The following is a 57,671-nucleotide window of genomic DNA, read 5'->3' on the forward strand; positions in this document are numbered from 1 at the left end:
GGTGGGGGGGGGGGGGGGGGGGGGGGGGGGCGGCGCGGCGCCGGGGGGGGGGGGGGGGGGGGGGGGGGCGCCCCCCCCCCCCCCCCCCCCCCCCCCCGACCGCACAACGTCCCCACCTATAGGAATTCGGAGAAATAGCCCATAATGCCTGCAAGGAGAACCCTTGTGAGCAACCCCGCCGATGAGCTCGACTACGGGACCCTACGGCTCGACCGCACCGGTCAGGCCGAGGCCTTCGATGCCATCGGCGAGCGCTATGACGAGGCCTTCCCCCACAAGGAAGGGCAGGTCGCGGCTGCCGAGTGGCTCATCGGGTCGCTGCCGCCCGGATCCCGGGTACTGGACCTCGGGTGCGGCACCGGGCTCCCGACCGCACGCCAGCTGGCGGAGGGGGGCCTCGACGTCGTCGGGGTGGACCTGTCGGAGCGGATGGTCGAGCTGGCCCGTGACCATGTGCCCGGCTGCGAGTTCCATCGGGCGGACATCGCGGACCTGCGGTCCTCGGGCTCGCTGCACCTCGGCCGCTTCGACGCGCTGACCGCCTTCTTCGCGCTCCTCATGCTGCCGCGCGCCGAGATCCCCCTCGCCCTGCGGACCGTGCGCCACCTGCTGGTTCCGGGGGGACTATTCGCGCTGTCCATGGTGGAGGCAGACGTGGACGACTTCGCGATCCCGTTCATCGGCAGCAGCATCCGCGTCTCCGGCTATCTGCGGGACGAACTGCGCGAGGTCGTCGAGACGGCGGGCTTCGAGATCGTCGGCGAGTCCTCGTACACCTACGCTCCGGCGGTCGCCGACATCCAGCCCGAGGTACAGATCTTCCTGCGGTGCGTACGGCACTCCTGACGACCTCTGACCCGCCCGCCCCGGCGCTGGCCGCACGGCCGGAAGGACAGGCATGACGAAGCAGCTCGGAGGTGGAGATCCCGCGCCGCCGGCCACCCGGGCTCACCCCGGCACCCACCTCGCCGGCGGCCCGGACGACGCCGAGCCGCACACCGACAGGCTGCGGTACCTCGACGCGGCGACCCGCCGGATCGCGCGGGGCATGAACCTCGACGAGACCCTGCACGAACTGTGCCACGCGGCCGTACCGGCCTTCGCCGACACCGCTTTCGTCCACCTGTACGCCCCGCTGCCGGTCGGCGACGAGACGGGCGCCGTCCCCGGCGTCCTGCGGCTGCACGGCGCGGACCGCGCGTCACCCCGGGATCCGGGGCCGGGGGCAGAGGTCGTGAACCCGGCCGCCGACCGCCTGCTCGGCAAACTGCTGCAGGACGGGCGACCGGTGTTCGGGAACGCCCCGGGCGTCACCTCCGCGGCGGCCGAGCTGCTGGGGACGGCGGGCGCTGCCCCGGCGGTGCCGCCCGGGCGCCGGCTGATCATCGCCCCCCTGCACGGCCGCAGCCACGTCCTGGGCAGCGTCGTCCTCATCCGCGGCCCAGGCCGCCCCGAGTTCACCGATGACGACCTGATCGTCGCCTCCCAGCTCGCCACACACACCGCTCTCGGCCTGGAGAAGGCGATGCTGTACGAGCGTGAGGCTGCCATCGCGGACACGTTGCAGCGCACGATGCTCCCGCCGTCGCTGCCGGATCCGCCCGGGGTCCGGCTCGCCAGCCGCTATCTGCCGTCCTCGCGGACCGCGCAGGTCGGCGGCGACTGGTACGACGCGATCCCGCTGCCCGGCAACCGGGTCGCCCTGGTCATCGGCGACGTGATGGGCCATTCCATGACCTCGGCCGCGATCATGGGCCAGCTGCGCACCAGCGTGCAGACCCTGGCGGGGCTCGATCTGCCTCCGGACGAGGTCCTGCACCACCTCGACGAGCAGGCGGGCCGGCTGGGCAGCGAGCACACGGCGACCTGCCTGTACGCCATGTACGACCCCGTGCAGCAACGGCTGCTGGTGTCCAACGCCGGCCATCTGCCGCCGGTGCTGCTCCATCCCGACGGCAGAGCCGAGGTTCTCCAGGTCCCGCCCGGGGCGCCGATCGGCGTCGGCAGCGGCGGATTCGAGTCCGTCGAGACGCACGCACCGGCCGGGGCGACCCTGCTGCTCTACACCGACGGCCTGGTCGAGTCCCGCGACTCGGACGTGCTGACCGGCGTGGAGGCGCTGCGCGCACGGTTGCGCGCGGCCTCGGCCGGGTCCGTGCCGCCGGCGCTGGAGAAGCTGTGCGACGAAGCACTCGGCGCGCTGGGGGCGGGCGGCCGGGACGACGACATCGCGCTGCTCGCCGCCCGCTTCGAGGGCATCCTGCCGGAGACCGTCGCGTACTGGTACATGGCGCCCCGTCCGCAGACCGCGGGCCAGGCCCGTCGGCTGACCCGCCGGACGCTGGGCCACTGGGGACTGGAGTCCCTGGTGGAGACGACCGAGCTGATGGTCAGCGAGGTGGTGGCGAACGCCGTGCGCTTCGCATCCCGGCCGATCACCCTTCGGCTGCTGTGCACGGACGTGCTGCGCTGCGAAGTGGGCGACGACTCGCCGATCGTGCCGAGGATGCGGCACGCCCGGCTGAGCGACGAGGGCGGCAGAGGCCTGTTCCTGGTGGACCAGCTGGCCCGGCGCTGGGGCGCGACGAGGGTGAGCACGGGCAAGGTGGTCTGGTTCGAACAGCCCCTGCCCGACGCACCTGCGGGTGACCGGACCCCGTAGTCCGGCGTCAGTCGGCGCAGCAGGCACCCTCGGTGCTGCCTGCGGTGATCGCGTCGAGACGGCAGAAGCAGGAGGCCTCGACCGGGACGTCCGCCAGCGCGGCGGCGAGACGCAGCTGCTTGGCCACCATCTGTGCCTCCCCGGTCCGGCCCAGGCGCGTGAGGCACTCGTGCAGGCCGTGCAGGGACCAGACGTTGTTGGGGTGCTGAAGGGCGCGCGGGAGCGTGCCGTCGAGGCCGAGGTCGGCCCGGTAGACCGCTTCCGCTTCCTCGACGCGGCCCTGTTCGAGGAGAAGGGCGCCGTAGGCGTGCCGGGTGGGCTGCATCCAGCCCCACGGTTCGTCGTAGGGGAGGTTGTCGTCCAGTTCGATGGAGCGTTCCAGCGCGGCGAAGGCGGCGTCGTGGTTGCCCTTGCGGTACTCCAGTTCGCCGTCGAGCATCGCCGCGGCGATCGCGAGGATGTCGGCGCAGGTGTTGTTGAAGAGCATGCGGGTCTCGGGGACCCGGGCGACGGCCTCGTCGAAGAGCCGGCGTTCCGTCTCCGCCTCCGCGACGCGGTGGGTCGAGGACAGGGCGACGCCGCGGGCGTAGTGGAGCATCGCGGTCGTCACGCAGTACAGCTCGGAGTCGGCGGGCATCGGCAGGGCGAGGATGTCGTGCCAGCGGCCGAAGCGGATCAAAGCGTGGAACCGCATGCCGAGGAAGGCCTCGAGCCAGTCGGCCATGGGTGGGCTCGGCACTCGCAGCAGGTCCTCGGGGATGGACGCCTCGAGCTCCGCGGCGGTCCTGAGAGCGACCTGTGACTGGCCGAGGAACATCGCGCCGTAGATCTTGAAGTGGTAGTTGTGCGAGCGGTACAGGGTGTAGAAGTTCATCGCCCCGGCCCGGGCGTGGTACTTCTCGTCGACCGCGATCGCCGTCGTGTTGTCCGAGACCACCCGCCGGTAGTCGCCGCAGAGCACCTCCAGGTGCGACGGCATGTGATGCAGGTGCCCGGCGTCGGGCACCAGCCCGCGCAGCCGGTCCGCGATCGACAGGGCGGCTTCGGGGGTCGGGGACATCTCCATCAGGTGGATGTAGAGGTGGACCAGGCCTGGGTGGTCGCGTCCCGCGTCGGTGGCGAGGGCACGTTCGAGGACGGCCCTGGCCTCCACCGTGCGCGCGCATTCGGCCGGCTCGCCGGTCCGGAGGTCCCACAGCTGCCAGGGAGTGAGGTTCATCAGCGCGTCGGCGTACAGAGTGGCCACGTCCAGGTCGTCGGGGGCCAGCTCGTAGACCGCGCGCATGCTGTCGGCGTAGGGGGCGTTCCAGACCGAGCAGTCGTCGACGGCCTTCGCCTGCGGGTAGCGGGCGCGCAGTGCGCCGATCAGGGCCTGCTCGACGGGGGTGGCGGCTGCCGCCTTCTCGTGGGCCCTCTCCACGGCGGCGTGGGTGCGGTCGACGGTGCGCACCAGGTCCTCGTCGTCGAAGAACTCCCACGGCTTGTTGTAGTTCGGGCCGAGCGCGTAGGCGATGCCCCAGTGGGCCATCGCGCAGTCGGGGTCGGCTTCGGCGGCCGCCTGGAAGCAGGCGACGGCCTCCTCGTGGTGAAAGGCGTACGTCCACATCAGCCCGCGGTCGAACCAGAGTTGGGCCTGCTCGGAAGGGGTGGTCACGGAGCGGGTGTAGGTGCCGAGGTCGTAGTACTCCATGGCTCTGTCTCCTGCCTGTGCGCCCCGCCGGTCTGTTCCCGAGTCTTCCCGAGAGCACCGGCTCTCGCACCGACAACGGGGGCAGCCCCTGCCCGGTTGCGGGCTTCTGCCCTGCCATCTCGGATGCCGGCATCGGTCCGCGTCGCCGTGGGTACCCGGCACGGTGGTGCGGTGACGAGCCCGGTGCCGCGACCGGGTGAGTCGGTTCGTGCCGCCCAGGTGCGGGCGGAGGGCCTCGTGGCGCATTCTTGCTGTGTCGCGCGCGTGACGGCGTACGGACGAGGTAGGGCCGATGACTGGGAGCGCCGAGGGCGCAGAGCGGGCGCCGGGCAGGCTGGCGGCGCTGCTGATCGATGCCTCGGCGGAGGCGATCAGCGCGGCCGGTGGCCACGCCGGTGGGGTCTACCTGCGCTGCAGCACTCCCGGACTGCTGCGTCTGGCGGTGCTGGAAGGGCTGCCGGGGCCGTTGTTCCGGCCGTGGTGGCGGGTGCATGTGGACCGGCCGTTCCCCGTCGCGGATGCCTATCGGCTCGGCGTCGAGGTGGCGCTGCCCAACGCGACGGAGACGATGCGCCGCTATCCCCAGTTCGCGGCCGGGTTGCCGTTCCCGTTCGGGTCCGTGCACGTTCCCGTCGCGGGTTCGTCGAGCGTCTTCGGTGTGCTGACCGTGCTGCTGCCGGCGGCGTCGGACGGCACCGAATTGCTGCCCGTGCGCGAGCGCGTCACGCGCCTGGCCGAGGAGCTGGGGGTGGCACTGGAGAAGCTGGCGGACCAGGACGCCTCGGCGGTGTCCTGGGAGGGCGGTCCCCTGTGTCTGCGGCCGCCGGCCGGCCGCCCTCCGTCCGGGCAGCTCGGGCGGTTCACCTGGGATCCGGTGACGGGCGTCCTGGCGGCGGACGAGCGCCTGAACGTCGTACTCGGCATGGCTGAGGCGGAGGCCCACAGCACCGCAGAGGCGTTCGCGGACGCGGTCGCTCCGGCTGACGCGGTGCGGATCCTGGCGGCGCTGCGGGAGGCAGCCGGTGGCCGGCCACCCGCGCTGCCGCTGTACGTGCGCTCGGCGGACGGGGCACTGCGCCTGGTCGAGGTCTGGGGGCCGTACGACGACTCCGCACGCTCCCGTTCGACGAACGTACGGGGCGTGGTGGTCGACCCGGGGCCGGGCGCGGTGGCCGACGCGGCGGCCGATCTGCTGCCGGACGGCGTGCTGTGCCTGGACCGGCTGGGGACGGTCGTCTACGCGAATCCGCACGCGGCGCGGCTGCTGCGCCGACCCCGCACCGAGCTGCTGGGCCGGGCTCTGTGGGAGGGCGTGCCGTGGCTCAACCAGCCCACTCTCGAGGACCATCTGCGCGGCGCGCTGCTGTCCCCGGATCCGGTGCACTTCCACGTCCGAAGACCGTCCGCCCACGGGCGTGAGCGCGCCACCCAGTCGATGGCCGGTGACTGGCTCGCCCTGTCCGTCTATCCCGGCCCGGACATTCTGACCTGCACGATCCGTCTGGGGCACCGGGTCGCGGACAGCCCGTCCGGGGTCCCGGAGGCGCACGGCACCCCGGCGACGACCGGTGCGCCCTCGCTCGCCCCGCTGTACCGCCCGATCGTGCTCGCCATCGCGCTGACCGAAGCGGTCACCGCACGTCAGGTGTCGGCGGTGGTGATGCGGGAGCTGCTGCCCGCGTTCGGCGGCCGACGGCTCGCCATCTACCTGCTGCAGGAGCGGCATCTGTATCTCGCCTGGGAGACGGGCTTCCCCAAGGGGTTCCTCGCCCCGTTCGACGGTGTCGGGCTCGACGAGCGGCTGCCCGGGGTCGAGACGCTGACCAGCGGGCGCCCGCTGTTCTTCGACTCGATGCAGGATCTCTCCGACGCCTATCCGGGCATCGCGCTGGACGCGACGGAGGGGGCCCGTGCCTTCCTGCCGCTGATCGCCTCCGGGCGTCCCGTCGGGTCCTGCATCCTCGGCTTCGACCGGCCGCGCAGCTTCAGCACCGAGGAACGCACGGTGCTCACCGCCATGGCCGGACTGATCGCCCACGCCATGGAGAAGGCGCAGCGCTACGAGAACGAGGCCGCCCTCGCCCGTGGGCTGCAGCAGGCCCTGCTCCCCCGGCGGCTGTCGCAGCACCCGCTGATGGAGACCGCCGGACGCTATCTGCCCGGCACCCAGGGCATGGAGGTGGGCGGTGACTGGTACGACGTCGTCGCCGCCGGGGACGGTCTGGCCCTGGTCATCGGCGATGTGCAGGGGCACGGCGTGCAGGCGGCGGCCACGATGGGCCAGCTGCGCAGCGCCGTGCGCGCCTTCGCGCTCGGCGACCGGCCGCCCGACGAGGTCATGAGCGGCACCAACCACCTGCTCATCGACCTCGACGCCGGCCTGTTCGCGAGCTGTTGCTACATCCGGCTCGACCCCAGGACCGGCCTCGCCCAGGCTGCCGTGGCCGGGCATCCGCGGCCGCTGCTGCGCCGCCCGGACGGCCGTACCCATGTCGTCGACCTGCCCGGCGGGGTCGTGCTCGGCGTGGATCCGCAGGCCACGTATCCGGTGGCGGAACTGCGGATGGAGCCGGGTGCCGTGCTCGCGCTGTACACCGACGGGTTGGTCGAGCGGCCCGGAATGGACATCGACGACGGCATCAGCGCGCTGCGGGTGGCGCTGGCCAAGGCCGGTGCTCCCGGCGCCCGGCCGGGCGGGCGCTCGCTGGCGGGCGTGGCGGACCGCCTCACCGCGACGGCCCGGCACATGGCGGACCGCCCCGACGACATCGCACTGCTACTCGCCACCCGCCGCACCACACCGCCGCGCCCGAGCTGAGGGCCGGGCGCCGTGGGCGCCGTACGGCCCCTCGGCGTCGTAACCCTGTTGCGGGGGCGGGAGTTGCCCCAATCCGGGCACCACGCCCGTGGCCGTGGTCGATGAGAGGTGCCTGGTCGTGTCACGGTCCGTGACGTCTCTCGCCTCCCGGGGCCCGGCAGTGTAGACATGGGCACATGGTCCGACTATTGGGTCGATCCGGGGCCCGGTCGGCCCCTCGTCCCAGCGGTCTGCGCACACGCGGTGCGCGCGACCGCTTCTCTGAAGCGCCCGAGCCAGGGGTCCCGAGCGACGAACCCGCTCACGGGCGGCGCACGGGGTGGTTCTCTGCGCTGCGGTCGGCGGTCGGCGGTCGCAGTGTCGCCGGGCAGGTGTTCCTGCTTCAGGTCGTGATCGTGCTGCTGCTCGTCGTCGCCGCCGTGGTGGCGCTGGTGCTGCAGGTGCGGTACGACACCACGCAGGAGGCCCGCAACCGCTCGGTGGCCGTCGCGGAGGCGTTCGCCAACGCGCCCGGCACCCGGGAGGCGCTGAACAGCCCGGATCCGTCCGCCGTGCTGCAACCCCGTGCCGAGGCGGCGCGCGAGGCGACGGACGTGGACTTCATCGTCGTGATGAACACCGACGGCATCCGCTACACCCACCCCAAGCCGGACCGGATCGGCAAGCAGTTCGTCGGGAACATCGCACCGGCGCAGGCCGGGCGGGTCGTGACCGAGGAGATCACGGGCACCATCGGACCGCTGGTGCAGGCCGTGGTGCCCATCAAGGCACCCGACGGGCAGGTCGTCGGGCTGGTCTCGGCCGGGGTCACGAAGGCGACCGTGGGCGGAACCGCGGACCGGCAGCTGCCGCTGGTGCTGACGGCGGCAGCGGTGGCGCTCGCCCTGTCGACGGCGGGCACCGCGCTGGTCAGCCGGCGGCTGCTGCGGCAGACACACGGCCTCGGGCCGGACGAGATGACCCGGATGTACGAGCACCACGACGCCGTCCTGCACGCCGTGCGGGAGGGCGTGATCATCGTCGGCACCGAGGGCCGGCTGCTGCTCGCCAACGACGAGGCGCACCGCCTGCTCGACCTGCCCGCCGACGCCGAGGGACACCGGGTGCTGCACCTCGGCCTCTCCCCCGACACCGCCGAACTGCTGGACTCCGGCCGCATGGCCACGGACGAGGTGCACCTGGTCAAGGACCGGCTGCTGGCGGTCAACCAGCGCCCCACCACCCTGAGGGGCCGACCGTCCGGCAGCGTCGCCACCCTGCGCGACTCGACCGAACTGCGGGCCCTGTCCGGCCGGGCCGAGGAGGCCCGCGAGCGCCTGAACATGCTGTACGACGCCGGTGTGGGCATCGGCACCAGCCTGGACGTCACCCGTACCGCCGAAGAACTGGCGGAGCTTGCGGTGCCCCGCTTCGCGGACTTCGCCACCGTCGACCTGTACGAGGCCGTGCTGGGCGGCGGTCAGCCGGAGGCGGCGACCCGGCTGCGCCGCACGGCGAGCAGCGGCATACGCAAGGACGCGCCGCTGTACCCGGTGGGTGAGCAGCTGAGGTTCGTCGACTCCTCGCCGCAGGCCCGCGCGCTGAAGGACGGGCAGGCCGTCATCGAGCCGCGGCTGGACGAGGCGCCGGGCTGGCGTGCCCAGGACCTGGAGCGCTCGGCGCAGGTGGTGGAGTTCGGCATCCACTCGCTGATCGCGGTGCCGCTGCGGGCGGGGTCCCTGGTGCTGGGCGTGGTGAGCTTCTGGCGGTCGCAGAAGGCCGAGCCGTTCGACGCCGACGAGGTGGCACTGGCCGAGGAACTGGTCGCCCGGGCCGCGGTGTCGATCGACAACGCCCGCCGGTACACACGCGAGCACAGCATGGCGGTGACGCTTCAGCGCAGCCTGCTGCCGCGCCGTCTGCCCGAGCAGAACGCCCTGGACATCGCCTACCGGTATCTGCCGGCGCAGGCCGGCGTGGGCGGCGACTGGTTCGACGTGCTGCCGCTGTCCGGTGCCCGGGTCGCGCTGGTGGTGGGGGACGTCGTCGGACACGGCCTGCACGCGGCGGCGACGATGGGCCGGCTGCGTACGGCCGTGCACAACTTCTCCGCCCTGGACCTGCCGCCCGACGAACTGCTCGCGCTGCTCGACGAGCTGGTCGCCCGGATCGACCAGGACGAGGCCCAGGAGGGCGACAGCGCACCGGTGACCGGCGCGACCTGTCTGTACGCGGTCTACGACCCGGTGTCCCAGCGGTGCACCATGGCTCGCGCGGGCCACCCGCCGCCGGCCCTGATCCAGCCGGACGGCACCGTCGGCTTCCCCGACGTGCCCGCCGGTCCGCCGCTGGGCCTGGGCGGGCTGCCGTTCGAGACGGCCGAGCTGGAGCTGGCGCGGGACAGCCGGCTCGTGCTCTACACGGACGGTCTGGTGGAGGACCGCGAAAGGGACATCGACGAGGGCCTCGAACTGCTGCGCGAAGCCCTGTCCCAGGCCGGCCCGTCGCCGGAGGAGACCTGCCAGGCCGTACTGGAGGCCAGGCGGCCGGCCCGGGCCGGCGACGACATCGCGCTGATCGTGGCGGGCACCCGGGCGCTCGGGGCCGACCTGGTCGCCGAATGGGAGGTGCCGTCCGATCCGGCGGCCGTCGGTCAGGTGCGCTCGGCCGTGACGCGGACGCTTCAGGCGTGGGACCTGGAGGAGCTGACGTTCACCACGGAGCTGATCCTGAGCGAGCTGGTCACCAATGCGATCCGGTACGGCGGTGAGCCGATCCGCGTGCGGATGCTGCACGACCGCAGCCTGATCTGCGAGGTCTTCGACAGCAGCAGCACCTCTCCGCATCTGCGCTACGCGACCATGACGGACGAGGGCGGACGCGGCCTGTTCCTCGTCGCGCAGCTGGCCGAGCGCTGGGGCACCCGGTACCTGCCCGCGGGCAAGGTGATCTGGGCGGAGCAGCCGCTGCCTTAGCAGCGGCCGTTTGTACATAGGTACGAACCTTCGACACGACAGGTGCCCACCATGCCCCGCTTCTGATAGGAAACCTTCCTATCAGTATCACCACGGCCAACACCCCACCCCCCACGTCCACTTGGAGCCGCCGTGAAACACCCGGCACGCACGTCGCGCCGAACTCTGCTCGCCCTGGTCGGCGCATCGCTGGCGTCAGCCCCCCTCCTCAACTCCCCCCGCGCAGCCGCGGCCGCGGTGGGACTGGACGACCCGGCGAAGAAGGAGATCGCCATGAAGCTGGTGTCGAGCGCGGAGAACTCCTCGCTCGACTGGAAGGCGCAGTACAAGTACATCGAGGACATCGGCGACGGCCGCGGCTACACCGCCGGGATCATCGGCTTCTGCTCCGGCACGGGCGACATGCTCGACCTCGTCGAGCTGTACGCCGACCGCCGCCCCGGCAACGTCCTCGCCCCGTATCTGCCGGCCCTGCGCCGGGTGAACGGCACCGACTCGCACGACGGGCTCGACCCGAACTTCCCGCGTGACTGGGCCCGCGCCGCGCAGGACCAGGAGTTCCGGCGGGCGCAGGATGGTGAACGCGACCGCGTGTACTTCGGTCCGGCCGTGCGGCAGGGCAAGACGGACGGGCTGCGCGTGCTCGGCCAGTTCGCGTACTACGACGCCATCGTCATGCACGGCGACGGCACCGACCCGACCAGCTTCCGCAACATTCGGCGGCGAGCGCTGAACCGGGCCCGGCCGCCGGCCCAGGGCGGTGACGAGGTCAGCTACCTGCACGCCTTTCTGGACGCCCGGGTGTGGGCCATGAAGCAGGAGGAGGCGCACAGCGACACCAGCCGGGTCGACACGGCCCAGCGCGTCTTCCTGCGCGCGGGCAACCTCGACCTGAACCCGCCCCTCGACTGGAAGGTGTACGGGGACAGCTACCACATCGGCTGACCCGTCCGCGGGGTTGCCGCACCGGGCGTCCCACCGTGCGGCAACCCCGTGCCGTCCCCACACCTTTCAGCCCATAGAATTGATTTATGAGCTCATAGGTCGGACCCGCGTACCGACTTAGGCTTGCCTTAGTTTAGGCTTCCCGACGAGATCGCTTGTCATCGCTCGAAGGGACCCTGATCATGCCCCGCCCCCTGCGGGTAGCAATCGTCGGAGCCGGCCCCGCCGGGATCTACGCCGCCGACGCCCTGCTCAAGTCCGACGTGGCCGCCGAACCGGGCGTGTCCATCGACCTCTTCGAGCGCATGCCGGCGCCGTTCGGACTGATCCGGTACGGCGTCGCCCCCGACCACCCCCGCATCAAGGGCATCATCACGGCCCTCCACCAGGTCCTCGACAAGCCGCAGATCCGCCTCTTCGGCAACGTCGACTACCCGACCGACATCAGCCTGGACGACCTGCGCGCGTTCTACGACGCCGTGATCTTCTCGACGGGCGCGACGGCCGACCGGGCGCTGCCGATACCGGGTGTCGACCTCGACGGGTCGTACGGCGCCGCCGACTTCGTCTCCTGGTACGACGGCCACCCGGACGTTCCGCGCACCTGGCCGCTTCAGGCCGAGAAGGTCGCCGTCCTCGGCGTCGGCAACGTCGCCCTCGACGTGGCCCGCATCCTGGCGAAGACGGCGGAGGAACTCCTCCCGACGGAGATCCCGCCGAACGTCCACGAGGGCCTCAAGGCCAACAAGGCCCTGGAAGTGCACGTGTTCGGCCGCCGCGGCCCGGCGCAGGCGAAGTTCAGCCCCATGGAACTGCGCGAGCTGGACCACTCCCCCAACATCGAGGTCATCGTCGACCCCGAGGACATCGACTACGACGAGGGCTCGATCGAGACCCGGCGCGGCAACAAGCAGGCCGACATGGTCGCCAAGACCCTGGAGAACTGGGCGATCCGCGACGTGGGCAACCGGCCGCACAAACTGTTCCTGCACTTCTTCGAGTCGCCCACCGAGATCCTCGGCGAGGACGGCAAGGTCGTCGGCCTGCGCACCGAGCGCACCGCCCTCGACGGCACCGGCAACGTCAAGGGCACCGGCGAGTTCAAGGACTGGGACGTCACCGCGGTCTACCGCGCGGTCGGCTACCTCTCCGACAAACTCCCCAAGCTGCCCTGGGACATCGACTCGGGCACGGTCCCGGACCAGGGCGGCCGGGTCATCCAGGAGTCCGGCGAGCACCTGCAGTCGACGTACGTCACCGGGTGGATCCGGCGCGGCCCGGTGGGCCTGATCGGCCACACCAAGGGCGACGCGAACGAGACGGTGTCCAACCTGCTGGACGACTTCGCGGGCGGCCGTCTGCAGACGCCGGCTTCGCCCGAGCCGGAGGCGGTGGAGGCCTTCCTCGCCGAGCGCGAGATCCGCTTCACCACCTGGGACGGCTGGTACAAGCTCGACGCCGCCGAGAAGGCGCTGGGCGAGCCCCAGGGCCGTGAGCGGGTGAAGCTCGTCGAGCGGGAGGACATGCTGCGGGAGAGCGGCGCGTAAGGCGCAGTGGCCGAAGCTGAAACCGTGAGGGCCGGGGGTTCCGATCCCCGGCCCTCACGGCCTTTGTCGGCGCGCTCCGGATGATCAGTTCCTGTTGGCGTCCCCCGGTGTTCTCACTCCTGGAGCCCCCTTTCTTCACCCGGCTGCGCGATGCGCGGCGGGTGCTCGTCGCCGGTGCGGGCGGCGGTTTCGACGTGTACGCCGGACTCCCGCCGGCCCTCGCCCTGCGCGCGGCCGGCAAGGAAGTCCATCTGGCCAACCTGTCCTTCTCCGACCTGTACGGGCTCGCACTCGACGCGTGGGTGGACCACGACGTCGCGGCGATACGTCCGGACACCGCGGCGCGCGGCGACTACTTCCCGGAGCGGACGCTCGCGCGGTGGCTCGCCGCGCATGACCTGCCCGACACGGTGTACGCGTTCCCCCTCACGGGCGTCCAGCCGCTCAGGGCCGCCTATCGCACGCTTCTGCAGCACCTGGGCGGCGTCGACGCCGTGGTGCTGGTGGACGGCGGGACCGACATCCTGATGCGCGGCGACGAGCACGGGCTGGGCACGCCGGAGGAGGACATGGCCAGCCTGGCCGCGGTGTCCGGCCTCGACGAGGTTCCGGAGCGACTCGTGGCCTGCCTCGGGTTCGGCGTGGACTCCTATCACGGGGTCAACCACTGCCTGGTGCTGGAGAACCTCGCCGCACTGGACCGCGAGGGCGGCTACCTCGGGACGTTCTCGCTGCCGCGCCACAGCCGCGAGGGGCACCTGTACCTCGACGCGGTGGAGCATGCCCAGCGGGCCACGCCGGACCGCCCGAGCATCGTCCAGAGCTCCGTCGCGGCAGCCGTACGCGGTGACTTCGGTGATGTCCGGTTCACCGAGCGCACCAGGAACAGCGAACTGTTCATCAATGCGCTCATGACCCAGTACTTCTGCGTCGACGCACCCGCCCTGGCCCGCCGCAACCTGTATCTCGACCGCCTCGAGAACACCGCACTCATGCGCCAGATCAGCTCGGTCATCGCGGAGTTCCGCGACGACCTCAGCGAACAGCGGCCACCGCGCGCCTACCCCCACTGACGCGCCCTCGTCTCAGATTTCGGTGAAGCCTCCCCACCGTGTGCGTGCGTTGCATACACTCCTGATCTTCACACAAGCTCCACACAGGGGGATATATCTCCATGCGTATACGCATTGTCGCCACAACCGCCGTCGCCGCCGGTACGCTCGCCGCGCTGTCCGCCGTGCCGGCCCAGGCCACCGAGTACTCGTCCGCGCTGAAGATCCGCGGCATCCAGTACGACGCGCCCGGCAGCGACTCGAACAACTGCCGGACCGGCAACACCGACGAGGAGTACCTGACGATCAAGAACTACTCGTCCGGTACCACGGTCAACCTCAAGGGCTACGTCGTGAAGGACAAGGCCGGCAACCGGTTCGCCTTCACCGCCAACCACTACCTCCAGCCCGGCGACTACGTGAAGCTCCGGGGCGGCAACGGCAGCGACTCCGACGCGAAGAACGTCGTCTACCGCGACAACTGCAACTTCATGTGGAACAACGACAAGGACTCGATCTACCTGTACAAGCCCTCGGGGACCGGGGCCGACTCGCACTCCTACACCAAGAGCGGGAGCGACCCGGACCGCAACGGCTACATCACGTACCACAACTGATCGGACACCGAGTCACGAGCAGGACCCGCCCCAATGCGGATGGTGGGCGGGTCCTGCTCATCGAGTCATTGTCATGACCGGAAGCGGTGCGGACCACGAGTGCGGGACGCCGGCCGGTGCGGATGGCGCACACCCCGTGTGCGGACCCCGCCCGGCGGGCAGGCATCTGCGGCGACGATACTGATACGAGCACGTGCTCCCGCCCACAGATGGACCCCATGCCCAGCTCCTCCAGCACCCGCCCCTCGACTCCCCCCTCGGTCTGGCTGGCCCATGGCCGCCATCTCGGGCCCGCCGCGGAAGAGGTGCTCCGGCTCAGTCTGAGGCAGCTCAAGGACAGCCGGGTCATCGACGACTTTCTGGAGCTGCCCGAGACCGAGGGCGCCCAGGAATGGATCTTCGAGGCCCGATGGCGGATCGCCGGGTCGGTGACGGTACGAGCCCGGCTGACCGTCGAGCACGACTCCGGCACCGGGCAGAACTGGACACTGGTCGCGGAGGCGGAGGCGCCGTGGGACCCGCGGTGGCCGTCGCCGGCCACCCTGTTCTGGCCGCAGGAGCCCGACGCGACCTGGGACCGCACGCCCATCTGCGACCTGCGCCTGACGGACATCAACCCCCTGCCTTCGGACGACAAGGCGGTACGGCACCTGCTGCGGGAATGCGCGCGGGACCGCTGGAGCATCCATGTGGTCGTCCACGAGGCCATGACCACGGATCAGCGCGGTCGCACGCCCCTGGCCGGCATGCTGCCGCCGAGCCTTCGGCACCGGCTGGTCGAGCACCGTGCCGCACCCAGCCAACTGCGCGTCGTGAACTGGGCCCTGCGGGACCTCGGCACGCAGGTGCCGCGCGGAGGCGCCGTGGTGCTGCCCGGAAGTCCGGCACCGTCCGGCTACGACGCGGACGACTTCGCCGTACGCAGCGTCTTCCTCGACGGCACGGAGCCGGCCGAGCTGATCCACGCCGTGACGCGGTTCGCCGCCCTGTCGCGCCCGCTGCCGGAGGGCGCCGAGGAGGCGCTGACCGCCCTGCGGGAGGACTGGCGGCTGCTGACGCTGGAGGAGGAGCTCGATCGTGAGCGCAAGCTCGTGGCGATGTACGCCGACGCACTCGAGGCGATGACGAAGTCCCGCGACCTGTACCGGGAGGCCGCCGAGCAGGCGCACGCGGCGCTGACCGCCTACCGGGAGTCCGCCGACGCCGCTCCCGGGAACCGGCCCGACACCCTCGCGTCCCCGGCGGCGTCCCCGCTCCAGCAACTGACCCGGACCTTCGAGCGTTTCAAGGGCTCCGCCCGGACACGCAGGCCCGCGGCCGGGACGGGAGACGCGCAGGAGGGCACGGCCGTCGAGGAGCAGCCGGAGATCCCGGGCCGCCGGAGGGCGTAGGCCGGCTGCGCCGGATCCGTGGCGAGGGCGTACTGCGTCCTGCGGGCTCGCTTCGGCGCGCGGGTGGACGGATCGTGCGCCTGCGCGAGCAGGTGACCGGGCCGATCCGTGCGTCTTCCGTCCTGACGGGTGACGGGGTGCGGCCGAGTGCGCGCTGCCATGCAATGCACAGGCCGCAAGGGGGAATCCGACCGGCAGGTGCGCATGGTGCGCGCCGCCGGCAGGAGGAGGGTCCATGGAGTCGACCACCGCGGTGATCGTCGTCGTCGCGGCCCTCGCGGCCGTCGTGCTCGCCGTGGCCATATGGGTTCTGGCGCGGCTCGTGCGGACACGGCGTGTGATGCGGCGTGCCGGGCTGCCAACGGGGCCGCGCTGGGTGTTCTGGGGTGCGGTCCTGTACTTCGTGCTGCCGGCCGATCTGGTGCCCGATCCGGTGTATCTGGACGACATCGGCGTGCTCTTGCTGGCACTGCGTACCCTGCGCCGTTCTCCCGATGCGGGACCGCCGGACGCCGTTGATTACAGAAAGTAAGGAAACCAATCACTCGTTCGATTCGTTTAAGTAAGTGGAAACCGAAGGGCGTCGGCGGGCCGAGGGGCGCCCCTGGGTGACCAAGCTCGATCGGAGCAGCACCTGTGAGGGAGAGACGATGCAACCGTTCGCGCTCAACTATGCACGGCCGGCAGCGGAGTTGGAGGTCACCGCTGCGTATGCTTACGACTCCGGTCTGCAGTTGAACGTGCTGCGTGACGGGCGAATAGCCGCTTGTGATCACGCGCTCTTGCGGGAGTTGGGAACCACGACATCCACGGCGGGCTCGAAGACCCACTTCGACGACTGAACACAGGTCGCCGACGATGACGGTCTTGATTGTGACCAACGAAGAGGACGTGACGGCCGACATGGTGGTCGTGCACCTGAACGCGTCCGGCGTCCCGGTGGTCCGGCTCGATCCCGCCGACGTGACCGACGGGGTCGCGCTGTCGGGCGAGTATGTGCACGGCTCGTTCCGTGGCCATCTGTCGTCCGCGGGACGCCTGGTGAACGTCAACGGCCTGCGGTCGATCTGGATGCGCAGGCCGGGGGCCGCGGCGGCGCGGGCGGCGGCGCCCTCCGCCTGGCTGACTCAGGAGGCGGAGCAGGCGCTGTACGGCATGCTGCGCGGGTGTGACGTGCGCTGGATGAACCACCCCGACGCGGCACGCCGGGCTCGCTACAAGCCCTGGCAGCTGCGGCTGGCCCAGCGCTGCGGTCTGCCCGTCCCGGCCACGTTGATCACGACCTTCCCGCAGGCCGCCCGCGAGTTCGCCGAGCGCTATCCGGATCTGGTGGTCAAGCCGGTGTCCGGCGCGCATCCGCAGGATCCGCCCCGCGCTGTGCCGACCAGCAGGGTGGGGCCGGACGCGGACTTCTCCGCCGTCGCGTTCGGACCGACCCTGCTGCAGCGGCGCGTGGCCAAGCGTGCCGACATCCGCCTCACGGCGGTGGGCGAGCAGCTGCTGGCGGCCCGCAAGGCGACCGGTGCCGAGGCCGAAGTGGACGTCCGCTTCGCCACGTCCGACGCGCCGTGGTGTCCCGTCGAGGTCGCGCCGCGCGTCGCCGAGGGCGTCCTTGCCTATCTGCGGGAGGCTGAACTCGCCTACGGTGCCTTCGACTTCGTCGAGGACGCCGACGGGACGTGGTGGTTCCTGGAGTGCAACCAGTCGGGGCAGTTCGGGTTCATCGAGGTGGACACGGGCCAGCCGATCGCCCGCAGCATCGCCGAGTGGCTCGCGCGGCCGGCCACCGGGGAGCAGCCGCACGTCAACGGGGCGAGCGCGAAGGTACCCTGACAGGTCCGTCCGGGCCGTCCGGGCCGTCCGGGGCTCAGCGCGACTGCGGCCCGGGCGGCAGGGCGCTGCGCTGCCAGGTCGGGGCGGGGGGTGCGGGGCGTCCGGGAGGGGGTGCGTGGCCGCCGGACTGCAGCAGGGGCTGCATGGCGAACTCGACTTCCCTGCTGACGCGTTCGGCCTCCCTGCGCACCTGGGTGGGGATGTCGCCGCGCTCCGCGATGAGCCGGTCGTAAATGGGGGAATCCTGGAACACCCGTCAACGCGCCTTTCATGTCGTGGCCCTGTGTGCAGATGGGCACGGCTGTCGAGTCTAGGCGCCGACGCACACTGAAGTGCGAATTCTGCCAGAGCGCTTGACGTGCGACGAACGGGCGGCTCCACCCCCGACGCGTGGTCGCGGTGCCGCCCGGCCCCCGCTGCCCGGTTCCCCGCGTCAGGCGCCCGTCGTGGAACCGGGCCGGACGATCATCAGCACCGTGACGGTCGCCCACAGGAGGTTGAAGATGCCTGTGAACATGGCGAGTTGAACCGTGGCCGAGCGCTCGACGGGCTTCTCGGCGCTCAGTTGGCCGACGAGTTCCTCCTGACGGGGCAGGACGAAGGCGATCAGGATGCCGGCGGCCGCGGCGGTCAGCGCGATGGAGGTGATGAGCCATCCGCTGCCCAGCACTCCCATCGCCAGGCCGGTGGCCAGGCCGAGGACGGGGACCGAGACCCCGATGGCGCCGTAGACGCGGCAGATGCGGTGCAGGAGCCGGACGGTGCCCACCGCCACCGCCCCGTCCGTCGCCGGGACGCTGCGCGCGGCCGGGGGGAACATGCTGGCCGCGACGGTGACGGGGCCGACCGCGACGATGGCGGCCAGGACGTGAAGAGTGAGGAGGATCTTGGTCACCCGCCCCACGCTAGGGATCGCCCGGGTGATCGCACAGGGGCTGAAACGACAGCTTCCAACGGATTCCCGCCAACGGGCCTGCCCGCTCTTTCACCCGGGCCAACCTGTGCCACCTGCACTTATGTCCGTGGCGGGAATCCGCCTAGGGTGTCACTCATGCACACCGTGGCGATCCTGGTCCTCGACAATGTGGTGCCGTTCGACATGGCGACACCGTTCCAGATGTTCGGCTGGACACGGCTGCCGGACGGCCGCCGTCCCTACCGGGTCCGGCTGTGCGCCGAGTCGCCGGAGGTGCCCACGGAGGGCTTCGCCCTGCGGATCGACCGGGGGCTCGACGGGCTGGCGGACGCGGACACGATCATCGTGCCGGGCTGCGACGAGACCGGACCGCCCTCCCCCGCCGTGGCGGCGGCCCTGCGCGAGGCGGCCCGGACCGGCACCCGGATCGCGTCCGTCTGCGTGGGCGCCTTCGTCCTGGCCGAGGCCGGACTGCTGGACGGACTGCGCGCCACCACCCACTGGATGGCGACGGACGAGCTCGCGCGGCGCTTCCCTGACGTCCATGTGGAACCGGACGTGCTGTACGTCGACAACGGACAGATCCTCACCTCCGCCGGGGCCGCGGCGGGAATGGACATGTGCCTGCACATGGTCCGGCGCGACCTGGGCTCGGCCGTGGCCGCGCACACCGCGCGGATGTCCGTCGTACCGCTGGAACGGGAGGGCGGACAGGCGCAGTTCATCGTGCACGAGTATCCGCCCGTGCCGCGCGGCTCGGCGCTGGAACCGCTGCTGGAGTGGATCGGGGACAACCTGGCCGGGGAGATCACCCTGGGGGCGTTGGCGGAGCGCTCGGGGATGAGCGAGCGCACCTTCAGCCGGCGGTTCCGTGAGCAGACCGGCACCACGCCGCTGCAGTGGCTGCTGCGGGCGCGCGTGCGGCGGGCCCAGTATCTGCTGGAGAACAGCGACCATCCGATCGAACGGATCGCGCGGCAGGCGGGGTTCGGGTCGCCGACGGCGTTCCGTGAACGGTTCCGCCGGGTGGTCGGCACCACGCCGCACGCCTATCGGGCCGCGTTCCGGGCAAAGGCCGTGGTCGGCGCCCCGTCATGAACGGGCCGGGCCTGCTGTCAGGTCACGGTGGGATAAATCACCCGAGTCCACGCGGGCCGTCAGCAGTTGGACAAGGGTATCGATCCCGCCCCAAGGACGGTGTACGCCCATGAACTGCTCCAGCCGCCTGCTCTGCGTCCTCTACATCGCCACGAGCGCGGGGCTCGCCTGGACCTCGGTCCTGGAAATCCGGTACGGGCCCGCCTGGGCGGCCTGTCTGTTCGCCGCCGCCAGTCTGGTGCCGGTCATCGCCGTGGTGCGGGAGACCGTGATCGGCGAACAGCGCCGGTGGCTCCTGGAGTTGGTCGCACGGGCCGGGCGCGCCGGCGATGCCGCCGAGGCGATCGTCCGAGCGGAGCTCGACTCCGCGTGCTGCGAGCGCTGGTGGACGAGCCTCGGCAGTGAGCACGAGGTGACGTGCCGGCACTGGATGCCGCGGAGCAGCAGTGCCGCGTGAGCGCCCGTGACGCCGTCCCTTGCGCCGACGTGGCGCGGGGCGGGACGGCGTCACGGACGGGCGTCACCGCCCGAGCGCCCGGTCGACCTCCTCAGTCAGGAGGGCGACGTAGTCCCGGGTCCAGCCCTCGATGGTGCTGCGGTCCCACAGGTCGGCCGAGTACTCCACGAAGCCCTTCAGTTCGTCGCCGGCCGGGACGAGCCCGAAGGTCAGTTCCGTGCGGGCCGCGGCGGGCGCGAGGTCCTCGACGGCCGTGGTCAGACCGGGCAGTTCGACCTCCGCGTCCAGAGAGCTCTGGTAGGCGAAGCCGACATCCAGCCGGTCGGGCACGTCCACGCCCCGGCGCTCCCTCATCGCGGGGGCGATCCGGCGCACCGGCAGGGCCCGGTCCATGCACTCCACGGTCGTACGGGCGACCTGGTCCGTCAGAGTGGCGAAGGAACCGGCGCCCCCCTGTCGCACCGGCAGCGCGAAGCCGGTGACCGTGCAGGCCAGCAGCGATTCGAACGCGCGGCGCTCGCGGTTGGCGTAGGAGACGTTGAACACGACGTCGCACTGCCCGGACTTCCGCGCGAGCATCCGGCCCAGGGCCGCGGCCGTGACCACGAACGGCGTCGTCCCGCGCTCTCTGGCCAGCCGCTCCACGGCGGCGCGGGCCGCGGCCGGCACGGTGAACATCACGGCGCCGCCCCGTCCGCTCGCGCTCTGCGGCCGGGGCCGGTCCAGGGGAAGGCCGACGGTGAACGGCACGCCGTCGAGCTCGCGCAGCCAGAACTGCACCTTCCGCTCCTCGGCGGCCTCGTCCACCTGGTCCCGCTGCCACCGGGCGTACGCCACCGGCTGGCACTGCACGGGCGGCAGAGTGTGGGGCTCGCCCGCCGCGGCTGCCCCGTAGAGCGCGGCAAGTTCCTTCAGCAGCAGGCTGACGGACCACCCGTCGCAGGCGGAGTGGTGCAGGACGAGGAGCAGTGACCAGGTGCTCTCCGCGCTGCGCAGCAGGCGCAGCGTCATCGGCATCCCGCCGGTGGGGTCGACGGGCGTCTCCGCCGCCTCGGAACTGGCCCGGTCCAGGGCCGCCTGCCGTTCCGGCGCGGGCAGCCCGGTGAGGTCCTCCACCGGCAGTTCGACCGGGCCGGCGCGCAGCACCTGCTGCTCCCAGCCGTCGCCGCTGCGGGCCAGGCGGGTCCGCAGCCCCTCGTGCCGCTCCACGAGCCCGGTCAAGGCGGTGCGCAGGGCTGCCACGTCCAGGTCACCGGTGAGGGTGAGGCGCAGCGCGACGTTGAAGACCTGCGGGAGGCTGTGGTCGGCGTGCACGGTGGCGAAACGGGCCTGCTGCGCGGTGGCGGGGGCGCGGTGCTCCACCGTGCCGGGTCCGTCGTCGTCGGCCTGCGGTGAGGGACTCGCGGAACCCGGTTCCGCCTTCGCGCCCACAGCCGCGGCCAGGTGGGCCGTCATGGCCCCCGGCGTCGGCTCCTGGTAGAAGCTCAGCATCGGGTACTCGGTGCCGAAGTCCTCCCGGACCCGGTTGACCAGCCGCATCGCGGTGATCGAGTGGCCGCCCAGGTCGAAGAAGGAGGCGTCGGCCGCGATGCCGTCGGCGTCGACGCCGAACTCTTCGGCCCACAGCTCCCGAACCCGCCGCTCGATGCCCGTCGGACGGCCGGCGGCGGGTGCGTCGCCGACGGCACTCGGTGTCCGGGTGGGTGCGGAGGTGACGAGGTCGGGTGCCGGCAGCGCGGAGCGGTCCAGCTTGCCGTTGCCGCTCACGGGCAGGGCGGTCAGGACGCGCCACGCGCGCGGTACGAGGTACTCCGGGAGCCGGGCCGCCAGTTCCTCGGCCAGCAGATCGGCGTAGGCCTGCCGGTCGTCGGCCGCATCGCCGATCAGGTCGGCGGGAACGGCATAGGCCGCGAGGTACGCATCACCGCGGTCGTTGCGCCGGGCCAGGACAGCCGCCTCGCGCACGCCGTCCAGGGCGCTGAGTGTGCGGGAGACCTCCTCCGGCTCGACCCTGAAGCCCCGGATCTTCACCTGGTCGTCGGCCCGGCCGCGGAACTCGAGCGTCCCGTCCCCGGTGAAGCGGACCAGGTCGCCGGTTCGGTACCTGCGGGCGTCCGGTCCGCCGTCCGGGTCCGGCAGGAACCGCTCGGCGGTGAGTTCCGGGCGGTGGAGATAGCCGAGGGCCACGCCCGGTCCGCCGACGTACAACTCCCCCACCGTGCCGACGGGCACCGGGCGTCCCGACGCGTCGAGCACGCTCAGCCGTACGTTGTCCACCGGGCGTCCGATCGCGATCGGCCGGGCGGGGTCGTCGCTGTGCGCGGCGACGACTTCCGTCGTGCACAGCACGGTGGTCTCGGTGGGCCCGTAGACATTCACCGTCTCGTACGGCGCCTCGGGGCGCGGCCTGGTGCGCAGTACGTCACCGCCCAGCAGGAGGTGACGCAGGGGCGGCTGCTCGTGCGGCGGCAGCCGCAGCAGCTGTTCGCCCAGGGCGGTGGGGAGGATGGAGAAGGTGACGTGCTCGCGGGCGTACCAGCGGGCCAGGGCCAGGGGATCCCTGCGGACTTCCTCCTGGGCGATGGTGACCGACGCTCCCGCGGTGAGTGCCGGCCAGATCTCGAGGATCGAGGCGTCGAAACTCTGGCTGCACACGACGGCGCTGCGGTCGGCCGAGGTGAGCGCGAAGCGCCGGTGGTGCCACTCGCACAGGTCGAGGACCGCGCGGTGCGCCAGCACGACGCCCTTGGGTGTGCCGGTGCTGCCCGAGGTGTAGAGGACACAGCACGAGGAGGGGTTGCCGGTGGCGGACGCGGAGCGCGGCGGGTGGGGTGCTGTCGCGTCGGGGGGTACGACGGTCACGCCCGGTGGCAGCTTCAGAGCGGCCGCCTCGCCGGGCGCCGACACCAGGGTCCGCGCCCCGCACTCGGCGATGACCTGCTCGGCGCGCACCCGGCCCAGGGACGGATCCAGCGGGACGTAGGCGCGTCCCGCTCTGAGTGCCGCGAGCATGGCGACGACGAGGTCGGCGGAGCGCGGCAGCCACAGCGCCACGACCTCGGCACCGCCGTCCGTGGCGGGCTGTTCCCGCAGGGCGGCGGCCAACTGCGTGGCGCGGTCGTTCAGTTCGCGGTACGTCAGCCGGGTGTCGCCGCTGATCACTGCGGTGCTGTCCGGCCGAGCGGCCGCCTGCCGGGCGACCAGGTCGTGGACGGTGGTGTCCGCGAGCGGGCGCGACGGGCCGTGCTGCCAGGAGCTCGGTACGGGCTCACCCTCGGCGGCGGTTCCGACGGGCGCCGGGGCGAGCCGGGACAGCGGTGTGTCAGGGGTGTCGACCGCCGCGGCGAGCAGGTCCCGGAAGGTGGCGAAGAACCCGTCCACCGTCTCCTGGTCGAAGAGGTCGGTGTTGTACTCCAGGTGGCAGCGGATGCCCTCGGACTGGTCGGTGAAGTAGACCGTGAGGTCCGTCAGGGACTTGTCGGGGCCGGCGTCCAGCGGTGTGGCCTCGATGCCGGGCAGGTCGAAGCGGAACGGTTCGGCGCGCTGGAACTCCGCGAATGCCTGGAACACCGGTGTCCGGTCGACCGCCCGGGGCGGGGAAAGCTCGCGCACGACCCTCTCGAACGGCACGCGCGCGTGGTCGTAAGCGTCGAGGGCGACCGTGCGCACGCGGTCCAGCAACGTGCCGAACGCCGGGTCGCCGGACAGGTCGAGGCGCAGCGCGAGGGTGTTCACGAAGAACCCGAGCACGTCCTTAGCCCGCTCGGGCCGGTCCGAGATCGGGGTGCCGACGACGATGTCCGGCTGTCCGGTGACCCGGTGCAGCATGGCGCCGTAGCCGGCGAGCAGGGTCATGAACAGGGTGCTGCGGCGGGCGCGGCTCAACTCCCTGAGCCGTCCGGAGAGTTCCGCGGTGAGGGTGTGGAAGACCGCCCGGCCTTCGGAGGTCATAGTCGACGGTCGCGGCCGGTCGGCGGGCAGGGCGAGGACGGGCAGGTCGCCGTCGAGGGTGCGGCGCCAGTAGGCCAGGTCCTCGTCGGCTTCGGGGCCGTTCGCGGACGCCGCCTGCTCCCTGGCGTGGTCGGCGTAGCTCCAGGTGAGCGCGGGCAGGTCGGGGGCGGTGCCGTCGCGCTCTGCGCGGTAGAGCGCGGAGAGGTCGCGGGCGAGGACGGTCGCGGAGGCCGCGTCGACCACGATGTGGTGGAGGGACAGCACGAGGACGTGCTCCGCCTCGGCGAGCCTGACCAGCCGGGTGACGAACAGCGGGCCGTCGGCCAGGTCGAAGCGGCGTGCGCTCTCCGCGGCGAGGACGTCCCGCACCGCGGTCCGTCGGTTGCCGGTGCCGTCGACGACCTCGAAATCGGGCTCGACCGGCGCCCGCTGCACCACCTGTCGTGGCACGCCCGCGCTCTCGCGGAAGACGGTGCGGAGCCCCTCGTGCCGTGTGACGAGGCCGCGCAGTGCCGCGCGCAGAGCTGGTACGTCGAGGGGGCCTTCGAGGCGGATCGCCTTGACCTCGTTGTAGGCGGTACGGCCGGGGAGCAGGCGTTCGAGGAACCAGATCCGTTCCTGGCCGGGCGACAGCGGCGCGTCGGCGGAAGCGCGATCAGCTGTCCGCCGGTACGTGCGGCGCAGCGCGTCCAGGTGTGGCAGGCCCTCGCGCAGTTCGTCCGGAGCGACTCCGAAGTCGACGAGCGCGACGATCTCGTCGGCACCGGCCGCGGTCACCGCGTCCACTACCGGACGGACGCTGTCCACCGTGCCGATCAGCGCGCGCTGGTCGCAGTAACGGCCGTAGGCCCGGCGGAACACCGCGTCCAGGTCGTCCTCGCTCAGCTCGGCCAGGTCGACGTTGTGCCCGAGGCTGTTGGTGACGCCGCTGAACACGGACAGGGACGCCCGCATATAGCGGGACAGCGGTTCGAACGCCTCGGTGCGCGCGCTGTCGTGGTCGTCGGCGAGGTAGGTGTGCAGCAGGACGGCCACCCGCCCGGCGTCCGGGTCCAGGCCGTGCTGAGCCCGGGTACGCCGGTAGCGGGCGATGTTCTGCCCGAGTTGTTCGACGCTCTGGGTCATCAGGTTGGTGACGATTCCCAGGTCGTGACGGGCGGCGAGTTCGAAGGAGGCGGGGTTGCCGACCACCGCGGTGTACATGGGCGGGGTGTCCTGCACCGGACGCGGGAAGAGACGTACCTCGGCCTCACCGTCACCGCTGGCCCGGCGCACGGCGTCGCCGCGCCAGAGCCTGCGTACCTCCTCCAGCTGCTCGTACATCAGCTCCTTGTGCCGGCCAAAACGGTCGGGGAAGAACACGAAGTCCTTGGCGCTCCAGCCACTGGCGACGCCGATGCCTACGCGTCCGCCGGAGAGGTTGTCCACCATCGACCACTCCTCGGCGACCCGGATGGGGTCGTGGAGCGGCAGGACGACGGAGCCGGCGTTGAGCCGGACGCGTCCGGTCTCCCGGGACAGCGCGGCGGCGAGCACGGCGGGGTTGGGGAAGAGGCCGCCGAAGGAGTGGAAGTGGCGCTCGGGCATCCACAGCGCATGGAAGTCGTGCCGGTCGGCGAACCGGGCCACATCCATGAGGAGTTCGTACTGGCCGCCCTCGCTCGGCGCGGAGGTGTCCTGGGGGTAGTCGCCGAAGAAGTAGACGCTGAAGTCGGTGCTGCGGGCGGCGGGTTCGCTCGCGGCACCGTCGGGCACCTTGCGGGCGTCGGTGACGGCTGCGGCGTTCCAGGCCATGGAGGCGACCGGGGCGGGTGCCGGCGCGGGGACGGCCGGTTCCGGTGTCGGTTCAGCTGCCTGGCTCGGTGCGGCTGCCGGTTCCGGTTCGGGTGGCGCAGCCTTCGGCACCACCGGCTGCCCGCCCGGGAAGAAGCCCGCCGTCCGCAGTTCGCGCAGCGAATCCCGTACGGCGTCCGCCACGAACTCGATGTCGCCGTCCGTGTGGGCGGTGGACAGGAAGAAGTTGCGCCACTCCCAGACGTGCACGCCGCGCAGCATCAGGTGGTGGTAGAGCAGCTCCATGTCGGCGCGGTGCTCGAAGCGGAACTGTGAGCCGAAGTGGCTCATCCGCAGCGGGAATTCCTCGGCCTCGAAGAAGCCGTTGAGCGTCGCGGCCAGTTCGGCGGTGCGCGCGTTGAGCCGCTCCTGGAGGTGCGGGCTGTGCTCCTTGAGGTGGGTCAGCACGGCGCGGGCGGCGACCATCGACACCGGGTGCTGGATGTACGTACCGCCGAAGAACGTGGTGTCGGCGGGCGGGTAGCTGTCGTCGCCGTAGGACCAGTGGCCGCCGTCGACGCCGTCCATGATGTCGGCGCGGCCGGCGATGGCCCCGATGGGGAAGCCGCCGCCGAGGAGCTTGCCGTACGTGGCGAGGTCCGGTGTGACGCCGTACAGCTCCTGCGCGCCGCGCAGCGCCGGGCGGAAGCCGGTCAGCATCTCGTCGAAGAGCAGGACGATGCCGTGCCGGCGGGTCAGTTCGCGCAGTTTCCGTACGAACTCGACGGGCCGCAGGGAGGGGTGTCTGCTCTGCACCGGCTCCACGACGACCGCGGCGATGTCGTCCGCGTGCCGGGCGATCGCCTCCAGCGCGGCGTCGGTGCCGTAGTCGAGGACCAGCAGATCGGAGACCGAGGCCTGCGGGATGCCTCGGGAGACGGGCACGGTGACCTGGTCGGTGCCGCTGCCCGAGGTGCGGCCGAGGACGTTGTCGGCATGGCCGTGGTAGGCGCCCAGGAAGGTGACGATCTTGTCGCGTCCCGTCGCGGCGCGGGCGAGACGGATGGCCGCGGAGTTCGCCTCCGTACCGGAGTTGGCGAAGGCGACCCGCTCCAGACCGGTCAGTTCGGCGAGGAGTTCCGCCGCCTCGCCGGTCTCGGCGTTGCGCGGGCCGAGCTGGATGCCCCGGGACAGGTGCTCGCGCACGGCTTCGGTGACGAAGTCGGGTTCGTGGCCGAACAGGAGGACGCCGAAGCCCATCGTGATGTCGACGTACTCGTTGCCGTCGACGTCCTGGAGCCGTGCGCCGCCCGCCCGGTGGCCCGCGATGGGGTACAGCATCTCCTTCGTACCGCTGCGGAAGCCGACGACGGCACGGCTGTCGGCCAGGACGCGGCGGTAGCGCTGGGCGATGCTCTTGGAGGTCGGGGTCCTTGCGGTGTAGCGGCGTACGAGGTCGGCCAGGTGCTCCTGCTGGGAGTCCGGTGAGACGTCCTGCACCATTCCGGAGGTCCTCGCGACCGTCACCCGGGGGCCGTGGACGCGTGGTGCCTGCGGCGAGCGCTGCTCCGGGACGGATGCGCCGGCTCCGCCCATCTGCTCGGCGATGCGCTGCGAGAGTTCCGCCATCGCCGCCAGGTCCTGGTCCAGTGCGGCGGATATGCCGTGCAGCCCGGTCACTTGGCCACCTTGCCGTTGAGCCGCTCGGTCACCGAGGCCGTCTGGAGAGCCAGCAACTGGGAGAGCTGGGACATCATCTGCAGCTGTATCTGGGATATCTGCTGGAGTTTGCGGGCGAGGTCCTCCAGTTCCTCGCGGGTGGCGTACTCGGGGGCGGATGCGGGGGTGGCGGGCGCGGGTGCAGGAACCGGTGCGGGTGCAGGTGCGGCAGCCCTGGGCGGCGCAAGGGGCTCGGGAGCGACGACATGCGGGGCGACGGGCTCAGCAGCAGGGGACGCGGGAGCAGCGGACGCGGGAGCAGCGGACGCGGGAGCAGCGGACGCGGGAGCAGCGGACGCGGGAGCAGCGGGCGCGGGAGCAGGAGGCTCGGGAGCGACCGGCTGCGCCGACCCCGCCCCCTCCGCCGGGAATTCCACCCGTGCCGTCCCGTCTGCCGTCCCCGGCATGCGGGCGGCGATGAACTCCGCGAGCCGCCGCGGCGTACCCGTCTCCTCGAACAGCTGCCGCATCGTCACCTTGACCCGGTGTTCCTGCTCCAGCTCCCGCAGCACGCTGATCATCTGCAGCGAGTCGGCACCGAGGTCGAAGAAGGACGCGTCACCGATGATCGCCGACGGCTCCTCGCCGAGGTGCCGCGCCGTCGCCTCGACGATGCTGTGAAGTACGCGCGCGACCGCTGCCTCTTGCTGAACCACTTCGGCTCCCTCTCTCGCTGGTGTTCCTGTGCTGAGGGCCGTCAACTCCGGCCCTGTCCAGTGGTCCTTGTGCTGGAACCGGTATCCGGGCAGCGGGATACGCCTGCCGCCGCTGCCCGCCAGCAGCACCCGCCAGCCGACGTCCGCCCCGGCACAGTGCAGCCCCGCCGCCGCACCCCAGAGGGCCCCGAGCCCGGTGCCGCGCCGCAGGGACGGCAGCGCCGGCACGTCGGGCAGTGCCCGGCGGGCCAGACCGCTGAGGGTGGTGTGCGGCCCGATCTCCAGCAGGGCGTCGGGTCGCCCGGCTCCGATGCCGCGCAGTGCCTCGTCGAAGCGGACGGGTTCGCGGGTCTGCCGTAGGAAGTAGTCGGCGTCCGGGGTCCAGCCGGGCCGGCGGGTCATGCCGTCGAGGGCGCTGACGAACGGGATCCGAACCGGCTGGAAGGCGACGTCGTCGAGGAGCTTGCGGAACTCCTCCAGCATCGGTTCCATCAGAGCGGTGTGGAAGGCGCGGGTCACCGTCAGCCGCTGCCCCGGCGTGCCGCGGGCGTCCAGCAGGGCGCACGCCCGTTCCACGGCCTCGACCGGCCCGGCGAGCACCTGTGCGCGTTCCGCGTTGGCCACGGCCGGCTCCAGGCCGGGTACTTCGGCGGCCAGGGCGAGGGCGGCCTCCCGGTCCAGCGCGGCGGCGACCATCGCGCCGGGGGCACAGCGCTGCTGCATCAGCCGGCCGCGCTCGGTGGTGAGACGCAGGCCGTCGTCGAGCGACAGGGCTCCGGCCGCGTACAGGGCGGCGTACTCCCCGACGCTGTGCCCGGTCACGGCGTACGGTTCGATGCCGGCGTCACGCCAGAGCCGGACGAGGGCGCACTGCAGGGCGAACAGCGCGGGCTGCGCGGTGTCGGTGCCCCCGAGCGGCCCGCCGGGTGTTTGCTCCAGCGGCCCCTCCCCCGATGTGTCTCCCGCCCGCAGTGCGGCGAGCAGTGAGTCGCCGGTGAGGTCGCGGTAGTGGTCGTCGCAGGCGTCGAGCACCTCGCGTACGACGGGAAAGCGCTGGTGGAGGGCGTCGGCCATACCCGCGTACTGGCTGCCCTGCCCCGTGAACTGGAACGCCACACGCGCGTGACCCTCCGCCGGCATGGTCCCCGCTGTGGCCGCCGGCCCGGCCGTCCCGGCGAGCCAGGCGTCGAGGGCGGCGGCGAGGGCGGCCGGGGTGGTGCCACGGACCGCCAGCCGGTGGCGGCCATGGACGCGGCCGAGGGCGGCGGTGGTGACCAGGTCGGCCAGGTGGGGTGACGGCGGCCGCCGTAACCGGTCGCGGAAGGCGCGGGCGTTGTCCGCGAGGGCGGCCTCGCTGGTCGCGGAGACCAGCAGCACGTCCGCGGGGGCGGCGGCGTCGGTCCGCGGAGCGGGCTCGGGGGCCTGTTCCAGGATCAGGTGGACGTTGGTGCCGCCCACGCCGAGTGAGGTGAGCCCCGCGCGGCGGGGCGCGTCGTTCTCGGGCCAGGGCCGGGCGGTGCCGGGGATGTAGAAGGGGCTGCGGTCGAGGTCGAGGCCGGGGTTGGGCTCGCTGAAGTTCGCCATCGGCGGGATGACGCCGTGTTTCAGGACCAGCAGCGTCTTGACGAGTCCGGCGAGTCCGGAGGCCGCGTCGAGGTGGCCGATGTTGGCCTTGGTGGAGCCGAGGGCGCAGTAGCCGGTGCGGTCGGTGTCCTCGCGGTAGGCGCCGGCGGCGCCGTCGAACTCGATCGGGTCGCCCTTGAGCGTGCCGGTGCCGTGGGTCTCCAGGTAGCCGATGCTGTCCGCGCCGACGCCGGCTCGGCGCAGGGCCTGGCGGATGGCCGCGCGCTGGCCCTGGGCGCTCGGGGCGGTGAACGCCTTCTTGTCGGCGCCGTCGTTGCTGATGCCCCAGCCGCGGACGACCCCGTGGATCGTGTCGCCGTCGGCGATCGCCGGGCCCAGCCGCTTCAGTACGACGGCCAGGACGCCCGTTCCTCCGACGGTGCCGTCGGCTCCGGCGTCGAAGGCGCGCAGGCGGCCGGACTTGGACAGGATCGAGCCCTTGACGTAGCGGTAGCCGACGACCTGCGGCACGTGGACGGCGGTCGCGCCGACGAGGGCGATGTCGCAGTCACCCATGAGCAGGGACTGTGCGGCGGCCTGCACGCCGACCAGCGAACTGGAGCAGCCCGTCTGGACGTTGACCGCCGGACCGGTCAGACCCAGCCGGTAGGCGACCCGGGTGGCGGTGAAGTCGGCGTGGTTGCCGACCGTGATCTGCATGCCGGCCATCCAGTCGGAGGCGGCCTGGCTGGGCAGGACGTTGTTGAGGAGGTAGTTCTGCAGGGTGTACAGGTGGTATCCGGTGCTGGCGTAGACGCCCACGCGGCTGCCGTCCCGTTCGTCCGGGTACCCGGCGTTCTCCAGGGCGTGCTGGGCGCACTCCAGGAACATGCGGTGCTGGGGGTCGGTGAGCCGGGCCTCGCGGGCGCTCATCGCGAAGTGCTGGGCGTCGAAGCCCGCGATGTCGTCCAGCACCCCGGAGGCGCCGACGAAGTCGGCCGCCCGGTACTCCGCGGCGGGAACGCCGGCGGCGTCCAGTTCCTCGTCCGTGAAACGGGTGATGCAGTCCGTGCCGTCACGGATGACCCGCCAGAACTCCTCGGGCGTGTTTGCGCCGGGCAGACGGAAGGCCATGCCGATGACGGCCATCCGCGGGTCGGGGTCGCTCATGGTCATCAGCTGCGTCCCTCCGGCACCGTCGGCTGGTCCTGAGTGACCGTTTCCTCAGCGCCTTGACCGCGTGCGCCGCCCCGGCGCAGAAGCAGCAGGAGCAGTGCGCCGCACAGGACGATCGCGAGGCCGTGGAAGGAGGCCACGACCTGTAGCGGCGAGAACGTCTCCAGCAGGGCCCCGCTCACGAGCATGCCGAGGCCGAAGCCGGTGTTCTCGGCCGAGGCGGAGAGCCCGAAGAGGCGGCCGCGCTGCTCGTCCGGGGCGGCCTGCAGCCGCGACACGTAGACGATCTCGGTGAACCCGTCGGCGGCGCCGGCAACCAGTGCGGCGATGACCGCGGGCGCGGTCGGCAGACCGCTGAAGACCACGATGAACCCGGCCGACATCACACAGGCGCCGAGCGCGAAAGCCCGCTCTCCGGGTGTGCGCCCGGCCTTCTTGGTGACCCGGCCGATCACCTGCTGGGCGACGATGTTGCCGATGGCCCAGGTGGCCCAGAACTGGCTGATGAACGTGGCCGGATGGTCGGGGTCCAGGCTGCTGGAGTAGATGGGCAGGGCGACGTTGTGGGAGGAGGAGCCCAGCCCGTCCACCGCCCGGATGGCGATCATCGCCACCAGCAGCGGAGCCGTGGCCAGCAGCATCCGCGCGGTCCAGCGCGCGGCGCCGGAGGACTGGGCGGAGCCGCCGCCCGCGGCGTCCTTCACCGCCCTGGTGCGTACGGGCAGCAGGAACAGCACGGTGGCGGAGACCAGGAACGACGCGGCGTCCAGCGCGAACGCCGCGGAGTAGCCGAGCTGCGCGACCACCACGCCCGACGAGGCGAAGCCGGCGATCATCGCGAGCGAACGCCCGGTCACCAGCAGCCCGTTGGCGCGCACGCGGTGTTCCGCGCCGACGATCTCCGGGATGCTGCTGCGCAGGGCGACCTGGGAGAGCGTCGAGCAGCCGCCGGTGACCACGGCCAGGACGTAGAGCAGTCCCACGCGGGTGGCGTCCGGTGCGATCAGCAGGGTCAGCAGCGCAACGGCCTGGCACAGATCGGCGCCGACCATCAGGCGCTTGCGGTCGTAGGCCGAGACGAGACGACCGCTCACCCAGCCCGACACGACACTCGTCGCCAGGCGTACGGCCATGAAGAGGCCGGCGGCCAGCGCGCTGCCCGTGGCGTCGTAGACGAAGACGTTCAGTGCCACCATGTTCAGGTAACTGCCGTACGCCGAGATGCCGTTGCCCAGGACGAGCAGCCGGAAGTACCTCATGCACCTTCCTCTGGTCTGCATGAAGGGTGTGACTGGTGTGCGAGTCCGGGATGCGTCGCCCGCGCGCTCAGCGGCGGGACCGAGTCCGTGCGGACGGCAGGCGCCGGGACGTTCGCCCGTCGGGTGCGCCGCGCGGGAAGCGATGCCGCGGTGTCCGATCCCCGTTCGTCGGCCCCGGCCGCTGTCGCCCCGTCGGGGCGCACGCCGCTGACGCAGGGCGCGTCCGGGCACCCTTGCCTGCCCAGCACAAGAACCATTCCCCCTATGCGCCGCCGGTCGGCGGCCAATGGTCCGTCAGCCAAGCAGATACGGACACGGGGCTTCAAGGCTCAAGGGGAGGTCCAGACGACTTCAGGTCCGGATTTGGCGAGTTCGGAACGCTCCTCAGGGATCGCGTGAACTGCTTGTTCGTCCAGGTTGATGCGGCAGCACGCGAAAAGCCGCCGCACCGTCAGGGCATCGGATCGCGCCAGTCCGATGCCGTGGAGGGTCACCCTCATCAAGGCCGTATGAGGGCGCCCCCGGAAACGGCCGATGCGCGGGCAGGGGTACGTCAGCTCTCCCCTCGCTGCTGCACGGCGATGCGGCAGGGCAGTGCGAAGTCACCGACCCGGAGTCGGCCTCGGCGGTGACGCCCTCCACGTCGTAACACCCCCCCACTTCATCGCCGGCGTCAGGAGCGCGCCGATGATCTCGGACGCTCTCCGGGGAGCGCGCCCTGCTCGGAGTGCAGGTCGTTGTGCGTGCCGCCCACTGCCATCACCTCCTGAAGAAGTATTCACTTCCGAAGCAGCCGTCAGTCGAGCGAAGTGAAGAAATCTTCAGGAGACATGTGCGGGGCGGCTAGAGTGCGGGGTGAAGCGAGTGACGGGGCGGCATGGAGGATGGTGTGATGGCCGAGCGGACCGCATCCGGGCGCGTCGACCGGCGCAGGGCACGGACGCGCACGGCGCTGGTGGGCGCGGCGCAGCGACTGCTGGCCGAAGGGCGGACCGAGGTCCCCATCCTGGAGATCACCGAGCTCGCCGACATCGGGGTCGGCTCCTTCTACAACCACTTCGACAGCAAGGAAGAGCTCTTCCGCGTCGCGGTCGAGGAGGCTCTGGAGTGGTGGGGCACGCTGATGGACCGCCTCACGGCGGACATCGAGGACCCCGCGGTCGCGTTCGCCCAGAGCTTTCGGCTGACCGGCCGGTTGCACCGACGCCACCCGGAGCTGAGCCGCGTCCTGCTGAGCCAGGGGCTCGAACTGGCCCACTCCCAGCGCGGTTTGGCACCCCGCGCGTTCCACGACATCCGGGTCGCGGTCGACGCGGGGCGGTTCGAGGTGGAGGACCTGGATCTCGCCCTGACGATGACGGCGGCCGCGGTGCTGGCCCTGGGCTCCTTGCTGCACGCGCAGCCCGACCGGGACGACGCCCGGTCCGCGGACCTCGTCGCCTGCGGCCTGCTGCGGCAGTTCGGGATCCCCGCCGACGAGGCCGCGCGGATCTGCTCGCTCGACCTGCCGGACCTCGATGTGGTGGACACCCTGGTCGGCTGATCCGGCACCACTCCTGCCGCAGAGGATGCTGTAGGGGATGCTCCAATTAGAGTGGACGCTTCAGGACATGATCGTTCACAGGGGTCCGAGGCCCTGTACGACCGGAGGGGCACCCCATGACCAGGCCGGAGACGTCGCGCAAGAAGCGCGCCAACGGGGTGGAGTCACGTCAGCGCATCCTCGACGCCGCGGTGGAGATCGCCGGCGAGCGCGGCTACGACGGCACCTCCATCGCAGCCGTCAGCGCCAAGTGCGGGCTGCCCGCCAGCTCCATCTACTGGCACTTCAAGGACAAGGACGACCTGATCGCGGCGGTCATCGAGCGCAGCTTCGAGGCCTGGCTCACGGCCGTCGAGCTGCCCGGCGAAGAGACCGGTACGCCCCTGGAGCGGGTGACCACCATGGCCGCCAACGTGGCCAAGTCGCTCGTCGACGCACCGGACTTCCTCCGCCTCGGCCTGATGCTCGCCCTGGAGCGACGACCGACCGAACCGCGGGGCCGCACCGCGTTCCTCCAGATCCGCGACATCACGCACCGCAAGATCGCCGAGGTCGCCGCCACCCTGTTCCCCGGCCTGGACGAGCAAGCCGTGGACACCCTCACCACGTACGCCATCGCCGGCGCGGACGGCCTGTTCGTGCAACGCGAGGTCAAGGGCGATTCCGTCGACCTCGTGGCGTTGTTCGAGCTGCACGCACAGGTCGTCCACGACGCGGCGGCCCGGATGGCGGCGGGGCGGTAGCCACTGCGCCAGGGCTACGACACGGCCCCGCCGGAGCGTGCCGTGAACACGCGGGCGTGCTCCGCCGCCCACTGTCCGAAGGTGCGGGCCGGTCGACCGGTGACCTTCTCGACCGTGTCGGCGACCGTACGACCCACCTCCGGGGTGTTCCCGTACGCCTCCAGCAGGAAGCCGATCACGTCCTCAGGGTGACCCGCCGCCCGCCACTGGGCGACGGCCTGCTCCTGCGTCAGCTCGACGAGGGCGATCTCCCGGCCGCGGGCGGCGGCGATCGCGGCCACCTTGCCGGTGACGGTGAGCAGTTCGGGACCGGTGATCACGTACTCCTGGCGCCCGTGCCCCTCCTCGGTGAGCGCGACCGCGGCCACGGAGCCGATGTCGCCCTCGTGGACCATCGCGCTGAGCCGGGAGACGAACGGCTCGCGGACCTCGTCCGAGGCCACGATCCCGTTCGCCCACTCCAGGGCGTTGGCCATGAACTCGACCGGCATGAGGACGGTCCAGTCCACCCCCTCGTCCGCCCGCACGGCGTCCTCCAGCAGGGACGGCCCACCGCCGTGCAGCACGGTGACCCGGCGCACGCCCGCCGCGCGGGCCAGTTCCAGGATGCGCGGACCGGTCTCCAGCGGGGCGAAATAGGCCCCGCCGAAGGTGATCAGGTGGAGGCCGGTGACGCCTTCCAGGGCCGGGACCAGGCTGTCGGGGTCGGTCAGGTCGCCCTGGACGACCTCGACGCCGGCCGGGAAGCCGGACCTCGCCGGATCCCGGGTGAGCGCCCGGACCACGTGGCCGCGGGCGAGCAGTTCGGCGACGACCTGGCGGCCGACGGTTCCGGTGGCGCCGGTGACAAGAATCTTCTGCGTCTGGGTCATGGAACGACCGTACGGAGACTTGCGGTCAGGTTCTGTCCGCAAGTACCGAGAGGTCGTTGTCGACCGTGTAGTAGGGGCGCACCACCGAACCACCGACATCGGCTGCGGGGAGGACGAAGATCTCTTTGCGGTCCGCCACGTCGTCCAGCAGGCGGCCGATCCGGACGGGCGCTGCCCCCTCGGCGGATCCGGCCTGCACGAACAGGTCCCAGACACGGTTCCCGGCGCCGCCGTCACCGGCCAACTCACCGAAATCCACGGTGAACCTGAACCCGTGGCCGTCGTCCTCGACCTGCGGGACAAGGTCCAGTGCAGTGCCGCCATCACCCCGCAGCCGCAGTCGCACGCAGGCGCCCTCGGCGAGCACGACGCCGTGCAGCCTGGCCCTGACCGTCATCGACCGGTCCCTCACGTCGACGCCCTCGACCTCCGCGTGAGCGGCACGCAGCCACGCCCGCACCGCGAGGTAGCCGTCCTTCGTGACGTACGGGATCCGCACGGCGACCGGCGTCTGCCGGTCACTGCGGTGGCCGTCGACGAGGGTGCGCAGGTCACGCAGCCCGGGGCGCAGGCGCTGTCGTGGCGCGCCGGGTTCGGGGAGCAGGTAGACGTCCCAGCGGCCCTCGGCCAGTGCGGGCTGCGGATCCAGTACGGCACGGAGCCGCCCGTCCTCCGTGGATTCCAGGTCGAGGGCGTGGACGGTCTTCTCGGGCTGCCCCTTCTTGGGGCGAAGCCTCAGAAGCAGGCGGGCAGTTGTCGACGGCGGCTGGGGCGCAGAGGTCGAGGGTGGCTGGAGCGCAGAGTTCGCCGGTGGCTGGAGGGCGAAGCTGATCCGGCCGTTGGCGTCGACCGTGCAGTCGGCGCGAAGAGTCGTGCCACTCGCCGTGCCGGGTTGTGTGCTCATCGCTGCCCCTTCCGTACCGTACGCAGCGCGCGCGAGGCCACGGCATACGCGGTGTCGCGTGCTGCGAAGCCCTGGCTGACCAGGGCTCTCTCTATTCGGCGTCCCATCGGGCCGCCTTCCGGTGCCGGGCCCGGTCGCCCGGTCCCGCGCGCCGACCTGGCCTCGTCGATCAGGCGCTCGGCCTGCTCCAGGACGGGGACCGGGGCGAACCGGCCCGCGTTCTGGACGGCCGTACGGCCCATCCGCCGGCGCAGTTCGTCGTCGCGGACGAGGTCGAGCAGTGCGGCGGCCATCGCGTCGGGGTCGCCGACCGGTACCAGCCGCCCGTCGACGCCGTCCTCGATGATCTCGCCGGGACCGTAGGGGCAGTCGGTGCTCACCACGGGCAGGCCGCACCGCATGGCTTCGACGATGGTCATGCCGAACGGTTCGAAGTTGGACGCGCTCGCTGCGATCGAGCCCTTGACCCACTCCGCTTCCATGGGGGCCGCCGCGCCCATCAGGAAGGCCTTGTCGTACAGGCCGAGGCGCTCGATGAGCTGCCGCAGCCCTGCCTGTTCCTCACCCTTGCCGTAGATGCGCAGGCGCCAGTCCGGGTGTTCGGCGGCGACCTTGGCGAACGCCTCGATGAGCAGGTCGTAACGCTTCACCGGGACCAGCCGACCGGCCGCGACCACCACCTTCGCGGTGCCGTCCGCAGCGGGCAGCACCGGATCGGGGACGCTGTTGGGCAGTGCCTCGACCCGGACGCCGGGCAGCCGCATCTTGCGCCGGTAGGCGGCGGCGTCCGCCTCCGTGACCGTGGTCAGCACGTCGAGCCGGCGGTAGGCCCGGCGCAGAGCGGTGCGCAGCCGGGGCGGATGGTTGTCGAGGGTGAGGTGCTCCTGCCCGATACGGACCACATGCTCCGGCGCCTGGCGCGCGAGGTGCACGTTGAGTCCCGGCCGGGTGCCGATGACGACCTCGGCGTCGGTCGCCGCCAGGCTCTCGCCGATCCGCCGGTCGGTCAGCTCGCTGTACTGCCGGTAGCGGTACTCGGCGACGGGGAACACCTTCGCGGGTCTGAGATGCAGGGGATGTTCCTTCTCGTGCCGCAGGTCCACCAGTGGCCTTAAGGACACTCTCGGGTCCAGGGCGAAGTTCGGACGTTCCCGGTGCCGCAGCACGGAGACGATCTCCACCTCGTGACGGTCGGCCAGGGCGTGGGCCAGGTTGAAGGTGGTGGCGATCGTGCCTCCGATCCCGTAGGCGTTGTGCAGCAGGAAAGAGATCTTCATGGCGGACTAGACCGCGGCAAACCCCCTTTAGTTGCCTGTTGTTATATCTCCGTTGTCTTGCAGGTCATCGCGGCATTGCCGGTCGGGCGACGAGGCGGACCGGTGGAACGGCCGCGTCCGCGGCACAGACACCAGCAGCTCGCCTCCGCCCCGGACGGCCGAGCCGGCCGACCCGGCCGACCCGGCCGCCGCAGCGGACGGGTGCCGGATCTCCGCGCGCACGTCTCGCCCGGCCAAGTGGCCCACGCACAGGCGCTGTTCCGGGGTGGAGCCGGTCCCGGCCAAGCGTGCAGGGGTCCTGCTGGTGGCTGGTGGACAGCCCGGCGAGCTGGTCCAGATGGGCGTGCCTGGGCTCGGTCCAGCAGGCCGGACCGCCGGTGGTGGGCGCGCCTGGGCTCGGTCCGGCAGGCCGGACCGCCGGTGGTCGACGTCCGGCCGTCCGGCCGGGTGCGTCAGGCGACCTGCCCGCTGTGCAGCGCGGCGTACGCCCCGTTCCGGCGCAGGAGTTCCTCGTGGCTGCCGATCTCCTGGATCCGTCCGTCTCCCATCACCACGATCCGGTCGGCGCCGCGCACCGTGGACAGCCGGTGCGCCACGACGAAGGTGGTGCGACCGTGCAGCAGGCGGGCGAGGGCCTGCTGCACGAGCGCTTCCGAGTGGGTGTCCAGGGCCGAGGTCGCCTCGTCGAGGACCAGCACCCTCGGGTCCCGGATCAGGGCCCGCGCGATGGCCAGGCGCTGCCGCTGACCGCCGGACAGCCGTGCGCCGCGCTCGCCGACCACGGTGTCGAAGCCCTGCGGCATCCGGTCGACGAACTCCAGCGCGTTGGCGTCACGCAGCGCCGCGCGCACCGACTCCTCGTCGGCGTCGTCCATGCCGTAGGCGACGTTCTCGCGGATGGTGCCGTCGAAGAGGATGGACTCCTGCGGCACGACCGAGAGGAAGCGGCGGTACGTGCGCAGGTCGAGGGTGTTCATGTCGATGCCGTCGAGCAGGAGTTGGCCGGAGGTCGGACGGATGAAGCCGATGACGAGGTTCAGCACGGTGGACTTGCCCGCACCGGACGCGCCGACGAGGGCGATGGTCTCCCCCGGGGCGACGGTCAGAGTGAAGTCCCGTACGGCGGGCCGTCCGTTGTCCTCGTACGCGTACCCGGCCTTCTCGAAGGTCACGGCGCCGTGCAGGGAGGCGAGTTCGGCCTTGCCCTCGTTGTCCTCCAGTTCGGGCGCCTGGAGCACCTCTCCGACCGAACGGACGGACTCCAGGCCCTTGGTGACGACCGGGGCCAGTCCCGCCAGTGTGGTCGTGGAGTTGGTCAGGGTGGTCAGGAACGCGCTCAGCATGACCACGTCTCCGGCGCTCACGCCCCAGACGTCGTAGTACGAGACCAGCGCCGCGCCGGCGAGCACGAGCACGCCGACCACGTTCAGTACGACCCAGGCGAGCGATCCGAAGCGGCCGTTGACCAGGTCGAGGCGCATGCCGGAGGTGAGCAGCCGGTGCAGGGTGCCGTCCATGCGGCGCAGCGCCTTGCCCTCCAGCCCGTGGGCGCGGGTGACCGGGATGAGGCGGGTCATCTCGGTCACCCGGGACGACAGGGTCTCGACCTCCTGACGGAAGTGCTCGTTGTGGGTGCGCAGCCGCGCCCTGAGGCGGGCGACGACCAGTGCGGCGGCGGGCACGACGACGAGGAACACGGGCACGAACTCCGGTGTCCGTACGGCGATGATGACGAGGCCGCCGATCAGCACGGTGCCCGCCCCGAGGCCGGTCTCTGCTGTCTGCTGCACCATCTGCTCGACGGTCTCCACGTCACGCACGACCTTGACCTGCAGCACTCCGGCGCTGACGCGCGAGTGGTAGCCGATGGAGAGCTGCTGCATGCGCGTGCACAGCGAGGAACGCAGGCTGGTGCCCATCCGGCGCACACTGCCGTACAGGAGGCGTACGTACAGCACGTGCAGGGGGTAGTTGACCAGCAGGATGACCATGATGACGCCGGTGCTCAGCCAGAGCCTGCTGATCGGCTGGTGCTGGACCACGGTGTCGATGATGGACGCCGTGATCAGCGGCAGCAGCCAGACGGGGCTGTGCTTGACGGTGAAGACGCCGACCGCCGCCGCGAGGCGGTGGCGGTCGGCGCGGAACAGATAGGTGAGGGTGCGTACCGGATGTTCGCCGCGGTAGCGGTGGTCGAGCGGTCTCTCGTGCGACGACGCCATCCGCGTAGTCCTTCCCGGAGTGACTCAGACGGCGTCCAGCTCCGCGATCTCCTCTGCGGTGAGCGCGAGTTCCGTCGCGGCGATCGAGTCCAGGATCGTCTCCGGCCGGCTCGACCCCGGGATCGGGACGACGACCGGCGACTTGGCGAGCATCCAGGCCAGGCAGACCCGCTGCGGGCTCACCCCGTGAGCCTCGGCGACCCGCGCGAACGGGGCGTAGGCGGAGCCCAGTTCGCCGGCGCGGGAGATGCCGCCGAGCGGGCTCCACGGCAGGAACGCGACGCCGAGTTCGTCGCACAGGCGCAGCTCCGGCTCGCTGGAGCGGAACGCCGGGGAGAACTGGTTCTGCACGGAGACCAGCCGGTCGCCCAGGATCTCGTTGGCCTGGCGGATCTGGTCCGGGTTCGCGTTGGAGATCCCTGCCATCCGGATCTTGCCCTCGTCGAGCAGGTCGCGTACGGCGCCGACCGACTCGGCGTACGGCACCCTCGGGTCGGGGCGGTGGAACTGGTAGAGCCCGATGGCCTCCACGCCCAGCCGGCGCAGCGATGCCTCGCAGGCGTCCTTGAGGTACCGCGGGCTGCCGTCCAGCGTCCAGCTGCCGTCGCCGGGACGCAGATGGCCGCCCTTGGTGGCGACGAGGACGTCCTTGCCCCGGTCGTGGGAGGCGAGGGCCTTGGCGATCAGGGTCTCGTTGTGACCGACCTCGTGGGCGTCCCGGTGGTAGGCGTCCGCGGTGTCGATCAGGGTCACGCCGGCGTCGAGCGCGGCGTGGATCGTGGCGAGGGAACGTGCCTCGTCCGGGCGTCCCTCGATGGACATGGGCATGGCGCCCAGGCCTATCGCGCTGACCTCGGCATCCCCGATGCGGCGGGTGTGCATGGGCTCGTGACCTCTTTCGGCTGTCGCGTGGAAAACGATGTCGTCCGGCGGGCGGGCCATGGATCACACGCGTACCGGACCGACTCCAGCGTGGCTTTCGGGGCGCGCAGGGTCCAATAGAAGAAAGCGAATGCATTCAGTGCTGCCAACGCTGAATCCCCGCTGCCGGCATCACCAATGCAAGTGCTTGCGCCGCCTCCGGGTTGATGTGACACGCTCACCCCGATCGATCGACGGCTTTGAGAGGCGGCGGCATGCGCATCGGACTGCTCGGCACCGGCCCGTGGGCCCAGATGGCTCATGCTCCCGCCCTGGACCGGCACGCCGAACTGGACTTCGTGGGGGTGTGGGGCCGCCGTACTGCTCCCACCAAGGAGCTGGCCGACAGCTACGGCGTGCGTGCCTACGACGATGTCGACGCGCTGCTCGGCGACGTGGACGCCGTGGCTGTCGCCCTGCCGCCCGCCGTTCAGGCCGACCTGGCGGCGCGGGCCGCGCGGGCGGGCTGCCATCTGCTGCTGGACAAGCCGCTCGCGCCGACGGTGGAGCAGGCACGGGCGGTCGTCGAGGCGGTCGAGGAGGCCGGCGTGGCCTCGGTCGTCTTCTTCACCACCCGTTTCCAGCCGGAGACCGAGGCGTGGATCACCGAACAGGCCGCTGCGGAAGGCTGGTTCACGGGTCGGGCGGAGTGGCTCGGCGCGGTGTTCAGCGATGACGGCAACCCGTTCGCGGCCTCGCCCTGGCGGCAGGACAAGGGCGCGCTGTGGGACGTGGGTCCGCACGCCCTGTCCGTGCTGCTGCCGGTCCTGGGCGACGCGAGACGGGTGACGGCGGCTGCACACGGGCCCGGCGACACCGTCCACCTGGTCCTCGACCACGCCGGCGGCGCGTCCAGCACCCTGGCCCTGAGCCTCACGGCACCGGCCGCCGCAGCGGGGGCCACCGTGGAGCTGCGGGGCACGGCCGGCGTGACGCTGCTCCCGGAGAGCACCGAGAGCGCGGTGTCAGCCCTGCTCAGGGCAGCGGACGCCCTGCTGGCGGCCTCCCGCACCGGCCGCCCGCACACGTGTGACGCGGCGTTCGGCCTGCGGGTCACCGAGATCCTGGCAACGGCAGAGGCGTTGTTGAACGGCGACGTCTGACGGGTGGGGGTGGCGGGTGGCGCCAGCCCGGGAGGCGGGCGGACTGGGCCGGCAGCGGAGCCGGGCGGACCAGCCCTGGAGGTGGGTGGACTGGGCCGGAAGCGGAGCCGGGTGGACCAGCCCTGGAGGTTGTAGCCGCCCGACAGAGCGTCTCTGCCCTCCACCGCAACTTCCAGGCGGTGACCGCGATGAGCCCCATCCAGTTCCAGAAGCAGATCCGGCTCCAGGAGGCCCGGCTGCTGCTCCCCACCCACCCGGGCGACGTCACCGGAGTGGGCCACCGCGTCGGCTACGACAACCCGTCCCAGTTCAGCCGCGAGTACCGCCGCCAGTTCGGCGCGTCGCCCAGCCAGGACGCCGCCCGCCTGCGCGACGCGGTGCGCACACCGGCAGGCGCCCTGCCCTGACACGATCCCGTACTGGTCCAGCCTCGTGGCGAGACCATCACCCGGTACGGGTCGCTGAGCGGCCCGGGCCCGACATCGAGGTCCGGGCCGCCCGGTATCCCCTACGACTGGGGGCTACTGCTCCCTACGGCCGCCCACCACATCGAAGTTGATGCGCTCCTTGACCACCGGGAACCCCGCCTTGGCGAAGTTCCGCGCCATGGGGAAGTTGCCCAGGTCCGTTGCTCCGGAGACGAACTCCGCGCCCTGCTCGGCCAGGAAGTGGGTGCACTCCGCGAGGAGGTCGTAGGCGTAGCCGTGGCCGCGATGCTCCGGGACGACTCCGATGAAGCCGATCGTCGGGCCGGAGGGGTTGTGTGCCGGGATGTGGATGCCGGCCAGCTCGCCCTGCGGGGTGTGCGCGACCTGCCACCACTCCCGTGGGGACGGGCACCAGTGGAAGAAGTCGAGCTCCTCCTGTGCGGCCCGGTCGAGGCCGCCCTCCTCGATGGCCCGCAGGGCATGGGCGTCGAGGGTGGCGGAGTGGATGCGGCGCAGTGCGTCGAAGAAGACGGCGTCATCGGGCTCGGCGCGGAAGCGCAGCCGTCCGGGCCGTTCGGGCAGGCCGAGTTCCGGGGTCCAGCGGTACAGGAAGCGTTCCACCAGGAGTTCGTAGCCGGCCGCACGTGCGGCGCCGAAGCGGGCCTCGGCCGCGGCCTTCAGATCGGGCTTCTCCCGCCAGCCGCCGGGCAGGTTGATCTCGAGTTCGACCTGCCAGGGTGCGGAGCGCAGGAGTTCGGCGCCGGCCTCCTCCTCCCCCTCGGCCACGTCGAACCAGTTGATGTTGACGGGCTCCGAGTCGTCGGGGCCGCCCCACCAGGCGCCGCGAGCGACGACCGTGCCGTCGCGCAGGGCAACTCGCTTCCACTCGGGGCGAAAACGGGTTCGCTGGTGGCCCTCACGGGCACCCAGCGGGTCGGGGTGTGCGTCGAAGAGATGGGCGTCGCTCGTCGAGAGCGCACGGATGACCAGATCGGTCACGGATTCCTCCGGGATACAGGCTGCTTGGAGCGCTCCCGGTCAGATCACACGAAACACGCCGGGGCAGCGGAAAGGGAGCGCTGGAAAGGTGTGAACTGCACGGCACTCGCCTCCTTCCGTCCGTCTCAAGGCGTGGAGCCACACAGTACGTGATCTTCGCCGGGCCCGTCCATGGGTTTTCTCGCGTGGGTGTGCAGGGTCGTCGATGCGTCGAGAGCGCTCTCACAGCCCCTTCGGATGCGTGCGGAGCTTAAGTGGGACTTAGGAGAGAGTTAAGCGGTCGTGGTCATTCCGTGGCTTTTCAAGTTCCCGCAGTTCAGAGGAGTTTGGTCACGATGCAGACCCGTTGGCCGTTGCGGGGGGCGTGCGTAGCATCGGGGGCCCATCGGTGGCGGCGAGGCGCGTTTCGAGAGCGCTCTCACACGTACCGGCCTCGTCACCACCGCAGCCCAAGTACCCGCACAAGTACTCCGGGAGACCCCCCACATGACACCCCGTCACCAGCGCACTCTCGGTCGCCGCAGGCTCCTGTTCGCCCTCGGCGGCACGGCGGCGGCCGTCCCCGCCATCGCCGCCGTGACTCCGTACGCCCTCGCGGGTACGCCCGCGGGTGGTGCCGCGCCTGCCGCGGCGGACTCGATGCCGCTGACGATCGTCAACGACAGCGGCTCCTTCGACAACGCGAACGTCCACGTCTACATCGTCGGCAACCAGGACGGCAGGCAGGTGCGCGTCACGCCCGACGGCACCCTCGCGCCGATCGCCCTGTCGGACAACGGCCCCGACGGCTTCACCGACTACGCCATCAGCCTGTCGGGCGGCGGCGAGACCCGGCTGTCCCTCCCCCACATGTCCGGCCGGATCTATGTGTCGCTCGGCGCGAAGCTCAAGTTCAAGGCCGTCTCGGACGGCAACGGCAACGCGGCGCTGCAGTATCCCGCGGGCTGGGTGACGTCGGACCCGAACTACCCGGTGCTGCACGACTGCGCCGAGTTCACCTTCAACGCCGCCGGAATGTTCTGCAACACCACGATGGTCGACATGTTCAGCGTGCCGCTGAGCATCCGGCTGACCGGGGCCAAGGACCAGACGACGGGCAGACTGCGCGCCGGTGGACGCGCGGCCGCGTTCGCCGCCGTGCGCGAGGTCGAGGAGTTCGCGCGGCTCGTCGTGGACGACACGCGCATCGTCGCCCCGGGCCACGGCCTGGACGCCGGTCTGTTCGCCAAGGACTACTTCGCCCCGTCCATCGACGAGGTCTGGAGCACGTACACCGGGCGGGACCTCACCGTCACCACCAACGCGGGTACGTTCACCGGGCGGGTTCGCGGTGAGCGGTTCACCTTCGACGGGCCCGCTCAGGTGTCCTTCGCCAAACCGTCGACTCGGGACGTGCTGTTCTGCGACGGCAATCTCGCGGCCCCCAACGACGGCACGACCGGCCCCGTCGCCGCCGTCCTCGGCGCCGGCTTCAACCGTTCGACGCTGCTCAGCCACCCCGCCCAGCCGACGACCGACGCCGCCACCTTCTACCGGACCGGCCTGACCAACCACTACGCCAAGGCGATGCACGCGGCCCACGAGGACGGCAAGGCGTACGGCTTCGCCTTCGACGACGTCGCCGACTTCGCCTCGTACATCCAGGACACGGCGCCTACGGGGATCCGGCTGACGCTCACGCCGTTCGAGGGCTGACGCGGGCCCGGGCGCGAGGGGTTTCCCGGCGGCTCCGGATGCAGGGTTTGCTCGGGCGTTGAATGGTGTTAACAGACCCGATGACCGCACCGGGCCCGAAGAAGTCACCCGGATCCGAGGAGCAGAGATGATGCCGACGTCCCAGCCCGAAGCGTCCGGGCCGTCCGGGGAGCGCGTCACCCCGGACGACCTGCTCCACGCCCGCACCGGCACGGATGTGTCGCCCGAGGACATAGTGCTTGCCTCAGGCAAGGACCTCACCCCGCGCAATCTGGAATGGGCCAAGCGCAAGCTGGCTGCCGAGGGTCCCTCCGCTCTCGACAAGCTGCTGCCCTAGCCCGACCGGTCAGGTCCGCACGGGTCGTCTCCGGGTGCGCGACGGCGCCCGGGGGCGGCTATGTGCGGCCGACCCATGCCCGCAGCCTCACACACCCGCCTCACCCTCGCCCTCGTCCAGGCACAGCACCGGCACCCGCTGCACGAGGTTGTTGGCGAAGCCTCCGCGGTTCCAGGGCTGGTCCAGCGGCTGGATGTGACCGTCGGCGTCGGTGGCCCTGGCGCTCAGCACGTGCTCGCCGGGGATCGCCGTCCAGCTGTGCTGCCACCGGCGCCACGCCCACCGATACCCGTCACCCGGATCCAGGTCTGCCTCCTGCCAGGTCCGCCCCGCGTCCGTGCTGACCTCTACGCGCGTCACCTCGGCGCACCCGGACCAGGCCCGCCCCTCCAGGGTCACGGTCCCGGGCCGGACCACCCGTGCCCTTGACATGAAATCGGGGAAGCCCGGCGGGACGAGCAGGGCGCGCGGGGCGATGCGGGTCACCGGCTCACCCTCGTCCTCGGGGTGCCGGCGCAGCCGGTAGGCCACGGCCTGCTGGAACCCCGTGAACGGCTCGTCGACGACGGTGACCTCGCACAGCCACTTCACATGCGCCATGCCGTACCAGCCGGGCACGATCAGCCGCAGCGGGCGGCCGTGCTGCGGGGGCAGCGGGGCGCCGTTCATCGCGTACGCCACCAGCACCTCGGCGTCACCGCCCGTGGCCACGTCGAGCGGCAGCGCGCGCTGGTAGTCCTGCTCGACGCCGCGCTCGACCCCGTGGTCGGCGCCGGTGAAGACGACCTCTGCCGCGTCGCGCTCGGTCCCGGCCTCGGCCAGCAGGAGGCGCAGCGGCACGCCGGTCCACTCGGCGGTGCCGACCGCCTCGACCAGCCAGGGCTGGCTCACCGGCCGGGGCGTCAGCAGGGCCCGGCCGTTGCCGGCGCACTCCAGCGTGACCCGTGTGGTGACCTGCGGGTACGTGCGAAGGTCGGCCAGGGTCAGACGCAGGGGGCGCCGGACCCGGCCGCCGAGGGTCAGGTTCCAGGAGGCGTCGTCGGGGACGTACGGGATGTCGTAGTGGGTCAGGACGTAGTGCAGCCCGGGCGGGGTGATGTCGTGGCGCAGGGCTTCGAGCGGCAGTCCGTGGTTTCTGGCGGCGAGCGCCAGTTCGTCCCGGCCGATGCCTTCTTCGGGGGCGGCCAGCCGGGCCGGTGCGCTCGCGTCGGCGAGTCGATTCCCCATATCTGCATTATCGACCCGTACCGGGCATTTCGGTGTCGGGCCCGGCTTGCTCTCCTTGCGGTGGGCGGGAGCCTTGCGGCGTCACCATGGTGTCGGCGCAACTTCCCTGTCTCCCAACGCACTTCGCATCGTCGTCCCTCCCGGCACTTCACATCGTCAAAGGTTCTTGGCTCACCCTTTCGAAGGGGTCTCGCGGCTGCCAGACTCCTGAAGGTGCCCGACTTCGACATGCTCGTCATCGGATCCGGCCCGGGTGGCCAGAAGGCCGCCATCGCCGCGGCCAAGCTCGGCCGCCGGGTCGCCGTCGTCGACCGCCCCGACATGGTGGGCGGCGTCTCCATCCACACCGGGACCATCCCCTCCAAGACCCTGCGCGAGGCGGTGCTGTATCTGACCGGCCTCACCCAGCGCGATCTGTACGGCCAGAGCTACCGGCTCAAGGAGGACATCACCGTCTCCGACCTGACCGCCCGCACCCAGCACGTGGTCGGCCGCGAGGTGGACGTCATCCGCAGCCAGCTCTCCCGCAACCACGTCGCCCTGTACGCCGGGACCGGGCGTTTCGTCGACCCGCACACCGTCGCCCTGCGCGAGGTCACCGGCCAGGAACGGCTGCTGACCGCCGAGCACGTCGTCATCGCCACGGGCACCCGGCCCGCACGGCCCGCCAGTGTGGAGTTCGACGGACGGACGATCCTGGACTCGGACAACGTCCTGGCGCTCGAGCGGGTGCCGCGCTCCATGGTGATCGTGGGTGCCGGGGTGATCGGCATGGAGTACGCCTCGATGTTCGCCGCGCTGGGCAGCAAGATCACCGTGGTGGAGAAGCGTGCCGGGATGCTCGACATGTGCGACGTCGAGGTGATCGAGTCGCTCAAGTACCACCTGCGGGACCTCGCCGTGACGTTCCGCTTCGGCGAGACGGTCGCCGCGGTCGAGCGGCATTCGCGTGGGACCCTGACCGTCCTGGAGAGCGGCAAGAAGATCCCCGCCGACGCGGTGATGTACTCGGCGGGCCGGCAGGGCCTCACCGACGGACTCGACCTGGACAAGGCCGGGCTCACCGCGGACCCGCGCGGCCGGATCACGGTCGACGAGCACTACCGCACCGAAGTGCCGCACATCTACGCCGTCGGCGACGTGATCGGCTTCCCCGCGCTGGCCGCGACGTCGATGGAGCAGGGGCGGGCGGCGGCGTACCACGCCTGCGGGGAGCCCGTCGGCCGGATGCACAACCTCCAGCCGATCGGTATCTACACGATCCCGGAGATCAGCTTCGTGGGGCGGACCGAGGACCAGCTCACCGAGGACCGGGTGCCGTTCGAGGTCGGCATCTCGCGCTACCGCGAACTGGCCCGCGGGCAGATCATCGGCGACTCGCACGGCATGCTGAAGCTGCTGGTCTCCCCGGAGGACCGCACGCTGCTCGGTGTGCACTGCTTCGGTACGGGGGCGACGGAGCTGATCCACATCGGGCAGTCGGTGATGGGGTGCGGCGGAACCGTCGACTATCTGGTCGACGCGGTGTTCAACTACCCGACGCTGGCGGAGTCGTACAAGGTCGCCGCCCTCGACGCCACGAACAGGCTGCGGCAGATCGACCGGATCGGGGACTGAGCCCTCCCGGACCTCGGAGCCTTCCGGACCTCATCAGGTGTCCACACCGCCCTCGGGAAGGTCGGCGTCGTCCTCGACCACGTGCATCGCGGCCTCCTCGGCGCCGGCCGCTCCGCCGTCGATGCCCTGGTCGAAGGCGACCTGCTCCTTCGTGGTGCCGGCGTGGGCGCCCTCGTCCGGTGCGACCAGGCGGCCCGCCCGGTCGGTGCCCGCCTCCGGGTCGAGGGGTTCGCCGTCGCCGCCCGGCAGGTCACCGACGTCGTCGCCGGCGGGCTCGGTCACGTCGGGGACCTCCTGGGTGAGCCGTTCGTCGAGGGTCTCACCGGCGTGCTGTTCGGCGGCCGTGGTGCCGTACTTGGTGACGCCGAGCGGTTTCTCGGGCGGGGAGTAGCCCTCGTCGAGGGTGTCGTCGTAGGTCCGCTCGTCCAAGGCGTCCTGGAGGTCCAGCGGAGCTGCGTCCTGCTGTTCCTCGTTGCCTCCGGTGGGCTGGTACGCGTCGTCGGCCATCGACTCTGCGGGCGTGTGCTCGGTGCCCATGGCTGCCTCCTCACTCGCGCGCGGCGGCTGGTTGTGCCGGTGCATGTCCTGAACCGCGTTTCCCGTTGTGCGTTCTCCAACCCCGGAAGATCTCAAGGCTCTTGAAGCATCAAGGAGGGTGGCTATCATCACTCGCACACACGGCGTGACTGCACGACGACGCAACGGCGTACAGTGTCCGCCACCCCCGTTCAGCCGCCCCTGACCCGAGGTCATCCCTCACCGGTTCGTGGCGTTGTTTCACCCCCCACCCCCCTTACGCCGTCGGGGCCGGCTCGCCCCCACGTCGTGCACGACGGAAAGCAGCGCATCCATGAGCAACAACAGGGGAAGAGGGCTGCAGGCCAATGCCCTCGGTACGTTCGACACGGTGGTGATGGCGATCGCGGGCAGTGCCCCCGCGTACTCGATCGCCGCGACCACGGCGGTTCTCGTAGGTGCGGTGGGCCTGGCAAGCCCGGCCGCGCTGCTGTACTGCGCGATACCCATGCTGGGCATCGCACTGGCCTACAGCTACCTCAGCCGGATCGACGTGAACGCGGGCGCCAGTTACTCGTGGGTCGGCCGTACCCTGCACCCCTTCCTGGGCTTCATCAGCGGCTGGGCTCTGGTGGTCTCCGCGACCATCTTCATGGTGGCCGGTTCGCTGCCCGCCGGATCCATGACGCTCGCCGTCTTCGACGAGGACCTCGCGGACAACACCGCGCTGTCCACCCTGGTCGGCGCCGGCTGGTTCCTGGTCATGCTGCTCGTGGTGCTGGGCGGCGCACGGCTGACCGTCCGCGCGCAGCTGGTGATGTCCGGCGTCGAGCTGGCGATACTGGCCCTGTTCGCCCTACTCGCCCTGCTCCACGCGGACAACGCCCGGGCGTTCGACTGGTCCTGGCTCGGCTTCGGCCACTTCGACGGGGTCACGGGCTTCGCGTCGGGGGCCCTGATCGCCGCGTTCTACTACTGGGGCTGGGACGTCACCAGCAACCTCAGCGAGGAGACCCGCAACAGCCGCCGTACGACCGGACTTGCCGGGCTCATCGGGGTCGGCATCGTCTTCCTGCTGTTCGAGGTGTTCACGATCGCGGTGAACGTCATCCTCTCCTCGAAGCAGATCCAGGACAACGACGCCAACGTGCTGGCCGTGCTCGGTGCGGAGGTGTGGCCGGGCTGGGGCGGCAAGTTGCTGGTCGTCGCGGTGATGCTGTCCACCATCGCCACCCTGGAGACCACACTCATCCAGGTCACGCGGTCGCTGTTCGCGATGGGCCGGGACCGTACGATGCCGTCCGCGCTGGGCCGTGTGCACCGACGCTGGAACACGCCGTGGGTGGCGATCACGGTGGTCGGCGTGGTGGCGCTGGGCATGTTCGTCGCCGCCAACTCCCTCGGCACGGTGGGCGAGATCCTCTCCGACGCCATCTCGGCGATCGGGCTGCAGATCGCCGTCTACTACGGGCTGACAGGGCTCGCGGTGGTCGTCGCCTACCGCAGGATGCTGCTGAAGTCGGTGGGCAACTTCGTATTCGGCGGTGTGTGGCCGTTGTTCGGGGCCCTGTTCATGTTCTGGATCTTCGTCGAGTCGCTGGGCGAGCTGAGCACGTCCGCGATCACGATCGGCATCGGCGGTCTGGCGGCCGGGCTGATCCCGATGCTCTGGTACTGGCGGCAGGGCAGCGACTACTACCGGCCGGCGAAACTGGACGCCGCCGAGACCGTCGAGGCGGACTACGTTCCCGTCGGCGGTGACAACACCAGGTCCGGCTCCGACTCCCTTGTCCACGAGGGTCTTCCCACCGATTTCTGAGAGAGCCCTCGATGGCGAAAGACCGCTTCGTTCCCGACTTCGACCCCGACTGCGGCGACGCCGCCCTCACCTGCGCCCGCCAGGACATCGTCATCGGCCGCTGGCAGGGGCTGCGGGAGCTGCTGCGGGCAACCGGCCCCGACTGGCTGGTCCGCGGGCATCGGACCCGGCAGCTCGCACAGGCGTGTGCGAGCAGTTCCACGGCGGAGTCGTGGCTGGCCGCCGAACCGAACAGCGCCGACGCGCTGGTGCTGCGGGCGGCGACGGAGACGGCCCGGGCGTTCAACCTGGCGATCACCGCGGGCCGGGGCGTGCCGATCGACCGGCACCGCATCGACACAGCGGTGCTGTCCTGTCTGAAGGCCGCCGACTCCTACCCGGACGATCCGACACCGTGGATCTCGCTGATCTCCGTCGCGCGGCTGTATCCGTCGGGCGTACGGCGGCAGGAACTGGCGCGCTGGTGGGACGAGTTGCACCAGCGCGACCCGTTCAGCGTGGAGGGGCACCTCCAGGTGCTGCACTACTACTCCTCCCGCTGGCACGGCACCCACGGCCTGATGTACGACTTCGCCCGCGACGCGGCCGGCGTCGCACCGCCCGGCTGCCCGCTGCCGGTGCTCGTGCAGTACGCCCGGGTCGAGGAGTTCCGCTACGCCCTGGACGCCGCTCGGGGGCAGCACGCCTCGGTCGGTCTCGGGCAGCACTGGAGCAACGACGGCGCCGCCAGTGACGTACGCCGGACCTGGGAGCGCTGGATCATGGGCCGCACCGGCAACACGGTGTCCCCCGGCGAGCTCCGCGACCTCAACTACCTGACCCACGCGGCCTGTCACGCGGGCGCCCACGACATCGCCGCGGCCCTGTTCCGGATACTGCAGCGCCGGGCCACGCGGGCGCCGTGGGCGTACACCGGCGATCCGGACAAGCAGTTCGTCAAGTGGCGCAGGGAAGTGGGGTTGCGCGAGTGATCGCGGCGGCGGACCAGTTCTCGCAGAGGTGGGGTCAGGGCGTGGCGTTCGGCCCGTAGGGACGGGCGCGGCGCTGCTCCACCATCTCGCGGTGCTCAGTTTCACTGCTCGTCATGGCGCCCCCTCCCGCGTGCGGCCGGCAACCGGACTCCTACCTGAACCGTGCGACCGGGAAACGCCTTTGCCGCTCACAGCGCCCCGCGCCGGACGAGTACGGCGAGCACGATCAGGCCGGGAATCAGCGGCACCCACACTGTCAGCAGCCGGTAGCCGAGCACGGCGGAGGCGGCCGCGGTGGCCGGGGCGCCGGCCATGGTCAGCGCGAGGACGAGCACGGCGTCGAGGGAGCCGAGGCCGCCGGGTGTGGGCAGCAGGGCCGCCGCGGTGCTCGCGGCGAGATACAGCAGCGCCACCCGGACCGCCGGGAGGGGCAGGGCGACCGCACGGGTGACGGCGATCAGCACGGCGCAGTGCAGCGTCACGAAGGCCAGCGAGCCGCCCCACAGGGCCGCCGCCCTCACCGGCCTCGCGTGGACGGCAACGATGTACGCCCATGCCGCGGTCAGCGCCCGCCTGCAGCGGGACCACAGGGGACCGCTCAGCAGGACGATCGCGCCGGCGACCGTGGCGCACGCGGCGATCAGGACTCCTCCGCTGACGGCCGGGAGGTGCAGCAGGCCGGGGTCGGCAGCGAGGAGTACGGCGATCAGGGCGCCGCGCAGGATCCCACCGGCGGTGCCCTTGACCGCGATGGCGGTGGCCGCGGCGGCTATCGGGATGCCGCAGCGTATGAGGAAGCGCAGGTTCACCGCGGCGGCGCCGAGTCCGGCGGGCAGCACGTGGTTGGCCGCGGAGGCGGCGAACTGCCCTGCCATGAGCCGCCCGCGCGGCAGTCGGCGCGGCACCGCGCCCTGCTGGGCGAGCGCCGAGCAGGGCCACGTCACGAGGGTGGCCGCGGCGGCCACGAGCAGCCAGCCCTGGTCGGCGACGGCGAGCCGGACCGCGCCGGTCTCGAGCACGGCCCAGTGACGCCGGGCCAGCCAGACCACGGCCACGAGGACGGCGAGGGTGAGCAGGGCGTGCCGGCAGGCCCGTCGGCGCTGGGGTGCGGCGAGGAACTGATCCGACGTCATGCCCGTCCGCCCGCGCCCCGCGCCGGGGCGATGCGGACTTCCAGGCCGTCGAGGCGGTGCAGGTCCCAGTCGCGGGCGTACCGGGGAGGCGTGCCGCCGGGAGCGGTGAGGGCGCCGACCGGGACGCTGCGGGAGGTCCGCAGGATGTCGGCCGTGGTGGTGTTGGCGTTGTTGCCGCGCGTCGCGCCGGAGTCGCAGCCGGTGTAGTACCCGACGGGGATGGCTTCGTGCCCGGTGAGCAGGCAGGGCGGGCGCACGCCGAGGCGGTGGAGTTGGGCGGCGGAGCGAGCCCATGCCTCGCGGTTGGCGGTGGTGCGGTCCACGGTGTGGTCCAGAACCGCGTACTGCACGGCCAGGTGCCCGGCCAGCCCGAGCGCGATCACGGCCGCGACCGCCGGGCGCCACCGGCCGGTCGGCGTGGTGACCAGGCGGAGCAGCGCGTGCGCGACCGGGATGGCTAGGAGGGCGTAGGCGGGCAGCAGGAAGCGGGGTGCCGCGTATCCGATCAGGAACAGGTACGGGAAGGCGGCCGTCGCGGCGCAGAGCAGCGGGACCAGGGTGCGGGTGGTGCGTCCGTCCAGGACGGCGACCGCGAGAGCGTAGGCGGCGAGCAGGGGGAGGACGAACCACCAGGCGTAGACGGCCGGGTTGGGCATCTCGCCGTTGCAGGGCCGGCACAGGGTGTTTCCGACCAGGCTGCGCAGCTGGTCGTCGACGGCGAGGTTCCAGCCCAGGTCGCCCTGGATGCGGGAGGCCTGGTTCAGGCGCTCGCGCAGACCGCCGTAGCTGACGAACGCCTCGATCACCCACTGGCCGGCCCCGGCCACGAGCCCCGCCGCGAGAGCGGCCCCGAGCCGCCAGTGCCGTACCGCGACGACGAGGACGAGCAGGGGCAGCGTGACCCATACGGCGTCGGTGGGCCGCATCCACGCCATCAGCGCGGCACCGCCCAGGACGCCCCACAGGGCCCGCCGGTCGTAGCGGTCCGCGCGGGCCCGCAGGAAGCAGCCCACGCAGAGCAGGGCACCGAAGGCCACCCAGAGGTTCGGCATGGCCTGCGGGCCGTAGAAGAGGGTCACCCAGAGGGAGGCGAAGAGGGCTCCGGCGCCTGCCAGGACGCGGGGCGGGAACAGGCCGCGCCAGACGCGCAGGGCCAGGTACAGGGCGAGTCCGGACAGGACGGCGATGTAGACGCGCAGCAGTGTCGTGGACGACGACCAGGAGGCGATGGGCCACACCAGCAGGGTGACGCCACGCGCGCGTGGCGCGCTGAAGAACGCGGCCGGTGCGTCGGTGCCGACCTGGCTGACGTACACGATCTCGTCCCAGCCGAGGCCCATCGAGGGCCGTACGAGGAGGAGTTGGGCGAGCGTGAAAGCACCGGCCACCGCCGCGAGCAGGCCGTGGCCGCGGGCCCGCCACGGCGTTCCGGACGCGAGCGCCTCGTCGCGCCGGCCCACGCTCATGAGCATGGGCCTCGTGCCGTGGGCCATCGTCCACCCCTCACCCCTACGAGTCGTAGGGTTCCGAGCCCCGCGGCCGGGCGAGTTGGCCGACAGGGAACCGAGATATCGTCACAAACACGGATAAACTAACGCGCGAGGCGCAAGTGTGCAGTGCGATGTTCGGCCAGGTGCCTGACGGGGGCGCCGGTCCGCTCTCGGTGGGGGGGCATTCGGGTGTGCGTCGTGAGCCGTGAATCGTGCGTCGTTCCGCGGCCGTGCGTCAGTCGTGCGGGAACGAGTGGTGCTCGTGGGCGACGAACCAGCGGCCGCGCTCCTTGCGCAGACCGAGCGTCAGGCGCAGGCGCAGGGTGGGGCGTTCGGCGAGTTCCTCCGGGGTTCCGCAGCGCAGGAGGGCATGGGCGTACGCCACGTCGGCGCCCGCGGTGATGTCGAGCGACTCGATGTCGAAGCAGGCGCCCTGGGCCTGCCACTCGAAGAACGGCGGCCAGGTGGCGCGGTACGCCGGCAGGCCGCGGATGCCGTCGTGGGGTGGCGGTACGTCGAACATGACGATGTCCTCGGCGTGGCCGGCGAGAACGCCGTCGAGGTCACCCCGGTGGACCGCGTCCGCCCAGGTCGTGATCAGTGTGCGGATCTGTGCGGTGTCGTCGTCGGACATGGTGCGCGCCTCCCTTGCCCCCTGATGCTGATGGCGACTCGTGATCTCGTGGCGACTCTTGATCTCGTGATGACTCGTGATCTCGTGATGACTCGTGATGAGGAGGATCCCCTGTCCACGAGACTCCGCGGACCGCCGGAAGTCATCGCCGGCCGGGTGACACACTCTGCTGTGTGGCCCTGACCTTCGACGACCTCCTCGCCCGTGCCCGGTCTCTCCCCCGCGACGGCCGCCGCGCCGTCCTCGGCATCGCCGGCAGCCCAGGGGCGGGCAAGACGACGCTCGCCGAGCAGCTGGTGCGGGAGCTGAACGGTGCCGGGGATCCCTGGGTCGCGCATGTGCCCATGGACGGCTTCCACCTCGCCGACGTGGAACTGGACCGGCTCGGCCGCCGGGACCGCAAGGGCGCGCCCGACACGTTCGACGCGGCAGGTTACGCGGCGCTTCTGCGGCGCCTGCGCGAGGATTCCTACGCTGACACCGTGTACGCGCCCGGTTTCGAGCGGGTTCTGGAGCAGCCGATCGCGGGCGTCGTTCCGGTGCAGGCCACGGCCCGGCTGGTGGTGACCGAGGGCAACTACCTGCTGCTCGAGACGGGTGCGTGGGCGAGGGTACGGACGCAGCTGGACGAGGTGTGGTTCTGCGAGCTCGACGAGCCGGAACGCCTGCGGCGGCTGATCGCCCGGCACGAGGAGTTCGGCAAGCCGCACGACGAGGCGGTGGCCTGGGTGCTGCGCTCGGACCAGCGCAACGCGGAGCTGGTCGCCGCGACACGGGACCGGGCCGACCTGCTGGTGCCGGCCACGGTGGTGCCCGTCCCGCACGGGTCGTCGACAGCCCGAGCGGGGGCTTGAGGACCGCCTGCACGACCCGCAGGACCGGCCTGCACGACCCGCAGCACCGGCCTGCACGACCCGCAGGACCGTCCTACACGGCCCGCAGGACCGTCCTACACGGCCCGCAGCGTCAGCTCCGGTTCCCCGTGCGCGTCGCCCGCCGCCTCGCCGACCACGGCGGTGAAGGCCTCCGTGCGGACCGTCAGGCCCGGACCGTCCTGGGCGAAGGCGGGCGCGAACGGGCCCGTCGCTCCGTGGCTTCCTGCTCCGTAACGTACGGCGAAGACGTGCAGGTCCTCCGGTGCGCCGGGGGCCGGTTCGGCCTCCAGTGCCGTCGAGCCGACGAGGTGGCTCCAGCCCAGGTCGGGGTTGCCGTAACCGCGGGGGTCGGCCGCGAGGGCGAAGGCCGCCTCCTCCTGGGTCCGGTCCGCGCGGGCGTCGAAGTGGTCCACGCCGTCCGCCTCCGGGTGCGTCAGGCGCAGTTCCCCGGCCGAGGTGACGTCACCGTCCGCGGTCCTGCGTACGCGCGCGCCGTCATCGGTGGCGTACGGCAGTCCCGCGAGCAGATACGGCGTGCCGGGCAGCCGTTGAACCGCGACCGTCACCCACAGGGCCGTGCCGTCGGTGACGTACAGGGACCGGACATGGCGCAGGACGTGGTCGCGACCGACGACCGGCTTGGTGACCAGCTTGGCCGTGAGGCCGTCGGCGCGGACGTCCCGGACGCGGACCGCGCCCATCGGGCGGCAGAGGAGGAAGCCGTCCGTCACGGGGCCGAAGCCGTGCTGCCGGTTCACCGCCGCCGGGAGGTAGTACGTGCCCGCCGCCTCGATCAGCGACGGGGTCATACGGTCGTCGAAGGCCACCGAGACCGAACCGGCGCGCAGCTGGTGGCGGGCCGGGGCCAGGGACGGGGTGCGGTGCCAGCGCGCGGTGTCCTGGATCTGCCAGACCAGCATCCAGGCGAAGTGGCCGTCGACTTCGCCGTCCGCCTTGACCGCGTGCCGGCCCCACCGGGTGTCGCCCCGGTAGCGCCCCAGGTCGGAGCCGATGCGCCGGCTGAAGTAGCGCAGCCCGAGGACCGACTCGAAGCCGCTGTGCTGCTCGCTGTAGCGCGGGCCGCCGTTGTCGAAGCCGCCGCCGGGCAGACGGGCGTCGATGTAGCGGGCGAGCGCGTCTCCGTCCTCGGCGAAGATCTCCTCGCCGCTGACCCGGTGGGCCTGGGCGAGGAAGGACAGGGAGATCGGGCCGTAGTTGTTGTCGTACGCGCCGCCGTGCTCGGGAGGCAGGAGTGCGCCGCGGTCGGCGACCCGGTGGGCGCGGATCTTCTCGGCGTACAGGGCGATCGCTCGGGACCGCACCAGGTCGCGCCGGCCGGGCGGGAGGTGGCGGGCCAGCATCAGGCCGCCGACGACGCAGCCGATGGCCTGGTTGCCGGCCTCCTGCGGGTTGAAGAAGGTCGCCTCGGTCAGCCAGCGCCAGTAGCCGTGCGCCACTTCGATCAGCTCGGTGCGCTGCCCGTCCTCGACGAGGCCCTGCGCGAGGTCCAGCACGTTGACCGCCTGGAGCAGCGCCCACACCGTGCTCGGCCAGTCACCGATGGGATGGGCGCCGGCGGCGAGGGTGTAACGGGCGTACGGCAGACCGCAGTTGCGGGCCCGCAGGTTCGGGTAGCCGGGGTTGTCGTCGGTGTAGACGCGCTCGCGCAGATGGAAGGCGAGGCTGCGGCGCACCGCCTCCGGCAGGCGTGGGTCCTGGCCGCGCTGCCACGCCAGGGCGAGGAGCGAGGTGACGCCGAGCGAGGTGTCGCCGATGTCGTCGACACAGTCGGGGTGTTCCAGGTTGCCCTCCGGCGTGAGCCGGGCCAGGGCCTGTTCGGCGACACCGGCGAGGACGGCGTCGTATGCCTGAGGGGTGTCCGGGAGGTCGTGCAGGGCGCCGAGCTGGCGAGGGAGATGCACGGGTGTCAGCCCTTCATGCCGGAGGTGGCCATGCCTTCCACCAGCCTCTTCTGGAAGATGAGGAAGCAGATGAGGGTGGGCAGGAGGGCGAGTGTCGACATGGCGAACATCGCGCCGTAGGAGGAGCCGCTGGTCTGGTCGAGGAACAGCGTCAGGCCCAGGGGCACGGTGAACTTGTCGTTCTGCTGGAGGTAGACGAGCTGGTGCAGGAAGTCGTCGTAGGTCCAGATGAAGGTGAAGATCGTGGTGGTGATCAGCGCCGGTTTCATCAGCGGCAGGATGATCTTCCAGTAGATCTTCCAGGGGTTGGCGCCGTCGACCATGGCTGCCTGGTCCAGCTCACGTG

42 protein-coding genes and 1 pseudogene (1 of these 43 running past the window's edge) are annotated in these 57,671 nt (G+C 71.6%); 24 read left to right on the plus strand and 19 right to left on the minus strand.

Annotation, left to right across the window (positions count from 1 at the left end):
* The first annotated feature begins 144 nt into the window (after positions 1-144).
* Positions 145-846, plus strand: a complete 702-nt coding sequence (locus ACFY5C_RS36995) for a class I SAM-dependent DNA methyltransferase (protein WP_389453340.1) — start codon at positions 145-147, stop codon at positions 844-846.
* Positions 847-898: 52 nt separating this feature from the next.
* A complete protein-coding gene (locus tag ACFY5C_RS37000) occupies positions 899-2,662 on the plus strand; it encodes a SpoIIE family protein phosphatase (RefSeq protein ID WP_389453343.1) in 1,764 nt (587 codons plus the stop codon).
* 7 nt (positions 2,663-2,669) lie between these two features.
* Here ACFY5C_RS37000 and ACFY5C_RS37005 read toward each other — a convergent pair whose 3' ends face one another.
* Positions 2,670-4,352 (minus strand): hypothetical protein, encoded by a 1,683-nt coding sequence (locus ACFY5C_RS37005; RefSeq protein ID WP_389453346.1) that lies wholly within the window; start codon positions 4,350-4,352, stop codon positions 2,670-2,672.
* Positions 4,353-4,644: 292 nt separating this feature from the next.
* Between ACFY5C_RS37005 and ACFY5C_RS37010 the strand changes: the two genes are divergently transcribed.
* The 10 genes from ACFY5C_RS37010 (at position 4,645) to tgmB (ending at position 17,509) form a co-directional block, all read left to right on the plus strand.
* Positions 4,645-7,170 carry a SpoIIE family protein phosphatase gene (locus ACFY5C_RS37010; protein ID WP_389453349.1) on the plus strand — a complete coding sequence of 842 codons (2,526 nt, stop codon included), beginning with the start codon at positions 4,645-4,647 and terminating at the stop codon, positions 7,168-7,170.
* 176 nt (positions 7,171-7,346) lie between these two features.
* Positions 7,347-10,124 (plus strand): SpoIIE family protein phosphatase, encoded by a 2,778-nt coding sequence (locus ACFY5C_RS37015; RefSeq protein ID WP_389453352.1) that lies wholly within the window; start codon positions 7,347-7,349, stop codon positions 10,122-10,124.
* 132 nt (positions 10,125-10,256) lie between these two features.
* Positions 10,257-11,069 carry a chitosanase gene (locus ACFY5C_RS37020; RefSeq protein ID WP_389453355.1) on the plus strand — a complete coding sequence of 271 codons (813 nt, stop codon included), beginning with the start codon at positions 10,257-10,259 and terminating at the stop codon, positions 11,067-11,069.
* Positions 11,070-11,251: 182 nt separating this feature from the next.
* Positions 11,252-12,616 (plus strand): FAD-dependent oxidoreductase, encoded by a 1,365-nt coding sequence (locus ACFY5C_RS37025; protein WP_389453357.1) that lies wholly within the window; start codon positions 11,252-11,254, stop codon positions 12,614-12,616.
* 107 nt (positions 12,617-12,723) lie between these two features.
* The gene (locus ACFY5C_RS37030; protein ID WP_389453360.1) at positions 12,724-13,689 is read left to right on the plus strand and encodes a DUF1152 domain-containing protein; all 966 of its coding nucleotides are present in this window, start codon (positions 12,724-12,726) and stop codon (positions 13,687-13,689) included.
* Positions 13,690-13,790: 101 nt separating this feature from the next.
* Positions 13,791-14,285 carry a lamin tail domain-containing protein gene (locus ACFY5C_RS37035; protein WP_389453363.1) on the plus strand — a complete coding sequence of 165 codons (495 nt, stop codon included), beginning with the start codon at positions 13,791-13,793 and terminating at the stop codon, positions 14,283-14,285.
* A 218-nt stretch (positions 14,286-14,503) separates the two neighbouring features.
* The gene (locus ACFY5C_RS37040; RefSeq protein WP_389453366.1) at positions 14,504-15,676 is read left to right on the plus strand and encodes a hypothetical protein; all 1,173 of its coding nucleotides are present in this window, start codon (positions 14,504-14,506) and stop codon (positions 15,674-15,676) included.
* 235 nt (positions 15,677-15,911) lie between these two features.
* Positions 15,912-16,208 (plus strand): DUF1232 domain-containing protein, encoded by a 297-nt coding sequence (locus ACFY5C_RS37045; RefSeq protein WP_389453368.1) that lies wholly within the window; start codon positions 15,912-15,914, stop codon positions 16,206-16,208.
* Between the two features lie 118 nt (positions 16,209-16,326).
* Positions 16,327-16,518: a putative ATP-grasp-modified RiPP gene (gene tgmA / locus ACFY5C_RS37050; RefSeq protein WP_369275309.1), complete on the plus strand. Its 192-nt coding sequence runs from the start codon at positions 16,327-16,329 to the stop codon at positions 16,516-16,518.
* A gap of 16 nt (positions 16,519-16,534) precedes the next feature.
* Complete coding sequence (gene tgmB / locus ACFY5C_RS37055; RefSeq protein ID WP_389453371.1) at positions 16,535-17,509, plus strand: ATP-grasp ribosomal peptide maturase; 975 nt, start codon at positions 16,535-16,537, stop codon at positions 17,507-17,509.
* Between the two features lie 34 nt (positions 17,510-17,543).
* Here tgmB and ACFY5C_RS37060 read toward each other — a convergent pair whose 3' ends face one another.
* Both ACFY5C_RS37060 and ACFY5C_RS37065 read right to left on the minus strand, forming a co-directional pair.
* A complete protein-coding gene (locus ACFY5C_RS37060; RefSeq protein ID WP_389453373.1) occupies positions 17,544-17,762 on the minus strand; it encodes a hypothetical protein in 219 nt (72 codons plus the stop codon).
* Between the two features lie 180 nt (positions 17,763-17,942).
* Complete coding sequence (locus ACFY5C_RS37065) at positions 17,943-18,404, minus strand: DUF2269 family protein (RefSeq protein ID WP_389453376.1); 462 nt, start codon at positions 18,402-18,404, stop codon at positions 17,943-17,945.
* Positions 18,405-18,560: 156 nt separating this feature from the next.
* Here ACFY5C_RS37065 and ACFY5C_RS37070 point away from each other — a divergent pair, with 156 nt between their 5' ends.
* Both ACFY5C_RS37070 and ACFY5C_RS37075 read left to right on the plus strand, forming a co-directional pair.
* The gene (locus ACFY5C_RS37070; protein ID WP_389453379.1) at positions 18,561-19,523 is read left to right on the plus strand and encodes a GlxA family transcriptional regulator; all 963 of its coding nucleotides are present in this window, start codon (positions 18,561-18,563) and stop codon (positions 19,521-19,523) included.
* A gap of 109 nt (positions 19,524-19,632) precedes the next feature.
* The gene (locus tag ACFY5C_RS37075; RefSeq protein WP_369275304.1) at positions 19,633-19,980 is read left to right on the plus strand and encodes a hypothetical protein; all 348 of its coding nucleotides are present in this window, start codon (positions 19,633-19,635) and stop codon (positions 19,978-19,980) included.
* 63 nt (positions 19,981-20,043) lie between these two features.
* On the opposite strand, the gene ACFY5C_RS37080 is transcribed toward ACFY5C_RS37075, so the two are convergent.
* Genes ACFY5C_RS37080 through ACFY5C_RS37090 form a run of 3 tightly spaced genes read right to left on the minus strand, consistent with a single transcriptional unit; the run spans position 20,044 to position 32,077 of the window.
* Positions 20,044-27,384, minus strand: a complete 7,341-nt coding sequence (locus ACFY5C_RS37080; RefSeq protein WP_389453381.1) for a MupA/Atu3671 family FMN-dependent luciferase-like monooxygenase — start codon at positions 27,382-27,384, stop codon at positions 20,044-20,046.
* A complete protein-coding gene (locus ACFY5C_RS37085) occupies positions 27,381-30,818 on the minus strand; it encodes a type I polyketide synthase (RefSeq protein ID WP_389453385.1) in 3,438 nt (1,145 codons plus the stop codon). Before ACFY5C_RS37085 ends, ACFY5C_RS37080 begins: the two co-directional genes overlap by 4 nt.
* Positions 30,818-32,077: an MFS transporter gene (locus tag ACFY5C_RS37090; protein WP_389453388.1), complete on the minus strand. Its 1,260-nt coding sequence runs from the start codon at positions 32,075-32,077 to the stop codon at positions 30,818-30,820. Before ACFY5C_RS37090 ends, ACFY5C_RS37085 begins: the two co-directional genes overlap by 1 nt.
* An 892-nt stretch (positions 32,078-32,969) precedes the next feature.
* On the opposite strand from ACFY5C_RS37090, the gene ACFY5C_RS37095 reads away from it, so the two are divergent.
* Positions 32,970-33,620 carry a TetR/AcrR family transcriptional regulator gene (locus ACFY5C_RS37095; RefSeq protein ID WP_389453391.1) on the plus strand — a complete coding sequence of 217 codons (651 nt, stop codon included), beginning with the start codon at positions 32,970-32,972 and terminating at the stop codon, positions 33,618-33,620.
* 116 nt (positions 33,621-33,736) lie between these two features.
* Positions 33,737-34,363, plus strand: coding sequence for a TetR/AcrR family transcriptional regulator (locus ACFY5C_RS37100; protein ID WP_389453393.1), 627 nt, complete (start codon positions 33,737-33,739; stop codon positions 34,361-34,363).
* A gap of 14 nt (positions 34,364-34,377) precedes the next feature.
* Here ACFY5C_RS37100 and ACFY5C_RS37105 read toward each other — a convergent pair whose 3' ends face one another.
* The 5 genes from ACFY5C_RS37105 to ACFY5C_RS37125 form a co-directional block, all read right to left on the minus strand.
* Positions 34,378-35,235, minus strand: coding sequence for an NAD(P)H-binding protein (locus ACFY5C_RS37105; protein WP_389453395.1), 858 nt, complete (start codon positions 35,233-35,235; stop codon positions 34,378-34,380).
* Between the two features lie 25 nt (positions 35,236-35,260).
* Positions 35,261-36,139: a transferase gene (locus ACFY5C_RS37110; RefSeq protein WP_389453398.1), complete on the minus strand. Its 879-nt coding sequence runs from the start codon at positions 36,137-36,139 to the stop codon at positions 35,261-35,263.
* Positions 36,136-37,416: a glycosyltransferase family 4 protein gene (locus ACFY5C_RS37115; protein WP_389453401.1), complete on the minus strand. Its 1,281-nt coding sequence runs from the start codon at positions 37,414-37,416 to the stop codon at positions 36,136-36,138. The genes ACFY5C_RS37110 and ACFY5C_RS37115 overlap by 4 nt, the downstream gene beginning before the upstream one ends.
* Before the next feature lie 452 nt (positions 37,417-37,868).
* Positions 37,869-39,638 carry an ABC transporter ATP-binding protein gene (locus tag ACFY5C_RS37120; protein ID WP_389453404.1) on the minus strand — a complete coding sequence of 590 codons (1,770 nt, stop codon included), beginning with the start codon at positions 39,636-39,638 and terminating at the stop codon, positions 37,869-37,871.
* Positions 39,639-39,662: 24 nt separating this feature from the next.
* Positions 39,663-40,520, minus strand: coding sequence for an aldo/keto reductase (locus ACFY5C_RS37125; protein ID WP_389453407.1), 858 nt, complete (start codon positions 40,518-40,520; stop codon positions 39,663-39,665).
* Positions 40,521-40,774: 254 nt separating this feature from the next.
* Here ACFY5C_RS37125 and ACFY5C_RS37130 point away from each other — a divergent pair, with 254 nt between their 5' ends.
* Together ACFY5C_RS37130 and ACFY5C_RS37135 are read left to right on the plus strand one after the other, a co-directional pair.
* The gene (locus ACFY5C_RS37130) at positions 40,775-41,662 is read left to right on the plus strand and encodes a Gfo/Idh/MocA family protein (RefSeq protein ID WP_389453409.1); all 888 of its coding nucleotides are present in this window, start codon (positions 40,775-40,777) and stop codon (positions 41,660-41,662) included.
* 143 nt (positions 41,663-41,805) lie between these two features.
* A pseudogene (locus tag ACFY5C_RS37135) lies at positions 41,806-42,069 on the plus strand (helix-turn-helix transcriptional regulator); the annotation flags it as partial.
* Between the two features lie 114 nt (positions 42,070-42,183).
* Here ACFY5C_RS37135 and ACFY5C_RS37140 read toward each other — a convergent pair.
* Complete coding sequence (locus ACFY5C_RS37140) at positions 42,184-43,089, minus strand: GNAT family N-acetyltransferase (RefSeq protein ID WP_389453412.1); 906 nt, start codon at positions 43,087-43,089, stop codon at positions 42,184-42,186.
* Between the two features lie 486 nt (positions 43,090-43,575).
* On the opposite strand from ACFY5C_RS37140, the gene ACFY5C_RS37145 reads away from it, so the two are divergent.
* The gene (locus tag ACFY5C_RS37145; protein WP_389453415.1) at positions 43,576-44,784 is read left to right on the plus strand and encodes a beta-1,3-glucanase family protein; all 1,209 of its coding nucleotides are present in this window, start codon (positions 43,576-43,578) and stop codon (positions 44,782-44,784) included.
* Between the two features lie 130 nt (positions 44,785-44,914).
* Entirely contained in the window at positions 44,915-45,121 is a 207-nt protein-coding gene (locus ACFY5C_RS37150; RefSeq protein ID WP_328430330.1) for a hypothetical protein, read from the plus strand.
* A gap of 87 nt (positions 45,122-45,208) precedes the next feature.
* On the opposite strand, the gene ACFY5C_RS37155 is transcribed toward ACFY5C_RS37150, so the two are convergent.
* The gene (locus tag ACFY5C_RS37155) at positions 45,209-46,348 is read right to left on the minus strand and encodes a sulfite oxidase (RefSeq protein ID WP_389453417.1); all 1,140 of its coding nucleotides are present in this window, start codon (positions 46,346-46,348) and stop codon (positions 45,209-45,211) included.
* A gap of 213 nt (positions 46,349-46,561) precedes the next feature.
* Here ACFY5C_RS37155 and sthA point away from each other — a divergent pair, with 213 nt between their 5' ends.
* Positions 46,562-47,965, plus strand: a complete 1,404-nt coding sequence (sthA, locus tag ACFY5C_RS37160) for a Si-specific NAD(P)(+) transhydrogenase (RefSeq protein WP_389453420.1) — start codon at positions 46,562-46,564, stop codon at positions 47,963-47,965.
* 33 nt (positions 47,966-47,998) lie between these two features.
* Here sthA and ACFY5C_RS37165 read toward each other — a convergent pair whose 3' ends face one another.
* A complete protein-coding gene (locus tag ACFY5C_RS37165; RefSeq protein WP_389453423.1) occupies positions 47,999-48,502 on the minus strand; it encodes a DUF5709 domain-containing protein in 504 nt (167 codons plus the stop codon).
* Positions 48,503-48,815: 313 nt separating this feature from the next.
* On the opposite strand from ACFY5C_RS37165, the gene ACFY5C_RS37170 reads away from it, so the two are divergent.
* Positions 48,816-50,300, plus strand: a complete 1,485-nt coding sequence (locus tag ACFY5C_RS37170) for an APC family permease (RefSeq protein WP_389453426.1) — start codon at positions 48,816-48,818, stop codon at positions 50,298-50,300.
* Between the two features lie 11 nt (positions 50,301-50,311).
* A complete protein-coding gene (locus tag ACFY5C_RS37175) occupies positions 50,312-51,271 on the plus strand; it encodes a hypothetical protein (RefSeq protein ID WP_389453429.1) in 960 nt (319 codons plus the stop codon).
* A 188-nt stretch (positions 51,272-51,459) separates the two neighbouring features.
* Here the strand turns inward: ACFY5C_RS37175 and ACFY5C_RS37180 are convergent, their stop codons facing one another.
* The 3 genes from ACFY5C_RS37180 to ACFY5C_RS37190 all read right to left on the minus strand — a co-directional run bounded on the left by ACFY5C_RS37180 (position 51,460) and on the right by ACFY5C_RS37190 (position 54,528).
* Entirely contained in the window at positions 51,460-52,404 is a 945-nt protein-coding gene (locus ACFY5C_RS37180) for a YbhN family protein (RefSeq protein ID WP_389453432.1), read from the minus strand.
* Positions 52,401-53,897 (minus strand): hypothetical protein, encoded by a 1,497-nt coding sequence (locus ACFY5C_RS37185; RefSeq protein WP_389453435.1) that lies wholly within the window; start codon positions 53,895-53,897, stop codon positions 52,401-52,403. Before ACFY5C_RS37185 ends, ACFY5C_RS37180 begins: the two co-directional genes overlap by 4 nt.
* A gap of 232 nt (positions 53,898-54,129) precedes the next feature.
* On the minus strand, positions 54,130-54,528 hold the full coding sequence (locus ACFY5C_RS37190) for a YybH family protein (RefSeq protein ID WP_389453438.1): 399 nt from the start codon (positions 54,526-54,528) through the stop codon (positions 54,130-54,132).
* Between the two features lie 173 nt (positions 54,529-54,701).
* Here ACFY5C_RS37190 and ACFY5C_RS37195 point away from each other — a divergent pair, with 173 nt between their 5' ends.
* Entirely contained in the window at positions 54,702-55,382 is a 681-nt protein-coding gene (locus tag ACFY5C_RS37195) for a nucleoside/nucleotide kinase family protein (protein ID WP_389453441.1), read from the plus strand.
* A 95-nt stretch (positions 55,383-55,477) separates the two neighbouring features.
* Here ACFY5C_RS37195 and ACFY5C_RS37200 read toward each other — a convergent pair whose 3' ends face one another.
* On the minus strand, positions 55,478-57,325 hold the full coding sequence (locus ACFY5C_RS37200) for a hypothetical protein (RefSeq protein WP_389453444.1): 1,848 nt from the start codon (positions 57,323-57,325) through the stop codon (positions 55,478-55,480).
* Positions 57,326-57,330: 5 nt separating this feature from the next.
* Positions 57,331-57,671, minus strand: partial view of a carbohydrate ABC transporter permease gene (locus tag ACFY5C_RS37205; protein WP_389453447.1) — the 3' end only. 547 nt of this gene lie beyond the right edge of the window; the window shows 341 of its 888 coding nt (coding positions 548-888); the start codon falls outside the window, past its right edge; its stop codon occupies positions 57,331-57,333.

The organism is Streptomyces sp. NPDC012935 (assembly GCF_042900345.1).
Classification (GTDB): Bacteria; Actinomycetota; Actinomycetes; order Streptomycetales; family Streptomycetaceae; genus Streptomyces.

Excerpts from the sequence above, each read along its gene's own strand:
- ACFY5C_RS36995 (WP_389453340.1), top strand. The coding sequence starts at position 145 with ATGCCTGCAAGGAGAACCCTTGTGAGCAACCCCGCCGATGAGCTCGAC.
- ACFY5C_RS37000 (WP_389453343.1), top strand. The coding sequence starts at position 899 with ATGACGAAGCAGCTCGGAGGTGGAGATCCCGCGCCGCCGGCCACCCGG.
- ACFY5C_RS37005 (WP_389453346.1), bottom strand. The coding sequence starts at position 4,352 with ATGGAGTACTACGACCTCGGCACCTACACCCGCTCCGTGACCACCCCT.
- ACFY5C_RS37010 (WP_389453349.1), top strand. The coding sequence starts at position 4,645 with ATGACTGGGAGCGCCGAGGGCGCAGAGCGGGCGCCGGGCAGGCTGGCG.
- ACFY5C_RS37015 (WP_389453352.1), top strand. The coding sequence starts at position 7,347 with ATGGTCCGACTATTGGGTCGATCCGGGGCCCGGTCGGCCCCTCGTCCC.
- ACFY5C_RS37025 (WP_389453357.1), top strand. The coding sequence starts at position 11,252 with ATGCCCCGCCCCCTGCGGGTAGCAATCGTCGGAGCCGGCCCCGCCGGG.
- ACFY5C_RS37035 (WP_389453363.1), top strand. The coding sequence starts at position 13,791 with ATGCGTATACGCATTGTCGCCACAACCGCCGTCGCCGCCGGTACGCTC.
- ACFY5C_RS37040 (WP_389453366.1), top strand. The coding sequence starts at position 14,504 with ATGCCCAGCTCCTCCAGCACCCGCCCCTCGACTCCCCCCTCGGTCTGG.
- ACFY5C_RS37045 (WP_389453368.1), top strand. The coding sequence starts at position 15,912 with ATGGAGTCGACCACCGCGGTGATCGTCGTCGTCGCGGCCCTCGCGGCC.
- tgmA (WP_369275309.1), top strand. The coding sequence starts at position 16,327 with ATGCAACCGTTCGCGCTCAACTATGCACGGCCGGCAGCGGAGTTGGAG.
- tgmB (WP_389453371.1), top strand. The coding sequence starts at position 16,535 with ATGACGGTCTTGATTGTGACCAACGAAGAGGACGTGACGGCCGACATG.
- ACFY5C_RS37070 (WP_389453379.1), top strand. The coding sequence starts at position 18,561 with ATGCACACCGTGGCGATCCTGGTCCTCGACAATGTGGTGCCGTTCGAC.
- ACFY5C_RS37075 (WP_369275304.1), top strand. The coding sequence starts at position 19,633 with ATGAACTGCTCCAGCCGCCTGCTCTGCGTCCTCTACATCGCCACGAGC.
- ACFY5C_RS37085 (WP_389453385.1), bottom strand. The coding sequence starts at position 30,818 with ATGACCATGAGCGACCCCGACCCGCGGATGGCCGTCATCGGCATGGCC.
- ACFY5C_RS37090 (WP_389453388.1), bottom strand. The coding sequence starts at position 32,077 with ATGAGGTACTTCCGGCTGCTCGTCCTGGGCAACGGCATCTCGGCGTAC.
- ACFY5C_RS37095 (WP_389453391.1), top strand. The coding sequence starts at position 32,970 with ATGGCCGAGCGGACCGCATCCGGGCGCGTCGACCGGCGCAGGGCACGG.
- ACFY5C_RS37100 (WP_389453393.1), top strand. The coding sequence starts at position 33,737 with ATGACCAGGCCGGAGACGTCGCGCAAGAAGCGCGCCAACGGGGTGGAG.
- ACFY5C_RS37105 (WP_389453395.1), bottom strand. The coding sequence starts at position 35,235 with ATGACCCAGACGCAGAAGATTCTTGTCACCGGCGCCACCGGAACCGTC.
- ACFY5C_RS37110 (WP_389453398.1), bottom strand. The coding sequence starts at position 36,139 with ATGAGCACACAACCCGGCACGGCGAGTGGCACGACTCTTCGCGCCGAC.
- ACFY5C_RS37115 (WP_389453401.1), bottom strand. The coding sequence starts at position 37,416 with ATGAAGATCTCTTTCCTGCTGCACAACGCCTACGGGATCGGAGGCACG.
- ACFY5C_RS37120 (WP_389453404.1), bottom strand. The coding sequence starts at position 39,638 with ATGGCGTCGTCGCACGAGAGACCGCTCGACCACCGCTACCGCGGCGAA.
- ACFY5C_RS37125 (WP_389453407.1), bottom strand. The coding sequence starts at position 40,520 with ATGCACACCCGCCGCATCGGGGATGCCGAGGTCAGCGCGATAGGCCTG.
- ACFY5C_RS37130 (WP_389453409.1), top strand. The coding sequence starts at position 40,775 with ATGCGCATCGGACTGCTCGGCACCGGCCCGTGGGCCCAGATGGCTCAT.
- ACFY5C_RS37145 (WP_389453415.1), top strand. The coding sequence starts at position 43,576 with ATGACACCCCGTCACCAGCGCACTCTCGGTCGCCGCAGGCTCCTGTTC.
- ACFY5C_RS37150 (WP_328430330.1), top strand. The coding sequence starts at position 44,915 with ATGCCGACGTCCCAGCCCGAAGCGTCCGGGCCGTCCGGGGAGCGCGTC.
- ACFY5C_RS37155 (WP_389453417.1), bottom strand. The coding sequence starts at position 46,348 with ATGGGGAATCGACTCGCCGACGCGAGCGCACCGGCCCGGCTGGCCGCC.
- ACFY5C_RS37165 (WP_389453423.1), bottom strand. The coding sequence starts at position 48,502 with ATGGGCACCGAGCACACGCCCGCAGAGTCGATGGCCGACGACGCGTAC.
- ACFY5C_RS37170 (WP_389453426.1), top strand. The coding sequence starts at position 48,816 with ATGAGCAACAACAGGGGAAGAGGGCTGCAGGCCAATGCCCTCGGTACG.
- ACFY5C_RS37175 (WP_389453429.1), top strand. The coding sequence starts at position 50,312 with ATGGCGAAAGACCGCTTCGTTCCCGACTTCGACCCCGACTGCGGCGAC.
- ACFY5C_RS37180 (WP_389453432.1), bottom strand. The coding sequence starts at position 52,404 with ATGACGTCGGATCAGTTCCTCGCCGCACCCCAGCGCCGACGGGCCTGC.
- ACFY5C_RS37185 (WP_389453435.1), bottom strand. The coding sequence starts at position 53,897 with ATGGCCCACGGCACGAGGCCCATGCTCATGAGCGTGGGCCGGCGCGAC.
- ACFY5C_RS37190 (WP_389453438.1), bottom strand. The coding sequence starts at position 54,528 with ATGTCCGACGACGACACCGCACAGATCCGCACACTGATCACGACCTGG.